General features: G+C 55.2%; 44 protein-coding genes, 1 tRNA gene and 1 riboswitch (1 of these 46 only partly in view). Of the genes, 23 read left to right on the forward strand and 22 right to left on the reverse strand.

What is annotated here, in order from left to right; translation table 11 throughout:
- Window positions 1–224 precede the first annotated feature (224 nt).
- From LEPTO7104_RS0123990 to LEPTO7104_RS0124030, 8 genes are all read right to left on the reverse strand, one after another.
- Window positions 225–1,583, reverse strand: coding sequence for an NAD(P)H-dependent oxidoreductase (locus tag LEPTO7104_RS0123990; RefSeq protein WP_017301134.1), 1,359 nt, complete (start codon window positions 1,581–1,583; stop codon window positions 225–227).
- 98 nt (window positions 1,584–1,681) lie between these two features.
- Window positions 1,682–2,212 carry a dTDP-4-dehydrorhamnose 3,5-epimerase gene (gene rfbC, locus LEPTO7104_RS0123995; RefSeq protein WP_017301135.1) on the reverse strand — a complete coding sequence of 177 codons (531 nt, stop codon included), beginning with the start codon at window positions 2,210–2,212 and terminating at the stop codon, window positions 1,682–1,684.
- A gap of 2 nt (window positions 2,213–2,214) precedes the next feature.
- Window positions 2,215–3,240: an NAD-dependent epimerase/dehydratase family protein gene (locus tag LEPTO7104_RS0124000; protein ID WP_017301136.1), complete on the reverse strand. Its 1,026-nt coding sequence runs from the start codon at window positions 3,238–3,240 to the stop codon at window positions 2,215–2,217.
- Window positions 3,241–3,266: 26 nt separating this feature from the next.
- The gene (lhgO, locus tag LEPTO7104_RS0124005; protein ID WP_017301137.1) at window positions 3,267–4,487 is read right to left on the reverse strand and encodes an L-2-hydroxyglutarate oxidase; all 1,221 of its coding nucleotides are present in this window, start codon (window positions 4,485–4,487) and stop codon (window positions 3,267–3,269) included.
- Between the two features lie 54 nt (window positions 4,488–4,541).
- Window positions 4,542–5,315: a glucose-1-phosphate cytidylyltransferase gene (gene rfbF, locus LEPTO7104_RS0124010; protein WP_026073029.1), complete on the reverse strand. Its 774-nt coding sequence runs from the start codon at window positions 5,313–5,315 to the stop codon at window positions 4,542–4,544.
- Between the two features lie 732 nt (window positions 5,316–6,047).
- Entirely contained in the window at window positions 6,048–7,118 is a 1,071-nt protein-coding gene (gene lepB, locus LEPTO7104_RS0124020) for a signal peptidase I (protein WP_017301140.1), read from the reverse strand.
- Between the two features lie 12 nt (window positions 7,119–7,130).
- Entirely contained in the window at window positions 7,131–7,922 is a 792-nt protein-coding gene (locus LEPTO7104_RS0124025) for a type 1 glutamine amidotransferase (RefSeq protein ID WP_017301141.1), read from the reverse strand.
- 35 nt (window positions 7,923–7,957) lie between these two features.
- The gene (locus LEPTO7104_RS0124030; protein WP_017301142.1) at window positions 7,958–9,280 is read right to left on the reverse strand and encodes a Mur ligase family protein; all 1,323 of its coding nucleotides are present in this window, start codon (window positions 9,278–9,280) and stop codon (window positions 7,958–7,960) included.
- Between the two features lie 150 nt (window positions 9,281–9,430).
- Here LEPTO7104_RS0124030 and LEPTO7104_RS0124035 point away from each other — a divergent pair, with 150 nt between their 5' ends.
- The 6 genes from LEPTO7104_RS0124035 to LEPTO7104_RS43315 all read left to right on the forward strand — a co-directional run bounded on the left by LEPTO7104_RS0124035 (window position 9,431) and on the right by LEPTO7104_RS43315 (window position 20,459).
- Window positions 9,431–10,225: a cobalt-precorrin-6A reductase gene (locus tag LEPTO7104_RS0124035; protein WP_017301143.1), complete on the forward strand. Its 795-nt coding sequence runs from the start codon at window positions 9,431–9,433 to the stop codon at window positions 10,223–10,225.
- 312 nt (window positions 10,226–10,537) lie between these two features.
- Window positions 10,538–11,992, forward strand: a complete 1,455-nt coding sequence (locus LEPTO7104_RS0124040) for a PP2C family protein-serine/threonine phosphatase (protein WP_026073031.1) — start codon at window positions 10,538–10,540, stop codon at window positions 11,990–11,992.
- A 108-nt stretch (window positions 11,993–12,100) separates the two neighbouring features.
- Window positions 12,101–12,700, forward strand: coding sequence for a DUF2808 domain-containing protein (locus tag LEPTO7104_RS0124045; protein WP_071527409.1), 600 nt, complete (start codon window positions 12,101–12,103; stop codon window positions 12,698–12,700).
- Between the two features lie 45 nt (window positions 12,701–12,745).
- The gene (locus tag LEPTO7104_RS0124050; RefSeq protein WP_017301146.1) at window positions 12,746–13,333 is read left to right on the forward strand and encodes a 2'-5' RNA ligase family protein; all 588 of its coding nucleotides are present in this window, start codon (window positions 12,746–12,748) and stop codon (window positions 13,331–13,333) included.
- A gap of 84 nt (window positions 13,334–13,417) precedes the next feature.
- Window positions 13,418–13,495, forward strand: a riboswitch (Glutamine riboswitch).
- Between the two features lie 43 nt (window positions 13,496–13,538).
- A complete protein-coding gene (gene gifA / locus LEPTO7104_RS0124055) occupies window positions 13,539–13,988 on the forward strand; it encodes a glutamine synthetase inactivation factor IF7A (RefSeq protein WP_017301147.1) in 450 nt (149 codons plus the stop codon).
- A 789-nt stretch (window positions 13,989–14,777) separates the two neighbouring features.
- Entirely contained in the window at window positions 14,778–20,459 is a 5,682-nt protein-coding gene (locus tag LEPTO7104_RS43315) for an esterase-like activity of phytase family protein (protein ID WP_017301148.1), read from the forward strand.
- Window positions 20,460–21,070: 611 nt separating this feature from the next.
- On the opposite strand, the gene LEPTO7104_RS0124065 is transcribed toward LEPTO7104_RS43315, so the two are convergent.
- Window positions 21,071–21,847, reverse strand: a complete 777-nt coding sequence (locus LEPTO7104_RS0124065; protein WP_040697412.1) for a sterol desaturase family protein — start codon at window positions 21,845–21,847, stop codon at window positions 21,071–21,073.
- 253 nt (window positions 21,848–22,100) lie between these two features.
- On the opposite strand from LEPTO7104_RS0124065, the gene LEPTO7104_RS0124070 reads away from it, so the two are divergent.
- Complete coding sequence (locus tag LEPTO7104_RS0124070) at window positions 22,101–23,345, forward strand: alpha/beta hydrolase fold domain-containing protein (protein WP_017301150.1); 1,245 nt, start codon at window positions 22,101–22,103, stop codon at window positions 23,343–23,345.
- Here the strand turns inward: LEPTO7104_RS0124070 and LEPTO7104_RS0124075 are convergent.
- From LEPTO7104_RS0124075 to LEPTO7104_RS0124085, 3 genes are all read right to left on the reverse strand, one after another.
- Window positions 23,342–24,562 carry a permease gene (locus LEPTO7104_RS0124075; RefSeq protein WP_017301151.1) on the reverse strand — a complete coding sequence of 407 codons (1,221 nt, stop codon included), beginning with the start codon at window positions 24,560–24,562 and terminating at the stop codon, window positions 23,342–23,344. The genes LEPTO7104_RS0124070 and LEPTO7104_RS0124075 overlap by 4 nt on opposite strands.
- A 384-nt stretch (window positions 24,563–24,946) precedes the next feature.
- Window positions 24,947–25,531, reverse strand: a complete 585-nt coding sequence (locus tag LEPTO7104_RS37315) for a Cif family virulence factor (RefSeq protein WP_017301152.1) — start codon at window positions 25,529–25,531, stop codon at window positions 24,947–24,949.
- A 238-nt stretch (window positions 25,532–25,769) separates the two neighbouring features.
- Entirely contained in the window at window positions 25,770–26,726 is a 957-nt protein-coding gene (locus LEPTO7104_RS0124085) for a LysR family transcriptional regulator (protein WP_040697417.1), read from the reverse strand.
- A 397-nt stretch (window positions 26,727–27,123) separates the two neighbouring features.
- Here LEPTO7104_RS0124085 and LEPTO7104_RS0124090 point away from each other — a divergent pair, with 397 nt between their 5' ends.
- Window positions 27,124–27,891 (forward strand): iron-containing redox enzyme family protein, encoded by a 768-nt coding sequence (locus LEPTO7104_RS0124090; protein WP_017301154.1) that lies wholly within the window; start codon window positions 27,124–27,126, stop codon window positions 27,889–27,891.
- On the opposite strand, the gene LEPTO7104_RS0124095 is transcribed toward LEPTO7104_RS0124090, so the two are convergent.
- The gene (locus LEPTO7104_RS0124095; protein WP_083887129.1) at window positions 27,883–28,848 is read right to left on the reverse strand and encodes a LysR family transcriptional regulator; all 966 of its coding nucleotides are present in this window, start codon (window positions 28,846–28,848) and stop codon (window positions 27,883–27,885) included. The genes LEPTO7104_RS0124090 and LEPTO7104_RS0124095 overlap by 9 nt on opposite strands.
- Window positions 28,849–28,958: 110 nt before the next feature.
- Here LEPTO7104_RS0124095 and LEPTO7104_RS0124100 point away from each other — a divergent pair, with 110 nt between their 5' ends.
- From LEPTO7104_RS0124100 to LEPTO7104_RS40375, 5 genes are all read left to right on the forward strand, one after another.
- Window positions 28,959–29,837 (forward strand): aspartoacylase, encoded by an 879-nt coding sequence (locus tag LEPTO7104_RS0124100; protein ID WP_017301157.1) that lies wholly within the window; start codon window positions 28,959–28,961, stop codon window positions 29,835–29,837.
- A gap of 19 nt (window positions 29,838–29,856) precedes the next feature.
- Window positions 29,857–30,687: a DUF4344 domain-containing metallopeptidase gene (locus LEPTO7104_RS35105; RefSeq protein ID WP_196358147.1), complete on the forward strand. Its 831-nt coding sequence runs from the start codon at window positions 29,857–29,859 to the stop codon at window positions 30,685–30,687.
- A gap of 100 nt (window positions 30,688–30,787) precedes the next feature.
- On the forward strand, window positions 30,788–32,365 hold the full coding sequence (locus tag LEPTO7104_RS0124110) for a HEAT repeat domain-containing protein (protein WP_083887130.1): 1,578 nt from the start codon (window positions 30,788–30,790) through the stop codon (window positions 32,363–32,365).
- 496 nt (window positions 32,366–32,861) lie between these two features.
- Window positions 32,862–33,632 (forward strand): hypothetical protein, encoded by a 771-nt coding sequence (locus LEPTO7104_RS35110; protein ID WP_155523753.1) that lies wholly within the window; start codon window positions 32,862–32,864, stop codon window positions 33,630–33,632.
- Window positions 33,633–33,994: 362 nt separating this feature from the next.
- Window positions 33,995–34,201, forward strand: a complete 207-nt coding sequence (locus tag LEPTO7104_RS40375) for a hypothetical protein (protein WP_155523754.1) — start codon at window positions 33,995–33,997, stop codon at window positions 34,199–34,201.
- Between the two features lie 711 nt (window positions 34,202–34,912).
- Here LEPTO7104_RS40375 and LEPTO7104_RS0124135 read toward each other — a convergent pair.
- Both LEPTO7104_RS0124135 and LEPTO7104_RS0124145 read right to left on the reverse strand, forming a co-directional pair.
- Window positions 34,913–35,973 (reverse strand): ISKra4 family transposase gene (locus LEPTO7104_RS0124135; protein ID WP_155523727.1). Its coding sequence is split into 2 segments (ribosomal slippage): window positions 34,913–35,817 and window positions 35,817–35,973, totalling 1,062 coding nucleotides; the frame shifts between segments, so codons are not numbered across the junction.
- A gap of 164 nt (window positions 35,974–36,137) precedes the next feature.
- The gene (locus LEPTO7104_RS0124145; protein ID WP_017296610.1) at window positions 36,138–36,929 is read right to left on the reverse strand and encodes an IS5 family transposase; all 792 of its coding nucleotides are present in this window, start codon (window positions 36,927–36,929) and stop codon (window positions 36,138–36,140) included.
- A 45-nt stretch (window positions 36,930–36,974) separates the two neighbouring features.
- Between LEPTO7104_RS0124145 and LEPTO7104_RS0124150 the strand changes: the two genes are divergently transcribed.
- From LEPTO7104_RS0124150 to LEPTO7104_RS0124160, 3 genes are all read left to right on the forward strand, one after another.
- Window positions 36,975–37,640 (forward strand): hypothetical protein, encoded by a 666-nt coding sequence (locus tag LEPTO7104_RS0124150; RefSeq protein ID WP_155523755.1) that lies wholly within the window; start codon window positions 36,975–36,977, stop codon window positions 37,638–37,640.
- 371 nt (window positions 37,641–38,011) lie between these two features.
- Window positions 38,012–38,200, forward strand: coding sequence for a hypothetical protein (locus LEPTO7104_RS0124155; protein WP_017301164.1), 189 nt, complete (start codon window positions 38,012–38,014; stop codon window positions 38,198–38,200).
- Between the two features lie 187 nt (window positions 38,201–38,387).
- Window positions 38,388–38,942: a hypothetical protein gene (locus tag LEPTO7104_RS0124160; RefSeq protein ID WP_026073036.1), complete on the forward strand. Its 555-nt coding sequence runs from the start codon at window positions 38,388–38,390 to the stop codon at window positions 38,940–38,942.
- A gap of 218 nt (window positions 38,943–39,160) precedes the next feature.
- Here LEPTO7104_RS0124160 and LEPTO7104_RS0124165 read toward each other — a convergent pair whose 3' ends face one another.
- The 5 genes from LEPTO7104_RS0124165 to LEPTO7104_RS35125 form a co-directional block, all read right to left on the reverse strand.
- Window positions 39,161–40,537, reverse strand: coding sequence for an L-serine ammonia-lyase (locus tag LEPTO7104_RS0124165; protein WP_026073037.1), 1,377 nt, complete (start codon window positions 40,535–40,537; stop codon window positions 39,161–39,163).
- Between the two features lie 38 nt (window positions 40,538–40,575).
- On the reverse strand, window positions 40,576–41,358 hold the full coding sequence (locus LEPTO7104_RS35115; protein WP_017301167.1) for a methylenetetrahydrofolate reductase: 783 nt from the start codon (window positions 41,356–41,358) through the stop codon (window positions 40,576–40,578).
- A 75-nt stretch (window positions 41,359–41,433) separates the two neighbouring features.
- Window positions 41,434–42,372, reverse strand: coding sequence for a DMT family transporter (locus LEPTO7104_RS35120; RefSeq protein ID WP_017301168.1), 939 nt, complete (start codon window positions 42,370–42,372; stop codon window positions 41,434–41,436).
- Between the two features lie 265 nt (window positions 42,373–42,637).
- Window positions 42,638–45,061 carry a GcvT family protein gene (locus LEPTO7104_RS0124180; RefSeq protein ID WP_017301169.1) on the reverse strand — a complete coding sequence of 808 codons (2,424 nt, stop codon included), beginning with the start codon at window positions 45,059–45,061 and terminating at the stop codon, window positions 42,638–42,640.
- 373 nt (window positions 45,062–45,434) lie between these two features.
- Complete coding sequence (locus LEPTO7104_RS35125; protein ID WP_083887131.1) at window positions 45,435–46,646, reverse strand: aromatic ring-hydroxylating oxygenase subunit alpha; 1,212 nt, start codon at window positions 46,644–46,646, stop codon at window positions 45,435–45,437.
- Between the two features lie 824 nt (window positions 46,647–47,470).
- On the opposite strand from LEPTO7104_RS35125, the gene LEPTO7104_RS35130 reads away from it, so the two are divergent.
- From LEPTO7104_RS35130 to LEPTO7104_RS0124210, 5 genes are all read left to right on the forward strand, one after another.
- On the forward strand, window positions 47,471–49,093 hold the full coding sequence (locus tag LEPTO7104_RS35130) for a BCCT family transporter (RefSeq protein WP_017301171.1): 1,623 nt from the start codon (window positions 47,471–47,473) through the stop codon (window positions 49,091–49,093).
- A 466-nt stretch (window positions 49,094–49,559) separates the two neighbouring features.
- Window positions 49,560–50,717 carry an N-methyl-L-tryptophan oxidase gene (gene solA, locus LEPTO7104_RS0124195; protein ID WP_017301172.1) on the forward strand — a complete coding sequence of 386 codons (1,158 nt, stop codon included), beginning with the start codon at window positions 49,560–49,562 and terminating at the stop codon, window positions 50,715–50,717.
- Window positions 50,718–50,859: 142 nt separating this feature from the next.
- The gene (locus LEPTO7104_RS0124200; protein ID WP_026073038.1) at window positions 50,860–51,633 is read left to right on the forward strand and encodes a GntR family transcriptional regulator; all 774 of its coding nucleotides are present in this window, start codon (window positions 50,860–50,862) and stop codon (window positions 51,631–51,633) included.
- A 556-nt stretch (window positions 51,634–52,189) separates the two neighbouring features.
- The gene (locus LEPTO7104_RS0124205) at window positions 52,190–53,230 is read left to right on the forward strand and encodes a zinc-dependent alcohol dehydrogenase family protein (RefSeq protein WP_026073039.1); all 1,041 of its coding nucleotides are present in this window, start codon (window positions 52,190–52,192) and stop codon (window positions 53,228–53,230) included.
- Window positions 53,231–53,319: 89 nt separating this feature from the next.
- The gene (locus tag LEPTO7104_RS0124210; protein ID WP_017301176.1) at window positions 53,320–54,705 is read left to right on the forward strand and encodes a hypothetical protein; all 1,386 of its coding nucleotides are present in this window, start codon (window positions 53,320–53,322) and stop codon (window positions 54,703–54,705) included.
- A 143-nt stretch (window positions 54,706–54,848) separates the two neighbouring features.
- On the opposite strand, the gene LEPTO7104_RS0124215 is transcribed toward LEPTO7104_RS0124210, so the two are convergent.
- Window positions 54,849–54,919: transfer RNA gene (locus tag LEPTO7104_RS0124215), tRNA-Gly, on the reverse strand.
- A gap of 258 nt (window positions 54,920–55,177) precedes the next feature.
- Here LEPTO7104_RS0124215 and LEPTO7104_RS35135 point away from each other — a divergent pair.
- Entirely contained in the window at window positions 55,178–56,185 is a 1,008-nt protein-coding gene (locus LEPTO7104_RS35135; RefSeq protein WP_155523756.1) for a sirohydrochlorin chelatase, read from the forward strand.
- 132 nt (window positions 56,186–56,317) lie between these two features.
- On the forward strand, window positions 56,318–57,118 hold the full coding sequence (cobA, locus tag LEPTO7104_RS0124225; RefSeq protein ID WP_017301178.1) for a uroporphyrinogen-III C-methyltransferase: 801 nt from the start codon (window positions 56,318–56,320) through the stop codon (window positions 57,116–57,118).
- Window positions 57,119–57,132: 14 nt separating this feature from the next.
- Here the strand turns inward: cobA and LEPTO7104_RS0124230 are convergent, their stop codons facing one another.
- A protein-coding gene (locus LEPTO7104_RS0124230) for an MOSC domain-containing protein (RefSeq protein WP_017301179.1) crosses the window boundary here: on the reverse strand, window positions 57,133–57,671 show its 3' portion. 253 nt of this gene lie beyond the right edge of the window; 539 of the gene's 792 nt are visible here — the last part of the coding sequence; the start codon falls outside the window, past its right edge; the stop codon is at window positions 57,133–57,135.

The raw sequence follows: 57,671 nt of genomic DNA on the forward strand, positions 1-57,671 counted from the left end.
CAAGAAGCTCAAGAACCATATCGGGGCGATCTGGCTGTTCATCCATGACTACAATCGCCAAATCAGACAGAAGCTCGCAGAGCAAGGTGACCTCGTCTTTTCCTCTGGCCTGCACTAAAGTGCACTACCAATTCAACAAGCCTACCTGCAAAGCAAAAAAGGGACACGCTGGTTAGTGTGTCCCTTTGTGTTTTGTTAATTGGGCAATATCTGCCTTACTCTAACTAAGCTACCCCTGCTAGAGATTTCTGAGGCGCAAACATCGCGTTTTGCTCAGCCCTCAGTTTGTCGCAGAGACGCCCTGGGGGAAGCTCGACATCATCATAGGTTAAAGCTTGATCCTTAGGCACATCGCGCTTCAGTTTACAGCCTTCGGCTAGGCCCACTGGTAGTAGGTTCTCCGCTGCCGTAATTTCAGCAGTTTCGCATTCACCGTAGGTCATATAACCACCAATACAGTCAATGGTTTCACCCGCTTTGAGGTCAATTTTTGCCGTGGTTATCACATCTACCTTTGGCCCTGCAATAGGAGTCATCACAGGATCGCCAAACAGCACGACACGGGCAACAGAGAGCGGTACTTCAAAGTGGCACAGGTGATAGGGAGTATAGAAGCTGTATAGAGGTCCCTCACCTAGCTTGTATAGGTTTAGATAGTGGCGTTGTTTAGGATCGTCATGGGTGCCAAATACATAAACCCCTGGCCCTGGCTTGACCGCTACCACATAATCAACAATGCCGCCTAGATCTTTGAGTTGGTCAACATCGTACAGTTTGGTCAAGTCGTCAATGTGGCCAGTGTAGTTGAGGTCGTACTGCTTGACCAATTCCTCCTGGTGGAGCCTGAAGTCGTGGCCGAGCATGCCGCGTTTAGCAACAGTCATGCCGGTAGCGTTGGCCACAATAGCCTGCTCGAAGGAAATTTTGGTTCCATCGGCGAAGCTGGTCACCATGTGTACGTTTTGCCCCCATTGCTCGGCAAACCCTTGCTGGGTAGTAGGGTTACGGTACGGGTCTTGCAGTCCTTTGATGTTGCCGCACACCAGCGGCGTGACCCCGATACTTTTAACAAAGCGGTAGAGGTTCATTTCAACCCCAGGCTGGTCACCATCACAAGCGGACAGAATTACGCCTGCTTTGTCAGCGTAGGTCTTGAGAATAGGGCCAATAGTGCCATCCAGTTCAGCATTCATGAGCACGACATGCTTCTGGTGAGCGATCGCTTCCATGACAACATGGGCACCAAATTCTACCGCCCCAGTGACCTCAATCAGGGCATCAATGCCCTCAGCACGGCACAGCAGCATCGGGTCATCGGTAACAGCATAACCACCCGCAGCAATGCTCTCTTCCAAAGCACTTACCGTGGAGACAACATTGATATCTTCAATACCCGCTTCTTGGTAAGCCCGCTTCGCTGTGCCAATATTGCGGTTCGAGATTGCCACTAGTTCCATGCCGGGAACCGAGTTGAGCATTTGGTTGGCTACCCCCCGCCCCATGAAACCGGCGCCAATCATACCTACTCGGACTGGATTCCCCGCTTCTTGTCTGGCCTTTAATGCTGTGTCAACGATAAACATAACGTCTATTAAACCTAAACGATAGATCGAATGGAAATAACTAAAGAAAAGCCAGTTCTTTTTGAGTCAAAACCCCAAAAAAACTGGCAAAGCGCTATCTAGCTCTTAAAGGGAGGCCATTTAGAGTCTTTATCGGAAATAACTGTTACTGGAATTGGCCACTCAATCCCAAAGGTAGGATCATCATATCTAATCCCCTGCTCATAGCCAGGAGAGTAAAACTCACCCACCTGATAGATCACCTCCGCATCATCGGTTAAAGCCTGATAGCCGTGGGCAAAAAGCTCAGGGACGTATAGGGCTTTACGATTGTCTGCGGTTAACTCAACACCAAAATGCTGCATGTAGGTTGGCGAATCAGGCCGAATGTCAATGATGACATCATAAATAGCCCCACGCGTACAGCGGACCAGCTTAGTTTCAGCAGCGGGGGCAAGCTGATAGTGCATGCCCCGTAAAGTGCCCTTTTTGTAGTTAAAAGACATGTTGCACTGGGCAACCATGGGCTTTAAGCCATGCTCCTCAAATTCCTTGGCACAAAAAGTACGGGCAAAGCCACCTCGATCGTCACTGCGAATTTCGAGATCGATAACGAAAGCATCTTTAAGATTAGTCGCTTCAAAGATCATGGCTAGTTCCAAAAGAAATCTTTATCAATTTGCTGGGTGCGAATGAGGTACTCCAGTTGCTTGAGACGAGTAAACCCACGGGAGGTAAACATCTCTTCAGTCATGTCAATTTGTTGAAATACCTTAAGCAACTGTTCTGCGCCACGCTTTGCATCCCAGTCACACTTGAAACCTGGGAGAACGCTGTTGATTTTTTCAAAAGACACCCGGTAGCTGCGGTTGTCAGTATCAGGCTTACCAAAGCTTAATTGGCAGTCAGGGAAAGTGTCAGCAACAATTTTGGCGATTTCGCGCACTTGATAGTTGTGGCCGGTGTCACCAACGTTAAACACTTGGTTGTGAACAATATCCCGAGGGGCCTCTAAAGCGCAGATAATTGACTTAGCAATATCCAAGGCATGGACAAGGGGACGCCAGGGAGTACCGTCACTGGTCATGCGAATTTCTTTAGTTGTCCAAGCTAAGCCCGACAAATTATTCAGAACGATATCGAAGCGCATGCGGGGCGATGCACCATAGGCGGTGGCATTACGCATGTAGGTGGGCGAAAAGTCATCGTCTGCCATTGGTCGCAGATCCTGCTCTACTAGCGTTTTGCACTTGGCATAGGCGGTTTGGGGGTTAACTTCAGACTCTTCGGTGACATAGTCATCGCCTTCTGCTACCCCGTAAACGCTACAGGATGACATGTAGACAAATCGACGCACCCCAGCAGCTTTGGCCAATTCTGCCAAACGTACGGAGCCCTTATGGTTGATGTCGTAAGTGATATTAGGAGCTAGCTTACCCAAGGGATCGTTAGATAGCTCAGCCATATGAACAATAGCTTCTACACCCTCAAGGTCGGTGGCCTCAATATTTCGAATGTCCTTGTTTAATGTTTTAGCCGACGTGTTGATACCGTTGTAAAGCCACCCTGCTTTGTAAAATCCGGTGTCTACTCCAATAACGTCGTGACCTTTTTGGAGGAGCAGGGGCGCCAGTAAACAGCCAAGATAGCCTTCTGTACCAGTAACTAATACTTTCATGAATGAATTACCTGTTTGAGTAATGATTACAATGCAACGGAGGTTGGGGCAGTGGCATTTACTACTTGAGATGCAACCTCTTTTCCGATTTCCAGAGATGATGTAGCCGCTGGCGAAGGGGCATTTAAGACATGAATTGACCGTTCTCCGTTGACAATAAGGAAATCGTCAACCAAGCTGCCATTGTTCATGAGCGCCTGCGCTCTCACCCCTGCATGAGTAGGAACAACATCTTCGCTGCGAACTTCTGGAATAAGGCCCTGTAGACTCTTGACAAAGGCTGCTTTGCTAAAGGAGCGAACGATCTCGCGCAGACCTTCATCAGCATGCTTTGAAGCTAGCTTCCAGAAGCCTGGATAGGTCATGACTTCTGCGAAGTCTTTTAGATCGAAATCGGTCTTTTTATAGCCTTCCCGCTTTAGACTCAAAACAGCATTAGGGCCAGCATGAACACTTCCATCGATCATCTTGGTAAAGTGTACGCCAAGGAAGGGGAAGCTCGGGTTAGGTACCGGGTAAATAAGTGTATTAACTAGATACCGTTTTTCGGGTACTAGCTCATAGTATTCACCACGGAAAGGCACAATTTTAGCTGAGGGCTTGAGATTAGCCATTTGAGCTACTCGATCTGAGAAAAGCCCGGCGCAGTTAATCAAAAACTTGGCCTTTATTTCGCCTTTATCAGTCTCTAGAACAACGTGCTGTGGCCCTAGCACAATGTTTAAAACCTTAGTGTTTAAGCGAAGGTCGTTATCCTTCTCTTGAATAATCTCGATGTACTTCTGGCAAACGGCTTTGTAGTTAACGATGCCAGTCGAGTCTACTTTAATAGCGGCCAGACAATTGACGTAAGGTTCGATCTCCTTAACCTCTTCCAGGGTAATCTTAGAAACAGGTATTTGATTTTGGAGACCGCGCTGAAAGAGGTTGTCCAGTAGAGGTAGCTCTTTCTTTTGGGTCGCAACAATTACCTTTCCACATACATCGTGAGGAATGTCGTACTGGCGACAAAAGTCAACCATAGATTGACAGCCAGCTCGGCTAAATTTTGCTTTAAAGCTACCAGGTTTATAGTAGATTCCAGAGTGAATTACTCCACTGTTATTGCCGGTCTGGTGGTAGGCCCAAGAAGACTCTTTTTCAATGACGGTAATTTTGGCATTGGGCAGCATTTGGCTCAGCTTCATAGCTGTAGCCAAGCCCACAATTCCACCGCCAATAATGGCGTAATCGTAGGTGTTGGACATTATATTTGCTCTAGATACCAGTTAAGCGCATTAACTCAAGATGACATGTCTGGACTACCAGACTTTCCAGGGTGCTTCCCCAGATTTCCATAAGCCTTCGAGATTATTTTTATCTCTCAGGGTATCCATGGGTTGCCAAAAACCGTCGTGCCGATAGGCTGACAGCTGCCCCATTTCAGCGAGTTTGGTCAGGGGCTCATGCTCCCACATGACGCTGTCGTCGGCGATAAAATCGATGACTTGAGGGTCTAAAACGAAATAGCCACCGTTGACGTAGGCTTCATCACCATCTGCTTTTTCGGCAAAAGAAGCAATGCTTGTTTGACCTTCATGTAGGGAGATTGCACCAAATCGACCGGGGGGTTTTACTGCCGTAAGAGTAGCTAGAGTACCTTGTGCTTCGTGAAACTTGATGAGTTCGGTGACATTGACATCGCTTACCCCATCCCCGTAGGTAAAGCAAAACGTTTCAGAGCCAATATATTCCCTGACTCGCTTGAGGCGACCGCCGGTCATTGTCGACGCGCCAGTATCAATTAGCGTGACTTTCCACGGCTCTGCATTGCCGTTGTGGATATTCATTTGGTTGTAGCGGAGGTCAAACGTGACATCTGACATATGCAAAAAGTAGTTAGCAAAATACTCTTTGATGACATAGCCCTTATACCCACAGCAGACAATGAAATCATTGATACCGTGGGCGGCATAAATCTTCATGATATGCCAGAGAATCGGGTAGCCCCCAACTTCGACCATGGGCTTAGGTTTGATACTGGTTTCTTCACTTAAACGGGTACCTAGGCCACCAGCTAATATAACTGCTTTCATAGAACCTCTAAGAAATCAATAAATTAGGGACTTCTAATCCTTACCATCTTAAGAAGTTAGCAACAATCTTAGCTTAAGGAAGCGGAGTATAGCTACTTGTTTTTTAAGAAGTAAAGACGACATTATACGAATTTGAAAATTAACGCCTCCAAAATACTTTATTGACCTAGGCTAAAATCTTAGCAGTGCTAGCTCAGTCATCTGAATTTAAGTATTCTTGCTGTAGTGTATAGCAGGCTTTTATTTCCAGATCGATGGTGTCATTTGCGTTAACAGCTTTTTAACTGAATCATGAAGTTGCGCACTTTGATATGGCTAGGGCAGAGCATGCGGCGTAGTTGACGCACGATGGCTAGACTTAAACCAAATTTTGTATTGACAATAAATTGGTCAGCCTTTTTCAAGAAACATCTCTGGGCTAGCTTAGCCTTGAGTTGAAACGTCATTATGAGCATATGGTGAAGTCAAATAGTCAGGATGTGAAAACCCCATAAATATGATTTAACTCGTACGGATGAGTGATTTTAGAGGAATCTATAGTAGTTCTCGCTGGTGTGAGATAAGTTGAGATGCCTACATCGCTTATACAGCAAGGCTTATGCTGTACTGTACCGGCTCGGGCACCGCTACAGTCAAGAGTACCCCATCTAACGGGTGGTCTTAATACAGCAGGGCGGCGGAGTGCTAGTTTGTGCCTAGATGTGAGCCCAGCCTGCTATGTAAGTGCTTTTCTCAAGGCAGGGGTTGCACTCGGTGGGGTGGCCAATAAATTTTGTAGGCATTGCCCACCACGTGGGGTCGGGGTAAAAATCCCCATACATGGGAGTCGCGACTGTTATTGCGGTTGTCTCCCAGCACAAATAGGTGGCCCGGAGGGACTGTTTGTGGCCCCCATCGATAGCCTATCGGTTCTTGAATGAAGGTTTCGATCTGGGGGATGTTGTTGATCCATACGCGGCCTAGGCGAATTTCAACTCGCTGGCCGGGTAGGGCAATGACGCGCTTGACCATCAGGTTATAGAGTTGCCCGGTCTGGGCCGATGGAGTAATTTCGGGATTTGAGAAGACGATGATGTCGCCCACGGACAGATTGTAGTCCAGGGGACGAGGGCGTACGAAGATGCGATCGCGCACCTCTAGGGTTGGCAGCATAGACTCACTCGGCACAATGCACTGCACGACCTCCTGTGGGACTATAAAGGGGATTGAGCTGAGCGCAAAACGGGTGATAATGACTGCCACTAACAGCGTTGCTAACAACCTCCACTGGCGATGCTGAACCGGAGCAGCGCGATAGACCAGCCCACACCCTGCGGCCCAGATTAGCGGCGGCAGGGGCAGCAAAGCCGGGTGAAAATTGGCGATGTAAGCGGTGAGAATGCCTAGCAGCAGCAGCAGGCCCCCTACGGTGACTCTTTGCAGAAATAGGTGTCCTAGGCCAGGCAACACTTGGGAGAGAAATACCGGATACCAGGGATCCTGGGATTGGTATCGCAGGGGGCTAAACTGGTCGAGAGTGATGCCCCGCTTGGCAGCATGGTGGCTGTCCCAGAGGTTAACGAGGTAAAGGCTGAGTAAGGGAACTAGGGTCAGCAGCCCCCGCAGGGTATTGCCGGCTGGGGCAAAGATGGACCAGAGGATGAAGGCTATCAGGCTCCAGAAAGCAACGGCAATGAGGATCCCTCGCGAGATCGCGCCATCGTAGAGCTGTCCGGCGCCAGGCAGGGCAGCCGATAGGTTGACAGCTAGCCAGGGGCTTTTTGGCGATCGCTGGCCCACCAGCACCTTGGGGGTTGCTTTCATGGGGGAGCCTCCTCAGCGGTAGCGCTGCACGGCATAGCTGTGGGCCGCCAACTCTTCGGTGTCGGGCAGGACAGGCAGGGCGATCGCAGCCTCTGGGTATCGACGGCGCAGAGCTAGACCGATTAGATAATCGGCGAAGTGAGGGTTTTTGGGCAGTAGCGAGCCGTGCATATAGCTGCCGAAAATATTCTTGTAGCGGGCGCCTTCGTATTCAGCGGTGGCGTTGTTGCCAAACCCAGCGATGGTTCTGGCCAAAGGCTCGACCCCCTTGCCCAGGTAGGTTTGCCCGGAGTGGTTTTCAAACCCCACTAGGGTGCGGGGAATATCTTTGGGGGTAGCGTATAGAGTTTGCATGTCGGCATAGATGGCGTCGGTAAGTTCTGCAACCAGGTTGCCGATGCAGCGCTGCTTAACGTCAGCCCCTGGAGCCTGAGTGCTGACGTCAATAATGCCCAAGCCCTGGGTGACCTCACCATTGCCCATCAAAAAGGTATTGCCCATGAGCTGGTAGCCACCGCAAACGCCCAGAAATACGGCTCCCGCTTCGGTATCGGCTTGAATGGCGTCGCGTTTAAGCTGGTGAAAATCGTTGACTACCGCCATTTGATCGGTGTCTTGGCCGCCTCCCATAAAGTAGATGTCGGTGGTACCGCGCCTGGCCGGTTCCCCTAGGGTGAGAGAGTTAACTGTGCAGTCAAGGCCCATCCACTGGCAGCGGCAGCGCAGCACAATCAGGTTGCCAAGATCGCCGTAGAGGTTGAGATGGTCGGGGTAGAGGTGGGTGATGGTTAGGGCGTAGGGCATGGGCTACACGGTAGAGAGATTAAACAACAGCGGGGTTAGACAACAGCGAGGGTTTTGCCCATTAGCTTGCGAAATTCCAGCATGGCCGTGTAGGTGGGCAGCACAAAAACCGTGTCGCCAGACTGGGCCTGCTGAAAGGATAAATCAAGGGCCTGACGGATAGATTCTTCAGCAGGAATAGGGCCGGGTGGCTGATCCAGGGCGTACTTGAGCCGGACGGCCATATCCTTGGCCCGGATGCCAGTGCAGAGAATCCAGGCGATTTGGGCCTGGTTAAGCCGCTCTAGCTCGCTATCCCATAGCCAGGAGACATCTCTGCCGTCGGCGGTGTTGTCGTTGATGGCCAACAGGAGCTTGAGGTTGGGAATATTGCGCAGCAGCTCTAGGCTGAGGCTAAAGCTGGCCGGATTTTTAACCAGCAGCAGGCGATAGTTGACCTGTTTATCGCCCTGCTGTCGGATTAGAGTTTCTCCGCGGCCAAAGGCAGGTTTAAAGGTTTGCAGCCCGGCGATGGCGGTGGTCTCGTCTATGCCCAGGAGGTTTGCGATCGCGATCGCGGTCAGGGCGTTGTAGACATGAAAGAACCCAGGCGACACCGTTCGAGCCTGGGGAATCTGCACCGCAGTGCCATTCATTTGACCGTGGATAGCGAAGTCAGTGGTCAGGTCCTCGTTGATTTGAATTTGGGTTGCCTCTAGGCCCTGGCTGTTGGCCGCTCGCCGATTGAGCTTGCCCTCGTAGGGCAAAAACCGGGCGTACTCTGGGGCCAGCGACACGAAATAGGTAGCGTTGCCCAACCCCTGGGTGAGCCGTGCCGTGCGGGGATCGTCGCCGTTGACAACCACAGCGGCGGCGGGGCACTGGGCAATGCCATCGCGGATGAGCTTTTCGGTGCGATCGATTTCGCCGTAGGCGTCGAGCTGGTCGCGGTAGAGGTTGGTAACCGCGATAATGTTGGGTTTGATTAGGGTCGCAATCCGGGGCAGCGTGGCCTCTTCAATTTCCAGCACAGCGTGGGTAAAGTCGAGATGCCCCCAGGTGTTGCTCTGCTTGAGCAGCTCTGACAAAATACCCTGACTGAGGTTGGCTCCGGCCTTGTTGCGCAGTACATTAACTCCCGGCACCTGGCTGATTACGGCGCTGAGCATGGTCTGGCTGGTGGTTTTGCCGTTGGTGCCGGTAATGGCCACCACCGTAGGAATTTGGCTCACCAGCGCCTCTAAGGCAAAGGGAAAGTAGCGCCCTACCAGGTAGCCCGGCAGCGCGGTACCGGACCCCCGACCCGACAGCCGCAGGACCAGGGTGAGCAGCTTGGCAAAGGCAACAATTGGAATCAGCAGCAGTTGGTTCATGGCCATGGGCGGCAGGGGATGAGGGAAAGGGTAGCAGAGAGTGGGGGCGGGGGGAGAGCGGGATGTGGGGGAGATGAGGGAGGTGGGGGGGGGTGCGCTGGGATTGGGCGAGGTTGGCTAGATGGGTTCGGTGTCACCTTACAAAGAGGAGATTTTGTGGCGGATCGGGATGTAGTGCTGTGGGTGATTGGGGGAACGGGGGAGGCGGTGGAGTTGGCCGCAGTGCTGGCGGGGGAGCAGATTCCCTGTTTGGTAACGGTGACAACGCCGACGGCGCGGCAGTCTTACCGTGAGAGCCCCTGGCTAAAAGTGCTAGTGGGCGGCCTAGACCCGGCGGCGCTAGAGGCCTTTTTGACCGCGCAAGGGGTGGGGGCTGTACTGGATGCGTCCCATCCATTTGCGGCTGAAATTTCGCGGGGCGCGATCGCCGCCACCCAGGCCCTCCGGATTCCCTACTGGCGCTATGAACGCCCTAGCCTGGACGCCCCTGCCTCACAGGTGGTGTGCCGGGTCGCCGGGCTAGAGACTGTGCTCACTCCAGACATCCTCCAGGGGGAGCGCGTACTGCTGACCCTGGGCTATCGCTGGCTGCACTACTTTATTCCCTGGCAAACTCGGGCCACGCTGTTTGCCCGTATTCTGCCATCTACCGTTGCCCTAAGCGCAGCGCTGGAGGCAGGATTTACGCCCGATCGCCTGATTGCCCTGCGTCCCCCCATTTACGCCGATTTGGAAAAGGCGCTGTGGCAGCAGTGGCGCATTACCCGAGTGATTACCAAAGCTTCGGGAGCACCGGGCGGAGAAGCTGTCAAACGGGCGGTGGCAGAACAGCTCAGCACGCCTCTATATATTTTGGATCGGCCTAAGCTTGACTATCCAACCGTAGTCCACAGCCAGGCAGCGATTTTGGCTCTCTGCCGCAGGTGGTGGAAATCTGGCCAGCCCCGCTGACGGTGGGCCAATTCTACGGCTCCCTCGCCGCTCCTCCCGGCGGCCTAAAACTCTCTAGCATCTTCTCTGTCCCAGGAGGTGGTCAAAGACTGCACAGAATGCTATCCTTGGCCTTCAATTTGTGCGCTACTATGGGCTATCCCCGGCTGCTGCCCGCTGGAGGTGCCTTGGCAAAAGTTGCTGTATGCCGCCAGAAATAGGGATTTTTTACTTTCAGGTCTAAAGGCGTGCGCCAAATCTTTCTTTAGCCCCTATATTTAGTTGGTCGTTTCGTTTGCTGAGTTTCGCAAGAGCGTTTTGCACAGGTCGTCCATGACAGCTTTTCCCATGCCATCCGGGTCATCCTCCTCCTTTGAAAGCGCTAGCAGTGGTGCTCTACCCGATACGCCACCAGTATTCGCACTGAAGGAACTGGTGGCTCGGCTGCAGCGCGAGCAGTATAAAATTCAAGATTTGCTCAGCTCCCTGGGGTTTGCCCTGCGCAGCCTCAACAACCTCAATCAGTTCCTGGAGCTGATTCCGATGATTGCCAGCCGGGTGACTGATGCCAGCGGCGGCGCGCTGGTGCTGTTTCGGGCGGACGGGCAGGTGCGCCTGGAGCGGCTGCACTGCCAAAGCGAAGATCAGTGCCAGGACGTGCGATCGGCTCTGGAGGCGGCCACCCGTCAGGTGACGGCCAGTTTTCAGTCGGCCCCCCAGAGCAGCATGATGTCGATGGCGCGCAACGCTATGCTGGCCCTAGATCGCCAGGTAAACCGCTATTTGGGCGACGATTTTCAGCTATTTGGCACCGCTATTATTGTTCAGAATGTGGAGCGGGGCCGACTGTATGTGTTTAGCCGTGACCCCGACTACACCTGGACCGAGACCCGCCAAAAGCTGGTGCGCCTGGTGGCTGATCAGACGTCGGTGGCGATCGAAAACAACGAGCTAACGGCGGCCCTGCGCAAAAAAGAGCGCCTAGACCGCGAGCTGGAAATCGGTGCTGAGATTCAGATTCAGCTGCTGCCTCGGGAATGCCCAGCCATTCAGGGTATGGATTTGGCCGCCAAGTGCCAGACTGCCCATCGGGTGGGGGGCGACTACTACGACTTTATCCCTACTACCTTTGAGCAACTGCGTCAGTCGGGTTCACAGCAGTCTGCTTCGGCCCCCTGGAGCTTTGCGATCGGCGATGTGATGGGTAAAGGGGTGCCCGCCGGGTTAATTATGACCATGATGCGGGGCATGCTGCGGACAGAAGTGCTCAACGGCCATTCCCCGGCCCGCATTTTGCAGGACCTCAACTTTGTCATGCACAGCGATTTAGAAAGCTCGAATCGCTTTGTGACGCTGTTTTACGCCGAGTACAACCCCAAAACCCGCCGCCTGGCCTACGGCAACGCGGCCCACAACCCGCCGCTGCTGTGGCAGGCGGCCACTAACACCATCACCCGGCTAGATACCCCCGGTATGCTGCTGGGGCTGGATATGAACACCCAGTACTGCGAGGCAGAGGTGCAGCTTCAGCCCGGCGACACGGTGGTGTTTTATACCGACGGCTTTACTGAGGCAGCCAACGCTCGGGGCGATCGCTTTGAGGAAGAAAACCTGGAGCGAGCCTTGCAGTGGGCCTGCCGCAACTGCACCTCGGCGGAGGCAATTTTAGACTACACCTTTGATCTGCTCGATCGCTTTATTGGCGGCGATCGCAGCAACGACGACGACATGACACTGGTGGTCATGCGGGTAAAACCCGAGCTTCAGCTCAACTTGTTTGAAAATTAAGGATCAGCGGCTATGCCCAAATGCCAGCGCTAGACTTAAGGAGTCACAGCCTGACAGGAATTACACCGTTCCCCCAGGGTTTTGCGCAGTCCAATGCGGCGATTTGCTATGTCCTATCTTCAGTTTTGGCCGTTTACTCGGCAAAGTATTGCTCTGGCTGGCGCTGGCCTGCTGGCCTTCGGTTCGGTCTGGGGCGTTGCGGTTCTGGCCCCCGCTGCAGCCATTCAATACTCTGACGGCACCGTAGGGTTTTCCTCTCCACCGCGCCTGACTGACAGCTACGCCACCCGCAACCTGGTCAACGAAGGCAGCGTCACCTACTACCTCACCGTGGACTTTCCAGCGGCAGCGGTAGAACCCCTAGATCGCATTGTGGTCAGCCTCGACGAGGGGTACGATCCAATTTTTCGCTATCGCCTAGAGGCTACTGAAGCCTTTGCCGAAACGCCGAATGGCCGCGTGCCTCTGCCCCTGGGCAAGGTCACCCAAGACCCGGACACCCAGGCATTGACCGTTGCCTTTGACCCGCCCCTTGCCCCTGGGACAGCGATGACGCTGGCGCTGCGGCCCGTGCGCAACCCCCGTTTTGGCGGGGTTTACCTGTTTGGGGCTACCGCCTACCCGGTGGGCGACACAGTAGAATCGACCTTTATGGGCTATGCCCGGCTGAGCTTCTATGAGCGCGACGGTGGCGATCGCTGGCCCTAGGGCAACGGCAGTAGGGTGGGTGCGCTAGGAGGGAAAGGCTGTCCTATGACTGACGCCAGGACTGCTGCCCCTGGGCGCTTCTTTGTCGCTCTGCTGCCGCCCCCGCCGTTGCAGGATGAAATTACCGCTATTAAGCAAGACATTTGGCAGCGGTTTGACAGCGGGGCTGCCCTCAAGTCGCCTCCCCACATTACTCTCCAGCCGCCGTTTCAATGGCCGCCAGCCCAGGTCGACTCACTGGAACAATGTCTGGCGGCCTTTGCCCGGTCGCAGCCACCTGTGCCCATCCAGCTAAGGGGCTTCAGCGCCTTTGCGCCCCGGGTTATCTACGTTGACGTAGCCCGGACGGCGGAGGTGATGGCGATTCAGGCAGCGCTGGCGGCTACCCTAGGGAACGACTGCGGCATTGCCGATCGGGTGGCTGATGGTCGCCCGTTTATTCCCCACATTACCGTGGGCTTTCGCGATCTTACCGTCGCTGCCTTTCAGCAAGCCTGGGATGAGTTTTGCGATCGCCCCTTTGCCGCCAACTTTGTGGCCCAAAACCTCACCCTGCTCCGCCATGACAGTCAGCGATGGCAGGTCTGCTGCCAGTTTTCGTTGCGATCGCAGCCTCCGCAGGAAACAAATTAATATCTTCTGTAGCAAAGACTACACAATCACAGATAGCTTGACAAAATCGCAAACCGTAGTCTAAGATACAGAAGTAATCAGAAATTCGTTCATCTCACTCTCTGCCTCTGGGTTCAGCGTGAGACGGAAGTAGGGGTTAACCACCCCCCGAAGGAACGCGCCCCAATGTTCTGATCAAACCCCTTGATCTTTTGGAGGCGACACTATGAAACTTACCTATCGCGGCGTTAGCTACGACTACAATCCCCCCGCAGTGCAGGCCAGCGCAACCGATGACGTTGGCAAATTCCGGGGCGTAGATATTCGGTTCCGCACCGTCAAAAAAGCTCCGGTTCAGCAGCCCACCCTAGACTTGGTCTATCGCGGTGTGGCCTACCAGACTGGTGCCCCTGAGGTCCAGGAAGCGCCAGCAGCGGCACCCGCTGTGCCAGCCTTCCAGGCCGTGGCAGCTGACCTCAGCACCGAAGATAAGGCCCGCATGAGCATGATGAATCGCCATCGCTCGGTGAAGCAGCGCCAGCAGTCGATGCTGGCCCGCCTAGCCACCGAAGCGGGTCTACCCGCCGAAGCGGCCCACTACTGGAACCATATTCAGGGCAAGGTTCATCCCAGCTTTTGGGCAACTTACAGCCGCAGCGGTGCGACCGCTAGCTAAACGCCTGAATCGTTAAGTTTGAACGCCCCTGCTAGAAGATCTAGTAGGGGCATTTTGTTGCAGCAAGATTCACTGCATTGGGGTGTAGTTAGAGTGATAGGAGTATTTGCCTGGGGAATCTATCGGCAGATTTCTAATTGCCCTATCAAAGAATCAGAGATTCAGGAAAGTATCGACCTTTAACAGCTTCTGGCGCTATTAAAGGCCGCATGGGAAAAAGCCAGCGCTGTCGATTTTGAACTGTCTATAGCAACAGTCGCGTTGATTAGGACATCCAGAAACCCCATGAACGCTCAAACGTTTGAACGTTCATAAGAGACATGCCTTAACCAGACTGGCTAAAGCTCTATGCAACGGCTCAAATCGTTCTTGTAGATTTTTTTAGATTGAAATTTGAGCTGTTTGAAACAATTAAATCTTGCTTATCTCAAGGTTAATCTTTGGCGATTAAAATAGGCTGCTTTAATTTCTGATTAAGTTCTCGATAAATTTCAACGATTTCAAGCGGATCAGGTATATAGATCAGTCTCGATTCCTAGCGGCCTATGGCCTGAAACTTACTATCTTTAAGCCTGTGATATTCAGATATGGTTTAGGGTTCGGGCTTAATCTTGCCCTAAATTTATTAATCAAGACAGCGCTCAGGCTTAATCTCATTTTTTTGCTTTTGTGAGATTATTCCTGTGGCAATCAGGGTGAAATTTATCTGCCAGGTCAAGGGCTTAGCGGGGAATTTTTGCGCCTGTTTATAAAGCCTTGAAACGAATAAATTAGGAGAACCTTCAACCCATGGCTTTTGATACGACCCAGCCTGCCCAGGTGAGCGGGCTGAATGGCTACACGGTTGATCCTCTGATCACCATTGGCGACGAAATTAATGGATACACTGCCCCTGGAGTTCCAGATGGTCTGGGCGCGATCGCGATCGACGAAAATACTATCCGACTGTTCGTTAACCATGAGATCGCCAGCGATGAGGAGGTCTACAGCTACTCCCTGGCGAATGGCACCGAACTGACCGGGGCACGGGTCAGCTATTTCGATATCGACAAAACAACCCGCACCGTGGTGAATGCAGGCTTGGCCTACGACACCATCTACAACCGGGCTGGCGATAGCGTAGATGATGCGTCCGACCTGGAATTTGGCGGTCTGAATCGTCTGTGCTCTGCCCAATTAATTCCCGCCAACCAGTTTGGCGAAGGCATGGGCATCGTGGACAATATCTTCTTCACTGGGGAAGAAACCGGCGGCGGTACCGAGTACGCCCTCGATGTGGCTACGGGTGAACTCTGGGCTGTGCCCGCCATGGGCGTCGCCGCCTGGGAAAGTGTCACCGAAATCGACACTGGCTCCACCGACAAAGTCGCCTTCCTAGTGGGGGATGACCGGGCTCCCGCGCCCATGACCCTCTACGTGGGTGAGAAGAACGCCCTCGGCGACGGTAGCTTCCTCGATCGCAACGGTCTGGCTCAGGGCCAGCTCTACGTCTGGGTTTCCGATGAAGGCGATGCCGACCCCTCCACTTTCCGGGGCACCGGCAGCAGTCGCAGCGGCAAGTTTGTCGCCGTTGACTACTACCGCCCTGACCTGGCCAGCGACGATGGCTCTAGCGGCTACGATGCCCTGGGCTACGCCACCCAGACCCAGCAGGATCTGCTGGCCACCGATGCTGGCGCCTTCCTGTTCTCTCGCCCCGAAGACCTGGCCACCAACCCCAACGACGGCACCATGGCCGTGCTCAACTCCACCGGTCGCGACAGCCTGTTCGGCGGCGTCGACAGCTGGGGTACCACCTACACCTTCGACCTCGACTTTGGTGGCAGCGACATCACAGCTACGGTCAAGGCCATTTACGACAGTGACGATGCGGGCGGCGGCCAGTTCGCCGGGCCCGACTTCGGTATCCGCAGCCAGGACAACCTGGACTGGGCCGACGACGGCTACATCTACGTGCAGGAAGACCGGGCCTTAAGTGATTTCGGCCAAACGTCTGGTGAAGAAGCTTCTCTCTGGCGGCTCGATCCCAACACCAGCGAAGCGGTTCGGGTTGGCCAGGTCAACCGGACCACCGGGATTCCTGACGGACAGACCGATGGCGCGATCGGCGACATTGGCAACTGGGAAACCTCGGGCATCATCGACGTTTCCACCCTGTTTGGGGAAGATCCGGGCGAGCTATTCCTGTTCGACGTCCAGGCCCACAGCGTAGAAGACGGCATTATTGCAGACGCGGGCTTAGTTCAGGGTGGCCAGATTGCCTTCCTGTCTGGCCCCGCAGAGCTGACTGGCTTTGCCTCGCTGCCCGCCGACACCTTTGCTGAAGGCCCCCCCACCGGGGCAGGCATTGAGGGCAATGGCCGCACCGGCCCCTTCGAAGGTCCTCCGGTACAGGGCTTTAGCGGCGTGCAGTTTGCCCCCGGCGGCGACGGCTCTACCTACTGGTTTCTGTCGGACAACGGCTTTGGTGCCCAGGGCAACAGTGCCGACTACCTGCTGCGGATTTACCAGGTTGACCCGAGCCTGGCGGGTTCGGAGGGCGGTGACGGCAGCGTTGAGGTGCAGGGCTTTGTGCAGCTCAGCGACCCCGACAATCTGGTGCCCTTCGACATTGTGAATGAGGGCACCGCCGATCGCCTGCTGACCGGGGCAGATTTTGATGTGGAATCGTTTGTAATCGGCGACAACGGCGACATCTGGATTGGGGAAGAGTTTGGCCCCTACATTCTGCATTTCGACGCCAGCGGCAAGCTGCTGGAAGCGCCGGTTGCGACCCCCAACATCAATACGCTCAACACCCTGAACGGTCAAGATCCCCTGGTGATTGGTCACCGAGGCGCAGCCGGACGCCGTCCTGAGCACACCCTCGCCGCTTACGAGTTCGGCATTGAGAATGGTGCCGACTTTATCGAGCCTGACCTGGTCGTTACTAAAGATGGCGTTTTGATTGCCCGCCATGAGCCGGATATCAGCGGCACCACTGATGTCGCCGATCATCCTGAATTCGCCGATCGCAAAACCACCAAAATGGTCGATGGGGCGCCTGTAACGGGTTGGTTTGCCGAAGATTTCACTTTGGCTGAAATCAAAACCCTGCGCGCCAAAGAGCGGTTAGATTTCCGCGATCACAGCTACGACGGTTTGTACGAAATTCCGACCCTGGATGAAATCATTGACCTGGTGAAGCAGACCGAAGCAGACACGGGCAAGAAAATCGGCATCTACCCCGAAACCAAGCACCCGACCTACTTTGAAGACAAGGGCTTCAACACCAGCCAGTTACTCATTGACGATCTGGTGAAAAACGACTTCACCGATCCCAGCCGCGTTTTCATCCAGTCCTTTGAGGTCAGCAACCTGAAGGACTTGCATGACTCCATCATGCCCGCTGCTGGCGTTGACATTCCTCTGGTGCAACTCCTGGATGCCTACGATGTGGCCGACGATGGCACCCTGCTCTACCAGGATGTGAATGCCCGTCCCTACGACTTCGTGGTCAGCGGCGACACTCGCACCTACGGCGATCTGCAAACCTCTGAAGGGTTGGCAGAAATTGCGACCTATGCCGATGGCATTGGCCCCTGGAAGCGGATGATCGTGTCTGTCAAGACAGTTGACGAGGACGGCGATGGCAACCCCGATGATTTAAACGGAGATGGCACCATCAACGATGCGGATAAGGTCACGCTGCCCGCGTCCTCTTTGATCGAGGACGCCCACGCGGCTGGGCTGCAAGTGCATCCATACACCTTCCGCAATGAGGAGCGCTATCTGGCCTCTGACTACCAGGGCGATCCCAATAAGGAGTATGAGCAGTTCATCAGTTTGGGAGTTGACGCTTACTTTACTGACTTCCCCGATACCGGTGACTTTGTACGGGATCAAATTACGGATGATACTGTACGCTCTCCCCAAAACCCCGATGTTCTGGCCGGGGAGGCAGTCTCTAACCTGCCCAACTCCAAGGGCTTTGAGGGCATGGCCTTTAGCCCCGATCGCACCACGCTCTATCCGCTGCTGGAAGGGACCGTGGTCGGCGACCCCGCTGGTTCCCTGCGGATCTATGAATTTGACACCAAAACCAGCTCTTTCGAAGGGTTGGTGGGCCTCTATCAGATGGAAGCCGCTGACCACGCGATCGGCGACTTCACCCCGATCAATAACCACGAGTTTCTGGTGATTGAGCGGGACAACGGCCAAGGCGAAACCGCCGAGTTCAAGAAGATCTTCAAGGTTGATTTCTCTGACGTTGACAGCAATGGCTTTATCGGCAAAGAGGAAGCGGTTGACCTGCTCACCCTCGATGACCCCAATGATCTGAATGGCGACGGCAAAACCACCTTTGACTTTCCCTTTGTCACCATCGAAGACGTGCTGGTGCTGGACAAGGACACCATTCTGGTGGCCAACGACAACAACTATCCGTTCTCTGTGGGTCGGGGGCCGGATATCGACAACAATGAGATCATCGAGGTCAAGCTGAATAAATCCCTGGACCTGGATCCTCGTCTGGGGGTTGAGGGCAGCGATCGCTACGGCTTTGCCGGCAGCGAATTCGACACGGCTGAAGCTCCCATGATGACGGGGCTGAACGGCTACACGGTCGACCCGCTGTTCACCACGGGCGAAACCTACGGCGGCTATACCCCTCCGGGGGTTTTCGACGGCCTGGGGGCCTTCGCGCTGGACGACAACACCATTCGGGTGCTGGCGAACCACGAGCTGGCTTCAACCGCTGGCTATGCGTACCAATTAGCCAACGGCACCGAATTGACCGGAGGCCGAGTCAGCTATTTCGATATCGACAAAGATAGCCTTGCGGTGGTTGATGCGGGCTTGGCCTACGACACCATCTACAACCGGGCCGGTGAAATCGTCGACGAAGCCGCTGACCTGGAGTTTGGCGGTCTGAATCGTCTTTGCTCCGCCCAATTAATTCCCGCCAACCAGTTTGGCGCAGGCATGGGCATCGTGGACAATATCTTCTTTACCGGGGAAGAGACTAGCGGCGGCACCGAGTACGCCCTTGACGTGGCTACGGGTGAACTTTGGGCCGTGCCCGCCCTGGGCTTTGCCGCCTGGGAAAGCGTCACCGAGATTGACACCGGATCTGCCGACAAAGTTGCCTTCCTGATTGGGGATGACCGCGCTCCCGCGCCCATGACCCTCTACGTGGGGGAGAAGAACGCCCTCGGCGACGGCAGCTTCCTCGATCGCAACGGTCTGGCCCAGGGCCAGCTCTACGTCTGGGTTTCTGATTCTGGCGATGGGGACCCCACCGACTTTCGCGGCACCGGCAGCAGCCGGGATGGACAGTTTGTGGCGATCGACTACTATCGCCCCGACCTGGCCAGCGACGATGGCTCTAGCGGCTACGATGCTCTAGGCTACGCCACCCAGGCCCAGCAGGATGTGCTGGCCACCGATGCTGGCGCTTTCCTCTTCTCTCGCCCCGAAGACCTGGCCACCAACCCCAACGACGGCACCATGGCCGTACTCAACTCCACCGGTCGCGACAGCCTGTTCGGCGGCGTCGACAGCTGGGGTACCACCTACACCTTCGACCTCGACTTTGGTGGCAGCGACATCACCGCTACGGTCAAGGCCATTTACGATAGTGACGATGCGGGCGGCGGCCAGTTCGAGGGTCCCGACTTCGGCATTCGCAGCCAGGACAACCTGGACTGGGCCGACGACGACTACATCTACGTGCAGGAAGACCGGGCGATCGAGCCTGATTTTGGCGCTACCTCCGGTGAAGAAGCCTCCATCTGGCGGCTCGACCCCAACACCAGCGAAGCAGTGCGGGTGGGGCAGATCGATCGCTCGGCGGTGCCCAGCAACCTCAGCGACCCAGAACCTGCCGACATCGGCAACTGGGAATCCTCCGGCATCATCGATGTCTCTGACCTGTTTGGCCGCGACGGCGGCAGCCTGTTCCTCTTTGATGTGCAGGCCCACAGTTTACGAGATGGCGTTGTTGCCGATGAAGGGCTGGTTGAAGGCAGTCAGCTCGCCTTCCTGTCGAAGGACGAACCGGTGCAGGGCTTGGTTAACCTAACCGGGTTTGATGGCGATGTGGCCGTCAACGTCACTGCGTCCCGCGACGCGACCTACGACAACATTTTGAAGTTTTACCAGACCGATGCCAAGGGTGCTGTCGACGGGCTTCTCCCCGGTGAAGCAGGCTATGAAGCGGCGGTTGCCGGCAACCTGATCGATGGTGCTGGGCTAAGTCTCGATAACTTCAGCGTGGTTAACGGGTCTATGATTATGGCCGGTGGTAGCTACTACGCACCAGCCTTACTGGTGCAGGGCAGTACCGAAAACCTGGTTACGATTCACGATGCGGCCCTGGGTCAGTCTCACATTCAGACCAACGGTAACGTCTGGCGTTTTGAGGACCTGACCGATAACGACTTTAACGACCTAATTGTCACCATCGACTCGGTTGAGCCTGTGGTTGCCTAATTAGGGTTTGGAGCATAAAGTCTAAGCCTTTCAGCCTCCGCTCTCTAATGAGAGCGGGGGTTTTTTGCATAACTATTTATATATTTACCCAAGGCTTAGCGATCATCGAAAGCATAGCCATAGTTACGTTGGTTAGGGCATCCAGAAATCTTCAAAACATTCAAACGGTTGAACGTTTTGAGGGAAATATCTTAAACAGACTGGCTACAGCTTAGTTGATTGACAAAATCCTTGAAACCCTTATGCTGTCGTAGATTGGGTTGAGCTGGCAAAGCCCCACAAAACCCTTACTGGAGTTGGGTTTTCTCGTCTAGAGACGCTACGCGAACGCTTCGCTCAACACCAACCTACATCAGAACTTTTGTCAGTCAATTGGGGCTACGGCTATAGGTTGTGAAACGGGTTAATCGTATATCTATAGCCGTCCCAAAACGGAGACTAACACTCGAAGGCTGAAATATATTCACCGTTTTGGCGCGCTCGGCTCCCTGGCTTGCAGGAATCGTCCCTAAACTTTCGCCTCAGAGTACTAGGCTCTGTTTTAAAACCCTCTGAAAACCTTGATCCCCCGTACGAGAGAATCAAGCTTTGACCAAGTTTTAAAACACGCCCTAGCCGTAGTCGGATTGATCTAGGGAAAAATTGCTCAAACTTTTGGTATATCTGGGGTCCTGGGTGTTGAGGAGTCTATCCCAAAAGGTGAAGTAAAGCCCGTAGTGCACTGTGTATTTGAGGTGGTGAACGGAGTGATGCGCCGGGCCAATAATCCACCGCCCCAGCCAGTGGTGGGGAAAGGGGGCGGGCAGGCGATCGGGGCCTAAATGGTTGAGGACGGCCCACATGGTCATGGTCATGAGCACGGCAATGACGGTAATAAAATGCAGCGGCAGCACAAAGACAATACCGACCAAAAACAGCGCCTGCACCACGGCTTCTAGCGGGTCAAAGGCAAAGGAGGTCCAGGGGGTGGGGTAGCGCGATCGGTGGTGGCCCTGGTGCAGCCAGGCAAAGAGTTTGGGGTGATGAAACAGGCGATGGGTGAAGTAAAAGTAGGTGTCTTGCAAAATCAGCACGGCGCCGTAGCTGGCCCCCAGATACCACAGTCGGTAGTGCTGAGGGTCGGCGTACAGGCGGGTTGTTCCCTCCCGGTAGGCAGAGAGAATGAAGGCGGCGGCCAGGGCAAAGACGATCGCGGCGATCGCCGATAGCCTGATGTCGTGGCGAATCGCGCGCCAGGAGGGGGGCCGGTGGCGCGGTCGAGGCTGGGTGAACAACCGACTCACTGGCGAATAAAAAACCCAGTAGGTGATTCCAGCCACTAAAAAATAGCGGCATAGAATGATGCCCCACAGGGCTAGGCTGTAAAATCCAAAGGACTGTTCTCTCAAGCGGTTTAATTCCCTGGCTGTGCTCTCATGGTGCAGCAATATTCGCTCTGGGTGGGAACAAATTTTTGAGCGGGCGCTGTTTTTGGCCCCAGCAGGGGCTATCCGCAGATGCCCCAGCGGGCTCTGGGGGGCCATAGAGATGAGTCGGCCCCCTGGTTGAGAATACCGTCACCGTTCTGCACAATGGAGAGGCCGCGTCTGAAAAACCAGCCTTTGCCGCCATCTTTGCCGCCAACATTCCCAGGAAGGCTCCATGCGTTTTGCCCGACGGGCGTCTAATCAGCCGCGATCGCTGTTTGCCTCTGGTGCCGGGGTGCTGGCCATGGTGCTGGCGGGGGTCAGTCTTTTTTTGAGCCTCTGGATCGTGCTGCCAGCGCCAAATCGGTTTTGGCTACCCCTGGGGGTGGGGGCACCGGAGGTAAGCCCCTGGCTGGCCGCGCTGAGCGCGATCGCAGGGGCGGTCGTCTTGCTCGCCTACGGCTGGGGCAAACCCGCCGCGATCGCCCTGGGGATTTGCGCCATCGCCCTGCTGCTGAGCCTGCTGCCGCTGTTGCAGGTGCCCGGCACCCGCGCCCGCATGGCCGCCGAAATGCAAACCGAACTGGGGGCAGACTATCTCGCCCAAGTTCCAGAGCCGGTCCGGGATCGACTGCGGCCACAGCCTTTTCGGCTTTGGGATGGGTTTGGGGGCATTGCCCTGCCCCCCGGGGAGATAGATGTCGATCGCGGGCTGGAGTTTGCCAAACCCGACGGCGTGCCCCTGCGGCTAAATGTCTACCGACCGGCGGCGGGCCTCCACCCTACCCTGGTCGTCATCTACGGGGGGGCGTGGCAGGGGGGCAGCCCAGACAGCCACGAGACCTTTAGCCGCTACCTGGCCGCCCAGGGCTATACCGTTGTCGCCATCGACTACCGCCACGCGCCCCAGTACCCCTTCCCCGCCCAGATAGAGGATGTGCGCACGGCCCTGACCTACCTGAAAACCCACGCGGCAGATCTGGGCGCTGACCTCAGCCGCCTGGCCCTGATGGGTCGCTCGGCCGGGGCGCATCTGGCTGCGATCGCGGCCTACCAATCGCCCCAAATTGTGCCGATTCGGGCGGTGGTCGACTACTATGGCCCGGTCGATTTGGCGGCGGGCTACAAAAACCCACCCGTCCCAGACCCCATTGATAGCCGCGCCGTGCTGAGGGCTTTTTTGGGCGGCACTCCCGATCAGGTGCCCAACCTCTACCATCAGGCCTCGCCAATTCACTACGTGCGGCCCGGTCTACCTCCAACCCTGCTGGTGTACGGGGGGCGCGACCACATCGTGCAGGCCAAGTATGGGCGGCAGCTATACAACCAGCTCCAGGCCACCGGCAATCGGGCCGTTTGGCTCGAAGTGCCCTGGTCTGAGCACGCCTTCGACATTCTGTTTAGCGGCGTCGGCAATCAGCTGGCGCTTTACTACACCGAGCGGTTTCTGGCCTGGGCGCTGTACGGCAGCGCAGGCTAAGCCCAGCCCAGCCCGGTGACCATTACCCCCCCCGCCAGCCACAGGTAAGCGGCGATCGCCAGCCAAAACAGCACCCGCTCGATCAGGCTGCGATCGCTGTGGTGATGGTGGCCAGAAGACTCGCCTTTTTCGCCCCGCAGCAGCCAGAGCAACCCGCCAGAAATGGCGAGAAACACCAGGTTTAAAAACAGAGTGTAGTCAACGGCAAACCGCTGGCCGGGGGGAGTGCTTGCCCCGGCTTCGGGCAGCAGATTCAGCAGCGCAAACCCGTAGTGCAAGATCAGCGAGGCGGCAATGAGAGCGCCAAACAGCAGCCCCAAAATGTAGAGGGCCATCTTCCAGCCGTAGTATTTGGCATTGATGCGAATTACCGGAAACACCACCAGATCGCTGAAGATAAAGGCCATGACGCCGCCAAAGCTGACGCCATTGTTGTGGAGAATGGCCGCCAGGGGAATGTTGCCCATGGAGCCAATGAAGGTAAAAAAGGCGGCAACGGGGCCAATTAAAATGTTCTGCAAAACCGAGAAGAAGCCCAGGGTAGCGCTGTCTTGCCCGGCCCCCATAAACAAAGTTTTAAAGAAGGCGGGGGGCACAAAAGCCGCAATAATGCCCGCAATGGTAAACCCGACGGTCACATCCTTCCAGACCATGCCCCACTCCATGCGGTAGCGGCGGGCCACCTGCCGCCAGCCCTCAAGGCTCTGGAGTTTGTCCCGCCAGTCGGAGGGGGCCTCGTCGCCGCCGTCGCCGTCTTGCCCGCGCAGGCGCTGACGGGCCTGCTTAATCATCTGCTTGGGGCCAGTCATACGGTAGCCCAGCCAGGCAAAGAGAATTAGTAAAATGCCGCCAATGTACTCGCCCACCACAAACTGCCAGCCCAAAAACACGGCAATAATGATGCCCAGCTCGATAACCAGGTTGGTGGAGGCCAGCAAAAACGCGATCGCCGGCACGAAACCCGCCCCTTTCTTAAACAGCGACTTGGTGGTGGCCAGGGCCGCAAAGCTACAGGAACTCGAAATAAATCCAAAAAAGGTGGCCAGGGCCACGCTGCCCCGCCCCGCTTCGCCCATGGCCTTTTGCATGCGATCGCGGGTGACAAACACCTGAATCATGCTGCTGACAAGGTAGCCCAGCACAAAAGCCCACAGCGCTTGCCAAAAATAGCCTAGGGAGGTGAGAGCAGCTTCACTGTAGAGAGAAAAAAAGGTCATGCCGACGCGCGCTGAATAGAGACTCTAGGGGCAAAAGAAAACCCATAGCTGCCCATATCAGAGCGTCAGGAGCAGAGCAGCTATGGGCCTCCATAAAACGGGTTTTTATTTAATCGCGCATCTAGCCTGTGGCATAACCCCCCAGAAAGTCCAGGACAAAACGGCCAAAGTTGGTACTGCTAAACGGAAATCAAGCCACCGCTCCAACTCCCCTGGCTCCCTAATACTCGAAGGCTGAAATATCTCCACCGTTTTGGCGCGCTTGGCTCCCTAGCTCCCCTGCTCCCTAGCTTGCAGAAACAGTCCCTAAACTTCCGCCTCAGAGTACCAGCCCCACCGCCCCCCTGCGATCGACCATAGTTCAGACACCTATGCCGCAGTCCACTAGCGGACCTGGGCAACATCTCCCGAGTAGAGGTGCCACTGCAACTGCTCTGGCGTGGCCCCCGGCACATCGTTGACCCGGCGCAGCACGTAGCTGCCGCGAAACCGCTGGGGCGTTCCACCGCCGGTCACTGCTGTCACCGTCACCGGAATTTCGATGTAAAGTGACCCCGCCGCTCCGTCCACCGGGCCGGGATCTCCCACGTCGACGGCCACCGATACGGTGTCGGTAAACCCGCGCTCAAACTGCTCAAGGGTCTGCTGGCTGGCGATGCCATCGCCCTGCCAGAGGGCGTAGGCGGCGCTGTAGTCGCGGCGGTTGATGGCGCTGTAGTAGTTGCGAATGACCTGAACCGCCTCCTGCTGGAGCAGGCTACTCTCATCCCCCGAAGGTTTTGGAGCGGTCGATGCCGGAGTTGACTCAGGGGTGCCTGGGGCGGGCGAGGCGGGCGCTGCAACCGGGCCGGAGGCCGATGGGGGAGGCGCCGCCTGGGGCGCATTACAGGCGCTGAGCAGGGCTATAAGCAGGACCGCTCCACCGATCCCATAGCGCTGTTTGGGCCAGAGACAGGGGACAATGTTCATCGCAGGATCTTCTCCAGGGGCTGACGCTCAATGCTCCCATGCTAATTCATTGGTGGGAACGGCAGGCCATCGATCGCATCTGAGGTGTGCACAGGGCCGCCCCAAAGCGCCGCTCTATTTCTATCTGGCGTTGCTGAGCTGAAGCATGATTTTGACTCTACGAGAAGCGCTAATTTTTTGATTCAAACCTGCCTTGAAAATCCCCTTCTGGTGGTGTGATCGCCACTTTCTAAACAGTTTAAATCGGCCTGGGGGAAGGGGAGTCCATCACCTCTTGCAGAATACTGAGAAACTTTTCTAGGACGATGGAGGAATCCTTCTGGCGCCATACCGCTGTGATGTGGCGAACCAGGGAAGCCCCCTCGATCGCCCTGTAGACAACGCCCTGGCGGCCCAGCACCTGCACGTGGCTGGGCAGAACAGCGATGCCCACCCCCGCTGCGGCCAGGCTCAGTAGAGTAACAATGCCGGTGGCGCGAATGGTGTTGACAACTTTGGGCTCAAACCCCGCCGCCTGACATAGGGTAATCACCTGTTTGTAGAAGGGCAAAATATCCAGGGACGGGAGAATAAGCGCTTCATCTTTTAAGGCCCTCAGCGGAATCTGAGGCATTGGAGCCAGCGGATGATGGCCGGGCAACACCAGCAGGAACGACTCCTGGGCAACCGGCCTCCAGCTTAAGTCTGCATCGCCCTCGTAGGGTGTTTCGGTGCGGTGAAATACGACATCGAGCTGGTGGGTTTTGAGCAGCGAAATCTCTTCGGGAACGGTGACTTCCCGCAGCTCCAGCTCTACGTCTGGAAAGCGCTGCTGAAAGCGTTTTAGCACCTCGGGAAAAACCGTGTTGGCAACGGAGTTGTGGATGCCGATGGTCAGGCGGCCAAGCTGCCCCTGGCTGGCGCGCTGGGCTTGGCAAACCGCGCGATCGAGGTGGACCAGCGCCAGCTGCACCTCTTCTAAAAACGCCTGCCCGGCGGCGGTTAGCTCGATTGGCTGGCGGCTGCGATTAAGTAGCCTGACCTCAGCGGTATGGGTACTTAGCGACCGCTCCAGGGCCTGAATTCTCTGGCTAAAGGGAGGTTGCTGAATGCCCAGACGTTTTGCGGCCTCGCTGAAGTTGTTGTCGGCCTCTGCCAGCAGCACAAAGTAGCAGATCTGCCGCAGCTCAAGCCGAAGCAGGGATGGAAGATGCATAAAATACGCCATATATCTCGAAAGATATTTTACTATATTCTGCTATATCTTCTAGGGTATATGCGATCGCCGCCCCGACCCCTTCTCCCGAGAAATCAGGGACTCGGGACAGCGCTTCGACTGCGCGCTGCGCTTGCCCACCCTGATACAAAATCTGCTTTGGGACACCCCAGTTCAAAACAGGCATCTCACAAAAGCATGGCGGTGCAACGCCCCTGCAAACCGGGTGTACCCAGCAGAACTCAGTGTTATAGCCGTAGTCGCGTTGGGTAGGACATCCAAAAACCCCATGAACGCTCAAACGCTTGAACGCTCAAACGTTCATAGGAGACTTGTCTTAATCAGACTGGCCACAGCTATACCCCCAAAAGTCCCCCTAGCTATCCAGGTAAACTGTATGAAAACTGCCGATCTGACCGCTTCTACCTCCAGCCGCCTGCACCGGGCCGAACTCCCCACGGCGGCTAAGGTCCAGGAACTTGCCATCACAGATAGAACGATTGCCTACTGCAACGCGGCCCTCGACGGCAGCCGCTTTTTTAGCCTGCTCCAGGCCGGGCAGGTTTCAGCGCCCCTGATGCAGTACGTGTTTTTGCAGTATCACCACTGGCGCGATCGCCTGCACCAGTGGTTTGGCCTGTGCATCGTCAAAGCCGGAAGCTGCACCGACCCCGATCAAAAAGCGGCGCTTTTATCCCTCTCTGACCACATCTTTACCGATTTAGAAGACGGGCACAGCGAGATGTACGTCGAATTTTTGCACGACCTTGGCCTCAGCGATGACGACATTGCCGCCGCCCAGCGCAGCGCGGCTACCACCGCCTACGAGCGCTCTTTTTTCGACCAGTTTAGCTACGGCACCGACAACTTCTATGAGGCGCTGGCGGCCTTGAGCGGTCGGGAACTGTGCGTTTCGGTGCGCAACGGCAAAATTCTGCGGCATTACTTCGATGCCCGCGCCATGAAGCAGCCAACCTGGCTGAGCCTCCACGCCGAATTGGAAGTTAACCATTTTCAAGATTCAATTCGCCCGGTGCTAATTCACGCCGAAGATTCAGCCATGCCCGCCCGCGTGGTCGCAGCCATTGACCAAGGCATCGATCGCCATGTTCAGTATTTCGAAGATCTGCTGCAAGAGTATGAGTCTACCTGCAAATCAACCTAGGTTTTGAATCACGCTCAGCAGATTGTTCAAGGGCGCAGACCGATGGTGTCGGTGCCAGGCCGCCACGATTTCCAGCTCTGGAGAACTGCCCAGAATCGACCGATAAACGACGCCGTGACGCTGCAGATTCTTCACGTTGGCGGGCAGAATGGAAATTCCGACACCCCCGGCAACCAGACTCAGCACCGTTGAAATCCAGGCCGCTTCCTGCTTAACTTTGGGCTTAAACCCTGCCTCTAGGCAGAGCTGATCGATCTGATCGCGCAGCCCGTACAGCAGGTTGGCGGGCGGCAGGATAAACGATTCTTTTGCCAAAGACGCGATCGCAACGCCAGTAGCTTGGCTGGCAAAACGGTGCTTTTCAGGAAGTATTAAAATCAGCGGTTCTCTGAGAACGATCTGAGTTTCTAAATCTAAATTTCCATGGTTTCCCTCAACAGTTCGTAAGTTATGCGCATGGAAAAAACCTACATCGAGCTGCTGCTGCTTCAGCTTTTCAATCTGGTCGTAGGATGCGAGTTCTTGAAGAACAAGCGTCACCTCTGGATAGCGGGCGTAAAACGATCGCAAAATATCCGGCAGTTTGCTGTTGGCGATCGAGGTATTGATGCCGACGATCAGCCGCCCCTTTTCCCCCCGGCTGATCTGCTGGGCGGCTTCAATCGCCTGGGCAGTCTGGGCCAGGATCAAACGGGCTTCCTTCAAAAATGCCTGTCCGGCATCGGTTGGGGCAAGGGGGCTGCGCCGAGTTCGATCGAATAGCTCAAATTTCAGCCTGGTTTCCAGGCGCTTGATCTGCCGACTTAAAAAGCCCTGGTCAAGCCCGAGATGCTTGGCCGCCTGCACAAACCCTTGCTGGTCAGCGACGGCAACGGCAAGTTTGAGGTCCCCGAAGTCCAGATCGTCCCAACTGGGGCCAGACGGGCCACTAGCAGATTCTGAAGGAGGTACAGCCATGACAAATTAATCATATTTAGTTGATAATTATGCCGACTATAACATTGGTTGGCTGTGGTTTAATCTCTGCCAAGGCGATGAAGTCACTGCAAAAGGCAGGTAGGGCATATATGGACAGCGTGAACCGGGTCGCAATTGTGGGTGGAACCCACGGCAACGAGCTGATCGGCGTGCAGTTGGTTAAAAAGTTTGGCCAACGCCCTGACCTAGTTCAGCGATCTACGTTTTCAACCCAGGTGCTGCTGGGCAACCCCCAGGCCGTTGCTGCCAGAGCCCGCTACATCGATCGAGATTTGAACCGCAGCTTTGAGCGCGATCGCCTGAACGACAAAACGCTGGCAGGTTGCGAAGACCGACGGGCCAGGCACCTCGACCAGGCGATCGGCCCTACTGGTGACGCCCCCGTCGATGTAATTGTGGATTTGCACAGTACGACCAGCAACATGGGGCTGACCCTAATTGTAGATAGCGAAGATAGCTTCACGCTCCGGCTGGCATCCCATCTTCAATCCCTAAACCCATCCGTCAAGGTTTACAGCACGGCTGAATCGGGGCGTGGCCGGGTTGCCCTGCGATCGCTGGCAAAATTTGGCTTTTGCCTTGAGGTTGGCCCCGTAGCTCAGAATGTTGTAGACGCCAGACTTTTTCAAAGTACAGAAGCTTTGGTCAGCTCAATTTTGGACTATCTAGATCAGTACAACCAGGGCAAATTCCTTCAGCCCAATTTCTCGCTCACTTTGTATCGCTATCTCAAAGCAGTTGCCTACCCCAAAGATGAACATGGAGAGACACAAGCGATGATTCATCCCGAACTCCAGTTCAAGGATTATGAGCCGCTTCATCCAGGTGATCCGATTTTTTTAACCCTTGAAGATAAAACAATTGCTTACGAAGGCACGGCGGTTGTATACCCAGTATTCATTAATGAAGCCGCCTATTACGAAAAGAGTATTGCTATGTACTTGACCGAGAAAAAGCAGATTTCTTGATGCTATTGCTATGTGTCCCGTGAAAAAAGCTCAGATCGATCTTCTAGGAACTGTAAAAACTATAGTCCTTTCTACTGCTGCAATTTCTGCCTCCTTTGCAGTCCCGCCAAGCGCTCAAGCTCAATCTTCGGATGGACAAATCTACGTTGAATATCAATTTGCCCAAACGGCCCGATACCAAGACATGTCGGCAGATCTACAGTACAGGGAAATATTTGAAGCCTATGCCGATTCAATGACTCAGTTGTTCAACCTACCTCGTGACATCATAGTCTCCTTTCAAGAGTGCGGATTTAGCAACGCCTATTACAAGCCAGAAACCAGCGAAATTACCATATGCTATGAGCTTCTCGATCAAGTCAGGATGGATTTTTTGTATTCAAATGTCGTCACCGCAGAAGACTCTCCTGAATATGCAATATCTGCTGGAATATTCATTTTTCTCCATGAACTAGGCCACGCTTTGATCCATGACTTTAATCTTCCTGTGCTAGGGCAAGAAGAGGATGCTGCGGACCAGATTGCAACCACTTTTCTAAGTTTTGGCGGCAAAGATAGTTTAGGAATTGCTTGGGCAGCAGCCTTCGATCTTTTGATTACTTCTGAGTATGAAAGTGTTTTGCCTAGCTCTACAGATGAACATTCTTCTGCACAAGAGCGGTTTTATAACATCGCTTGCCTAAGCTATGGCAGCAACCCCTCAGAATACACAGACATTCCAGAGGAAATTTTGCCTGAGAGTCAAAAACCTCGATGTATAGAGCGATCGCAGCAAGTTTCTCAGGCTGTTCTCCAGTTAATTCAACCCCACGTTCGGCTACAACAAGATGGAATTATGGGTTTCCAATAATCTTACTTTTTGAGTTTACGGGAGTCTTTAATGGCTAATCTACTGTTATTTTGATTGCCCTAACAACAAAAGCCTTTAGTTTAGGAGCTTACTTATAGCCATGGCTTACCTCACCTTTCTCATCCTCCTGATTGGGCTAATTACGGTTTTTAATTTAGTAATTAAGCCAACCAAACGCCGTAAGCGTAAATCTCGCTTTCCCAAACATTCTCGGAAAACTTATCGGACTTCAGATGCTTCCCCGATACTGATTCAAGATCGAGATAAAGTTCGGGTCAACAGTGAAGATGATCGGCCAGACCTTCAACAGAATACAGGGCCATCCAGTACATCTAGTGTTGAAGAAATCACTTATCCAACTACACAGACTTTCAAACCACCAGTTCGTGAGCGAGACAGAGTATGGTTTAACACCGAAGACGATCGGCCAAGCTTTCAACAGGATGTAGGACCATCTAGCACTTCTAGCATTGAAGAGCTTACAAAGTACCTTAATTGTGGCAACAATCCGGAATTCCGCCGTCTCGCTGCCAAACTCCTAGGTCAAATGGGTGCAGATGCAGTTTCGGCAATTTCACCATTACTAATCGCCTGTGTCGACATTAGCAAAACTGTGCGAAAAGAAGCCCTAAATGCCCTTCAGCTAATCGATCCCTGCTGGCCCAAAAATTCGGAAGTTTACAAGGTCTTTCCAAGGTTAGCAGAGGAGTTCAAATACTCATACTGCTTCCAAAAGGCATATTCCGAAGATGTGAGCCAAGCTGCTTACAAACTGCTGCAACAGATCGGTAAACCAGCGGTTTTTTATCTGGCTAACCTGATTGTAGAGGAGGGGGACAAAATAGAATACAAGGTGCGCGCAATTCAAGTTCTAGCTGATATTGGTGCAGATGCTGAGAGCGCTGTGCCCCAGCTAATTCAGGCGCTAAACAGCAAATCGTCACAGGTGCGGATGGCGGCGGCTAAGGCGCTGGTAAATTTCGGATCTTTTGCAAAAGCCGCTATCCCATCCCTTATAGTCGGTCTCGGTGACCGAGATGCCGATGTTCGCAAGGCTATGACAGCCTGCCTAGCAGCAACTGAACCTGCTGTGCCAGAGCTTCTACCGCTCCTGGGAGATCGCAATCCCAATGTTCGCAGAGCTGTAGCTAACGTCCTAGCGCAAACTGGCCCGCAGACCGTGCCGATGCTAACTGAAATAGTTTCTCATTGGTGTGCTAAATCGAAAGACTATAACGATGAATTCGAGAAACATCAAAGAATGGCTGAAGCTGCCTTACATCTATTAGGAAAATTTGGCTCCCATGCTTCGGTGGCTGCGCCGACTATTGCGCTAGCGCTGGCAGATCCAAATTCAAACATTAAGCTTGCCGCAATTCAAACATTGGAGAAACTCGGTCCACAGGCTTCGGCAGCGATGCCATCCATTGCTCTAATGTTGCTAGATCCAGACCCAAATACAAAGTTTACGGCATTCCGATTGCTGGAAAATATCGATCGCAACTGGATGTCTAATTCTGCTGTAATTGACGCGATCGCAGGCTTCGCTGGGCAGTCAAGCAAATCGAAAAAGCCTGAAGAGATAGCCAGAGATGTTTTTGCTCAGGCATTTGCTGCAATTGACGTGAATAAATTCCCTACATTTTTGGAGAATAAAAATGGACTTGGTTTTCATTAGGAAGGCTAAGTACATTGAGAAAAATGCTGTCTACCTCTTGAATGCGCTCAGATGCTCAATTTTACCGATTGTTTTTTGAGGCATTTAGTTTTGATAGCGAGCTAATTCTTAAGCAAGACCTTGGAAAACATAAACCGCCGGAAAATTCTCTGCCTGGAAATAGATTTTTTGACGAGAAATTGATAGCGAAAGGATATCTTTGATGAAAAACCTAGAAGGCATCATAATCTTGATCTTGGTATTTCTAAGCATATGGCTAGCCTATGAATTTCTGATTAGGCGACGATCTTTAGCAGGGAAGCAAACCTCAAGTCAAAGTACGGCAAACCCTATATCTTCAAAACTTTCCCCTCGATCGCCGTCAGTATACTCACTGTCTGGCCGCTCGCTCTCATCCCCTCGGGAAGAAATTAAACGAGCTGCGCCAAGCCCTTTACCTGCCCCAAAAATATCCTATAGAGCTGCACCATCGCCGCCAACAAATTCTCAGCCTACTGTGCCATTTACTCCACCTGAGCGATCGGCAAGCGCAGATTTTGCTGAGCTGAAAATGCAGCTAAAAGAGCTTGCCGACTTGGCATGGGTAGCCCCGCAACCCTGGACAACCTCAAAGTTTCTACTTAGCCCCGCCGACATTGACCAGGCTGCTAAACCCGAGCAGGTGGTTAAGATTTTTCTGGATCATGCTGCGCGATCGGTACCGGGTTTTCAGGTACCCTGTATGACCCCACATACTGTTGTTACTTCGGTGCCCTTTGCCGCCGGTATGTTTGAAGTTGATGAAGCGGGGTGGGTCACTATTAAGCTCAGCTCAGACTTCTTTAAAGATAGACTAGCAGCGCATTCCATCCTGGCCCATGAAGTATGCCACTACATTTTGAATAATCACGGCTTTCGCAAAAGTGATATTCTGCTCAACGAAAGATACACAGATTTGTGTATGTTTATTTGCGGATTTGGACAAATTTTTCTGGCTGGCTATAAGCGCGAAGAAACAGGCGACCTTGGCTGTGGGCACCGTCTAGGGTATTTGAAAGATTCAGAGTATGAGTTTGCCCAACAGCATGTGCTAAATCTTTACCAGCTGTATGAGCAAAATGCTCCCGATGAGCTAGATCTGCTCAAGACGCGATTAAGAAAGCTGCTTCAGGGTGATGAAGGAGCCTGCTATCGGTATATCAAAGCTGAGAGAGAACGAAATCTCCACAGGTCAGAGGCACAGCTTTACCGCGACGTTATTGATCAGCTTGAGCGCGATCGCCGTTAGCTGAATATTACCCGATTAACTAATCCAGGGGCCTGAAACTATTATCAGCAGGCCTGGGCTGATTAGCGAAAATAATTGAATTGCTTACTAAATGCTGTTCAAACAGGAGTACATCTTAACATGGCTAGGATTTTCCCAAAGAAACTGAATAGAGTTCGATATTTTTGTTATAACCTGGCCCTATTAATTGCATTGGGCGGATGCTCAGGAGTTTTGCTGCCTTTAATAAATAGCTACAGATATCAGCAGGACATGTTCTCAACTGAGTCACTGGTCATGCAGACCGCCGCAGTCGGCCTTAACGTTAGCATTCTTGGCTTTAAGCTTCTCATGCTAGACATGCCACGCATTCGGAGTATTGGATGGTCGACTTGGACAGTGCTTTTAATGGTGATTCCGTTTGTCAACGCACTTATGCAAATTCTGTTGCTTATCTTGCCTATGAATTTTTTCGACGCAGACGACTCTTTGATGAAAAATGTATTGCAAAAGGCAAAAGCCAGGAAGAGGAAGTGATCGTTAAGCCTTTCAGCTATAATTTTCAAAGTTGCTGTTCTGTTTTTATCTGATTAACTAACAAAAGTTCTGATGTAGGTTGGTGTTGAGCGAAGCGTTCGCGTAGCGTTTCCAAAGGAAAAAACCCAACGCCAGTAACGGTTTTGTTGGGTTACGCTAACGCTAAGCCAACCTACGGCAGTATAAGGGTTTCAAGGGTTTTTTCAGTCAACCAGGTTTTTTATTGTGTCTACCGGATTTAAATGGACGAAAACTCGCTAGTTTTTTGAATCTAGTCCTATTTGCTATGGTCACCATGATGGCTCCCAACTATAGTTTTATCGATTCTCGAAACCTCCTCATTCGCCCTGACGAGCGCGTCCGCTTTGTATTTTTTTTCTTGACGGCTACAATAGCAGGCTCCCTGATTGCCAGACATCTAAATCATCAGCTGGATTACATGATGTTTGGGGAGCAGTGTAAACTACCCTGCGCGATCGCAGAAGGCAGCACTGTAGGATTACTTGTAGGCACCTTCCAATGGCTCGCTTTGCGACTCTATATCCCAAGCCGAGCGTGGATTTTGGTTTTTACAATTAACTCGGTTCTAATTAGCTGCTTCGGTGCGCTCACCAGGATGGCGTTCCGATCTATACAGGATGGAAAAGCCTTTTTCATTCCCTTACCCATGGCACCTATCTTGTTTTTTGCTATTAGTTTGCTAATATTAACTACTTTTGGCTATTTGCAGTGGCGGGTTTGGGTGCATCCCAGTCTTGCAAGACTCATTTTGAGAAGTAGCCATTAAGATAAGCACATCGCTGTCTGAGCACTTGTTGCACATTCTCTTCGTCCCAGTGAGCCCCTGAAATTTTGATGCGACGCCCAATTTGCTTGACCGTTGACTCAATTGCGCCCGAGCCAATAGACATACCCTCGGCTTGGTAGTAGGCGTAGTTCACAATACGGTGTCGATGTTTGGCTAGGTAAGCGATAAACCGGTCAACTCGTTCATGGGGCCAGTCATTGAACAGCTTGATAGCTCCTTCAATATCGCCCTGCCACAGATAGGTCTCCACGGCATCCAGTCGGTGTTGTGACCCGCCGACCTGACCCAAATTTTCCATCAAGTGGTACCAGTCTAGAATTTCAAGCCGTTGCACTGGCGGCGCGATCTGGGCAAAGAGATTCCAAATCCCGTCGTGCCCATCGCCTAAGCACACCACCGGAGACGCCAAGGGCTGCTGATTGACCCACTCAACCAGGGCATCATTCGCTCTAAAAAAGGCCGCAACACAGCCTTGATGAAGGTTAACGGCCTTATAGTCGCGCCACTCACTCCGTTGGCCTTTGGGCGTCCGTAAGCGCACTTTGCCCCCGTCAAGGCTCATCTCTTTAACGCCGAAATCGACCAACTCAGACGGAAAATCGTGACGATGCACGAGTCGCTGCTGAGTGCTCTTGGAGACCGATATCCCGGTTAGCACCGCAATATCATGAGCCGTATCGTCGTAAGACTCATTGGCACTTACCAGCAAACAACACTGCTCTAACTGCGGACTCCACTGAGTTCGGGCTTTCAGGCCTAGCCGCTGTCCTTGCTGTTCGCTGATGCTCAATTGGCCAATGATGCTGGTCACGCCTCGCTGCCGGCCTCGCGTTGTGCCGCTGCTTGTGCGGATAAAAAATGACCGAGTTCTGGGCCGACATGCTCGAGCAGATGCCCCCGCACGGCGGTCTCGATGCCTTCGAGGGTCTTGACGTCCTCTGGGTCAGTCTCCTCGTAGAGCAGTTCGGCTAGCTCTTGCGTCAGGGCTTTGAGACGGGCTTCTTTGGAGGCATCCATGGGAGCGAAGTTCCTCTGTTGAACTGCTCAAAGCTTAACGTTCATGAGCCTGGTTAGAGATAAGTATTATTGCTCATTGCATAACTGGGATGCACCCGGCGGGTTTTGCGTCCATATACTTATAAGGCTAAGAGGACGTTTTAAAAGATCTGAGGGGTCAAAAATTATGCCAACCGCCTGACCATAATACGGATCATGGCCAGGTAGATGAGGGTCTCTGAGGTTTCGGGTAGCAGTTCATAATCTCGCACCAAACGTCGGCACCCCATCAGCCAACCGAGGGTACGCTCCACCACCCAGCGTTTCTTGAGCAGCACGAACCCTTTAGTTTGTTGAGGTCGCAGCACGACTTGGAGAATCCAACGACAGGTATCCATCACCCACATCATGAAAGCAGGGCCATCAAAGCCCCCATCCGCCCAAATAATGGTCAGTCTCGAGATGGCAGGCCCCATCGCTTTGACGCGCTTGAGGAGTTGCTTACCCCCCTCACGCTCCGGCACACTGGCGGCGGTGACCAGCACCCGCAGCACCAAGCCGAAGGTATCGACGCCCAGAAACCGTTTACGTCCTTTAATCTTTTTGCCCGCATCATAGCCAACGGCCTCATGCACCATGGCCGCGCTTTTCACGCTCTGACTATCGATGACGGCTTCTGACGGTTGAGGGTGTCGGTCTTGCTCAATCCGAGTCCACTCGCGCAAGTGGTCATGAATGATGATCCAGGTGCCGTCCTTGCGCCAGTTCCGGAAGTAGGTGTACACCGTCTGCCATGGCGGAAAGTCTCCCGGCAAGGCCCGCCAACGGCACCCTTCTACCAGGAGATACATCATGGCATTGAGCAGCTCCCACAGATCCACGCTGCGGGGTCGTCCGCCTGGTTTGGCCTCAGGCAGCAAGTCACTCAGCAGCTCGTATTGGGCACGGGTTAAATTGCTGGGGTAGTCTTTACTCATCGTCTCACTCCGGCATTGCTGACTTCTATCTGCAACTTACACGGAGTGAGCTTTTTTACCCACGGACCGACTTTTCAAACACCCTCTAAGTGGTGGATTTTACTGCCACCGATCTTAGGAATTTTGGCCGCATTACTTCTTTATGTTTTTCAGTCAGTGAATGGTCTTTTACCGAGAAGTCTCCTAGCGTTCAATGCCGAAGTCTTTCAGTTAACTGTGCCAGCCTCTGTTCAAGCGATTGGATTTTGTTTTCTAATGCGAAAGTCTCGTGAGAATTCCTGGCTGAGTTCAGCTTTGGCAACTGCGCTCGATATTTCTGGCTACTGGGATAATCAAAGACTGGCTCGACAGCTGCACGATCAAATTGATAAGGCCTGGAAGCATAGCTTAGATAATGGTGAAAAACTGGCCTATTTTGTAGGAGTTGAGAAAACGGGCACGGTCTTTGGCTATGAGCCGATGAGCCCAGCGGCAACTGAAAAGTCTCAGCTAACTCCGCTACCGAGCCTAGCTGCCAATTCGGAAGCAGAAGCTCCACCCGCTTTGGCAAAATTTAGGGTTACCTTTACCCCAACCGGCTCAGTAATAATAAGCTCATATCGAGGCATTCCTCTATCCCTGATAACTGGTGTGATGTACGTCGGAATTTTAGGGATTAGCAAGCTTTTGGGCTTGGTAGAAGTTGCTACGAACAGAGTCATCTCATTTTAGATTTCTAAAGTGGCAGCCCAAGTCTTAGACAAAAGCTGGCACATTGCTAAGGTTGGCTGTGGTGATTGAAGGCTGACTGGAAAATCCTTGAAACCCTTATTCTGACGTAGGTTTTGTTGGCTTTAGCGCAGCCCACCAATACCGTTAACGGTGTTGGTTTTTGCTTCGTTCAATACCAACATGCATCAGAATTTTTATCGGTCAATCAGGGTGTATCGTGTCAAGCGATCGCAGGTTCTGCATCTTTAGCCCAACTCATCCACCAGAGCCATTCTACTGGTGCAAAAGGTTATGGAAAAACTGGGCGTCTGTGATTGTAGGTGAGGATAGAGGGCGCGATCGCTTCTCTACCGATCTCAGGATGACAGAGGATGGGGAGAACCGTCGCCGAGGATGCTGGCATTGGCGCGGCTGGGGGGTTAGTTCTGGGTGAAATATTAGGCGACGCTGGCGTTGGTGCAGTTGTGGGGGGCGCGGCCGCAGGGGCAGCAACCGGCAACATCACCGCCGATCGCGTAGTCGTTGTCGATCCCAATCAGACCATCAGCCTGTATCCCTAAGGCTCGATGGCTGATGGCCCACGAATCTCGGCAGAATTTGCGGCGATGGCCACAAAATTGATGCAAACGGTAGAGACAGCTTTCGGCTCAACCTTTCCAACGAGAGAGGGTACCCCTGAGTTCTCGCGGGATCATGAAAACTGTGAGTTATGACACCGTATTAAACCCCAGTTAGGATACAAACCCAATGACTGATATGACGACCTTAGCAACCAAGCTTGCTGACCTGAGACTTTTTCAAACCGTTTTGATCGACAACGAGCAAAAGCTGATGGCGGCCACCAGCGACAATACCATCCGCGAGCGCCTCGACGGAATGCTGAAGAGCGATCGCGAAAACCTCACCGCCATTGACAAAGCCGTGACTAAGCTAGCCGCCGCCGCCGAGCCGCGCGACATCACTCAAAAGCATGCTGAGTCTGTCGACAAAATGATGAATGGCTCAGAGCTATCTCTCTACGACAAATTTTTTCAGCTTGAATTGCTGAAGCACCAGCAGGTAATGACGGGTTTGGTGCTGCACAAAGTGGGGCAAACCCTGGGCGATGAGCTTCAAGATGCCATGGAGCCGCTGAACAAAGTTAACTTTGAAAACCGGGCTCACCAGGAAGTTCTCAAGGGCGTTCTCTACTTCGTTGGCACCCGTGAGATCGCGGGGCAAGAGCCTGATATGGGCCTGTGGGCCAGCGTCGAGCAGGGGATTGCAGCTCTCAAAGGGGCGATCGGCAGCGCGGCTAGCTAGCCGTAGCCTTTGGCTAAGGTAAAGTCGTAGCCTTTGGCTAAGGTAAAGGCGATCGGGGTCTGGTGCTATCCAGGCCCCGATTTGTCTAGTTCTGCATCTTCCCTGACTATCCCCCGTTGGGCCAAGCAAACACCATTTGCCCCGGCGCAATCCGCCTGGTTAGAATTGGTATGAGGCAGCTTCCCATCGTCTCCTCTGCCTGACCTGGGGCAGGGCGCTCAGCACTCGATGACATTGACGGCCAGGCCGCCGCGCGAGGTCTCTTTATACTTTTCGTGCATGTCGCGCCCGGTTTCGACCATGGTTTTGATCACCTCGTCGAGCTGGACGAAGTGCTTGCCGTCGCCCTGGAGGGCAATGCGGGTGGCGTTGATGGCCTTAATCGACCCCATGGCGTTGCGCTCGATGCAAGGCACCTGCACCAGGCCGCCCACCGGGTCGCAGGTGAGGCCGAGGTTGTGCTCCATACCGATTTCGGCGGCGTTTTCGACCTGGGCGGGGGTGCCGCCGAGCACTTCGGTCAAGGCCCCTGCCGCCATCGAGCAGGCGACGCCGACTTCGCCCTGGCAGCCGACGTCGGCCCCGGAGATCGAGGCGTTTTCTTTGTAGAGCATGGCGATCGCCCCCGCCACCAGCAAAAAGTTCACCACGCCGTCTTCGCAGGCCCCGTGGCAAAAGCGGGTGTAGTAGTGCAAGACGGCGGGAATAATGCCCGCTGCGCCGTTGGTGGGAGCCGTCACCACCCGCCCCCCGGCGGCGTTTTCTTCGTTCACTGCCATGGCGTACAGGTTGACCCAGTCCATAATGCTGAGCGGGTCGGCCAGGGTGTATTCCGATCGCTGCTTGAGGTGGCGGTAGAGCGAGGCCGCCCGCCGCTTCACCTTGAGCCCGCCGGGGAGAATGCCGTCGGTGCTGCATCCCCGCACCACGCAGGCCTGCATGACCTGCCAGATCCGCAGCAGCTCCGCCCGAATTTCGGCTTCGCAGCGCCAGGTCAGCTCATTGGCCAGCATGATCTGGCTGGTCGACAGCCCCGATTCGTGGCACCGGGCCAGCAGCTGGGCCGCTGTCGTAAATGGGTAGGGCAGGGGCGACTGGTGCAGCTCCAGGCGATCGCTCGCAGCGACCTGTTCATCGACCACAAAGCCGCCGCCGACAGAATAGTAGGTGCGATCGCGCAAAACCGCACCCGCGCCATCAAAGGCGGTAAACACCATGCCGTTGGGGTGAAAGGGCAGCGGCTTCCAGTGAAACTTGAGGTCGGTCTTTTCGTTGAAGGCCAGCACCCGCTGCTTCAAAAGGCAGATCGACTGGGTTTCGCGAATGCGCTCCAGGTGCCCATCGATCAAATCCGGATCAATGGTGTCGGGCGACTCGCCCTCTAGCCCCAGCAAAACGGCGCGATCGCTGCCGTGGCCCCGGCCAGTCGCGCCCAGGGACCCATGCAGGTCGATCTGGATGCGCTGCACCTGCTCCAGCAGCCCATCGTCCGTAAGGCCCTGGGCAAACCGCCGCGCCGCCTTCATCGGGCCGACGGTGTGGGAACTGGAGGGGCCAATGCCGACTTTGAAGATGTCGAAGACGCTGGTAGACATGCTGGCAGAAACGGTGGGAGAGGAAAGGTGAACCTGGGTCATGCCGGAATCGCCTCCTGGGAGAGTCGGGTGGTTAACCAATCGCGCGATCGCGCCACGCCGCCAAAGGTATAGATGTGGAAGTGAGTGATGCGAGGGCTGAGACCATCCACCAGATAATCGGGCGTTTGCACGGTGAGCAGTTTACCGAGGCGCGATGACTGCTGCTTTAGTCCTAACAGACTGGTTTTGACACCGCAGAGTTTGGCGAACTTTAGTAACGTTGCCGGGCTGGTGGGGCCGGGAATGCCGAGGTAAATCGGCAGGTGGTTGAAGGGTTCAATGCGATCGAGCCAGGCGCGCACGGTGGCGACATCCAGCGACCACTGGGTCATCACAAACATGTCGGTGCCAGTCTCTCGGGCGTACTGGTTCTTGAGGGCGAGAATGCGATCCGATGCCGGTTCGTCCAACATCGGCATGCCCTCGGGGTGACCGGCGACGCCTATCCGCAAGCCGTCGAACAAACCTGTTTCTAGCAGATCCAGCGTAGAGCTGAAGGGGCCGACAGGGCGATCGGGGCTGCCGCCGATGATCAGCACCTGGCGAATTTGGGCCTGGTCGCGCAGGGCGGCGAGGTAGTCGGAGAGATGGGTGCGATCGCGCATGCTCCGCGCAGGTACATGGGGAATTGGGTCGTAGCCGAGAGCCTTCAATCGGGCGGCCTGGACTACCACCTCGCGATCGTCTGCTCCCGGCAGGTAGGTGATCGATACCTCTCGCACCGATTGGGGCAGCTCTGAGACATCAACCTTTGGCGTCACTTCGATTGAAAATTGCATGGCATCAACCTGTCGGGAGTGATAGGGCTAGAGCAGGGGAGCGAGGGATCGGGGGAGCGAGGGGGGCGATGATTACTATGGCTTCATGCTGAGGAAGCGTCTGGGGTCAGTGTGTTTTACCTTCCTGGGCGTATCGGCTCCGCCCCGATAAACCAGGGCCACCCCGATCGCCGCAATCACCAGCCCCGCCGCATCGACCCAGGCGATTTGGTCATTGAATAGAAGGAATCCCAGCACTAGAGTTGTGGGCGGCGTCAGGTACATCAAACTGGCCACTCGGGCCGCTGTGCGATACTCCAGCAGCTTCAGCATCAGCCCGTAGGAGCCGATCGACAGCACGACGATGAGCCACCCCAGGGCAAACACAAACTGCTGGCTCCACTCAATGGTCAAGCCTTCGATAAACACCGCCAGGGGCCAAAGGACGATCGCGCTGGCCACCGCCTGCACAAACAAACTCTGAATGACCGGCAAATTTTGCTCTGGCTGGGTGCGATTCAAGTGTCGTTGATAGAGCGTGGCCACGGTCATGCTGGCCGCCGCGATGAAGGGCAGAACATATCCAATTGGCGGCGCAGCCTCGGCGGCTCCCTCTAATTTGGTGGCAACCACCAACACGACACCGACCAGACCAACGCCGGTGCCGCACCACTGCACCGGCGATATGGATTCTCCCAAAATCGGGCCAGACAAAACGTTGGTGAACATAGGCTGCAAGGCCGTGATCAGCGCCACAATCCATGGCGAAACCCCCAGCGCGATCGCCCCCAGTGCCGCACTGAGCCAGACAGCGTGGGCGAGCACCCCCACAAAGGCCGAACGAGCGATCGCCGTCTTGCTGTGAAATTGCAGCCTCTGCCGATAGCTCAGCCAGATCAGCAGCAGGATCGCCACCAGGACATAGCGCACAAACAACAACGTGAACGGCCCCGCGTAGGGCAGCCCATATTTCGCGCCAATGAAACCAGAACTCCACAGCACGACGAAGAGAAGCTCTAAACCCAAAATGCCCATACCAGGGATCTCCCAAATTTCAGCTATCAACTTGTAGGGTGCATTAGGCTTTGCAATAACCTAAACAAAAGACCGAGGTTTCCTTTTAGCCGTAATGCACCGCTCACCCAACGGGAGCCCCCTGGCAAACTTGACTCCCGGCTATCCCAGCAGCAGTTCCTTGACGCCGTAAGCGGTGCATTGCGGCCTCTCAGCAAAGTTTAGGGAGTTTTATCGATGGTTAAGGGCCGATAATGCACCCTACGCATCTGAGGTGACGGTTGGTTTACAACAGCTTTTCAACCACCGTGGCCGCCAAGGGTTGACCGAAGTATTCCACCGAGACCTGAGTACCGGGTTGAGCATAGGTCAGCGGCAGATAGGCGAACACCACGCAGCGCCCCAGACTGTAGCCGTAGCCCGCGCTGGTGGCGTAGCCCAACACCTTGCCATCGGCGATCACGGGCTCTTTACCCATTGCGATCGCCGTCGAATCATCCAGCGTTATAAAACAGAGTTTACGGCTGGCGTAGTCCCGGCGCTGTAACAATGCTTCCTTCCCGATAAAGCCGCCCTTGTTTGGCTTCACCGCAAAGCCTAAGCCTGCCTCGAAGGGATCGTATTCCGTGTGAATGTCGTGTCCCCAAAACAGGAACCCTTTCTCTAGCCGCAGGGTTTCAAACGCTCCCAGGCCAGCGGCGATCAGGCCGTGCTCCTGACCCGCCGCCCACAGCGTATCCCACAGCTTTAGGCCCGATTCCGTGGGGGCATAGATTTCCCAGCCCTCTTCGCCCACGTAGGACACCCGCACCGCCAGCACCGGAATATTGCCAATGGTGAGCCGCTGATTGGTGAAGAACTTGAACCTGGGCTTAGACACATCGGTTTGGGTGACCGCCTGCAAAATCTCCGGTGCTTTTGGCCCCCATAGGCCCACACAGCAGTAGCTAGACGAAACATCGGTAATGCGAACAGAGCCATCCTCGGGCAAGTGCGCCGTCATCCAGGCCAGGTCGTGACCGTGGACAGAGCCACCCGTCACCACCCAGTATTTCTCAGCACCCAGGCGACTTACCGTCAGGTCGCACATGATGCCGCCGTTGGCATCGAGCATGGCGGTATAAATCACTTTGCCGACGGGCTTGTCGATGTCGTTGGCGCAGAGGCTTTGCAAATAAGCCACCACGCCGGGGCCAGTCACCTCAAATTTGGCAAAGGGGGTGAGGTCGTAGAGAGCCGCTTTTTCCCGCGTAGCCAAATGCTCCGCCCCCTGAATCGGCGACCAGTTCTTTGCCTCCCAGCCCTGGCGCTGAGGAATGGTGTACTGATCCAAGAGATCCGTATTGGCCTTAAACCACTGGGGCCGCTCCCATCCGGCACTAAAAACAAACTGTGCTCCTAATTCTTGCAAACGCGGGTAAAACGGGCTGACCCGCAGCTCCCGCGAGTGAGTTTGTTGATCCAATGGGTGAATGATGTCATACACCTCGTCGTACTGCTGCGCTCCAGCACGGGTGATGTAGGGAGCGCTCTTGCACACCTCCGAGAAGCGGTGAATATCCATCTCGTGAATGTCGAGGCTCGGCACCCCGGTAGTCATGAGTTCTGACACAATTTTGCCGACGCCGCCCCCGTGGGTGACCCATACCGCTTCTGCTACCCAAAAGCCCTTGGCTTTACTGGACTCGCCCACCACCGAGCCGCTGTCCGGCGTGAAGGAGAACATACCGTTGATTTTGTAGGTCAATTCTGCCCCTTCGAGCGCGGGAAAAAGTTCTTTCGTGGATTCCCAGGCGGGGCCAAAGTGCTCTTCAGTGAAGGGGCGAACCGAGGGCATGATCGGCGCTTCGGCATAGGGCAGAATGTTGTCGGGGTCTACTAATAGCGGCTCGTGCTGATAAGAGCCAATCCCCCAGCAGTCGTCGTGCTGCCGGAAGTACATGGCATGGTCCTGGTGGCGCACCATCGGATAGGTGACCTCCTCCGTCATCCCCGCCAGCTCAGGAATTGGCGCAGTTTTGACATACTGGTGCTGCACGGGGGTGAGGGGAATAACTTCGCCCACCATGCGCCCGATGCGCGGTCCCCAGATGCCTGCGCAGACCAGCACTTTGTCAGTTTCAATGCGGCCTTTGTCGGTAACGATCGCCTGCACCTGACCATCGACCACTTCGATATCCATCACCGTCGTGTGGCCAAAGAATTCGGCGGCACCGGCTTCCTTGGCATAATTAGCCATCGCTTCCGCCGCCCGCAGCGCCTTGGCAATGCCGTCGGTGGGCACAAAATAACCGCCCAGCACCTTAGCCGTATCAACCAGGGGCACTTTTGCCTTGATCTCGTCGGGCGTCAGCAGACAGGCCCCTTCGACTCCCCAAGACTTGGCCCAGCCCAGCTTGCGCTGAAGCTCGGCCATGCGCTCTTCGGTGTAAGCCACTTCCACACCGCCAACGGGGTAAAAAGCGGGGCCTTCCTCGGTGCTGAGCTGGCTGTATAGCTCGACGGTGTATTGAGCCAGCTTGGTCATGGTCTTAGACGAGTTGGTCTGAAACACCAGCCCCGGCGCGTGGGAGGTGGAACCGCCCGTGGCGAACAGCGGGCCTTGCTCGACCACGACAATATTCTTCCAGCCCAGTTTGGCCAGGTGGTAGGTGGTGCTACAGCCGACGATGCCTGCACCGATGACGACGAGAGTGGCGTTGGTTTGCATGGGGGTCTCCGGTTGGGGGGGAGTGGGGGAGTGATGGGGTAGGGGAGATGGGGAAGGTGGGGTAGCGCGGTAGGGTGGGTTAGGCCAAAGGTTCCTTTGGGACGAACCGATCGCAATGGCTATGGCCGTAACCCACCGCTAGGGAATGTAAGCATCGAGGGTCGTCTGCCGTAGGGTGGGTTAGGCCGCAGGTCAACTCGGGGATGAACCAATCACACTTGTTGTTGCCTTAACCCACCGTTCGAGGTTCTGAGCTATGGCCGTAACCCGCCAAGGGAGTGGATAGGTGGATGAGTTAAAGAGGCAGGGACATGAATGGGGGCAGGATTCGAGCTGCCAGGACATCCGCCTACCCGCCCACCCATCCACCCCTCTACCCCTCCACCGCCTTCGCCACCATCTGCTGAAAGCGATAGACCGTCTGCTCCAGCTCTGGCGAAAAGCAGCCGCCGTCGAAGCGGGGGGATTTGCGACCCACCTGCATGCGCTCGATCATGTCGATGTCTTCGTCGTTGGTATCTTTCCAAAGATCAATCGGCAGGTGGCGCAGGGCCTCGTTTTCGGGAGTCATGGCCTCATCGCCGACGAAGTAGAAGGTCATGCGCTCCTGGGTTTTGCCGGGGCTGAGGGGGTTGGCGACAAACACCAAAAAGTAGTCGGGATGCACGCCCAGCATCAGGTTGGGGAATACGGTGATGTATTCGGCGACGGTTTCTTTGTGGTGGGTTTCAATATTGGGGAAGGTGGGCAGCGATCGCCCCTCGACCACCCCACTCTTGTAGAGCAAGCTGCCCTGCCCGACATGGGTATCGCCGACATCAAAACCAAAGTGGTCTTCCATACGGGAGCAGCTGTTGAGGGCAGGGTGTACCCAGCTGAGGTGGTAGCTTTCGGAGAAGTTTTCGACCGCTAGCTTCCAGTTGGCCTTACACTGCAAATTGACTTCGCGGGGTTCGCGGCGCAGCTGGCTGAGGTCGTAGGTCGACCAGCGATCGATCACAGGGGCCAGGTATTCCTCCAGCGGCGGCGCGTCCCCAGATAGGTTGACGAAAACCAGGTCGAGCCACCGATCGCAGCGAATGGCAGACAGCCCTTTACTCTCGCGATCGAACCCCTCGTAGGCGTCTTTGTAGTAGCCGCCAAAGTGGGGCGTGCTCTTGAGGCTGCCGTCGAGCTTGTAGGCCCAGGAGTGGTAGGGGCAGCGCAGATTGCCCTGCACGTTGCAGGATTTGTTGACCAATTGCAGACCCCGATGGCTGCAAATGTTGTGAAAGGCGCGCAGGGTGCCAGCGCGATCGCGCACCAGGGCGATCGGCATGCCCGCCACCTCGGTGGGGTACACATCGCCCGGATTGGGAACGTCTGACCCTAAGCCAACGCACACCCAATACTGACTAAACAGGGTTTCTCGCTCCCGCTGGAGATACCGGGCGCTGGTATAGGCTGCCGCTGGCAGGCCCAGCTGCCGATAGCCATCTAAATGAATGAGCGAAGCGGCTGGAGAGGAGGGTTCGGCCTGAGATCCTTCACATGGTTCCATTAGGGCCAGGTCACGGGAAGGGCTAACGGCGGAATTTTGAGTCATAGTCTGTCTCAACAGTGGTGCGTTGGAGTGTTACGTTCACAGCCTTTGATCTGAACTGGGCGGGTTTAAGAAGCCTGAGAAAGAAGAGTCGAGCCAAAACCAAAAACGAGGCTTTCTAAACTTGTAATTACAAGCTTAGAACTAAGGTTAATGCCTGTCAAAGCCTAAGAATGTTTCCTGCTTGACAATCCGCAGCTCTTTTGTAAGGGGACTTTGATGTTTCTTAGGCAAAGGGTAACCTCAAGCCTCAGTCATTTCCAAGAGAAGCTTTAGAGAAAGCAGGCCTCTTAAGCCTCTTTATCTAATTTTTTACAGAAGAATATGTTGCGATTTCAAAACTTGTAGTAACAACTGTATAGTCAGCAACATTTCTATTTCAAATAGAGCCCTATGGTTTAGTCGATAGAGCTAGTTGAGTTCTGGCTGCTGCTGGCCTGTGGTAGGCGAGACTTTGGGTTACGAAGGTTTGCCTGCCAGCTCGGCGATCGGCAGTTTGGTTTTTCCCTTTGTATGCCCAAAAGCATTGCCAGACGGGCCTAATCGTCTTGTCACAGCAATGTGGCAGGATGTCAGAAACCTTGACGGGGCTTCTGCTTCTGTTGAAAGGTGGTCGCAGACAGCAATAATTATCAGCCGATAAATAATGATGCCCGATCGCTGAATTCAGCCATAGTGCTGCCGTCGGGGTTGAGAGGCTGCTTCTCGCTAAGGGCAAGACATTAGACAAAGGCGTTACAGCTGATTGTTGATGTGTTGAGAGCTAAATAACTCCTATGACTACACCAGATTCAGGCCGGAACGGGCATGAGGAGCATCCATTTGTGATGCCAGCCCATGCGCCGACCCGCCACAGCCTTCGCCGTCCGGGCGATCGCAACATCGCCCTCAGGGGTTTTGACTTTCACCCCGAGGTGTTCTTAGTCTCGGGTGGCCTAATTTTCTTGTTCGTTCTGTTTACGCTTGTTTTTCGAGAGCCTGCCGAGGCCGCTTTCGGCGAGATTCAGGCCTTTATTGCGGGAGCGCTGGGCTGGTTTTTTGTGCTCTCGGTCAGCTTTTTCCTAATTTTTACGATTTACATCGCCATCAGCAAGCTGGGCAATGTCCGTCTGGGCGGGCCGGATGCCCGCCCAGAGTTTCCCACCTTCGCCTGGGTGGCCATGCTAATCAGCGCCGGGATGGGGATTGGTCTGATGTTTTGGAGCGTCGCCGAGCCCATCTATCACTTTCAAGATCCGCCCGCCATGCTGGGGGAGGCCATTCAACCCAACAGTGCCGAAGCCGCTCAGCAGGCCATGGCCATCACCTTCTTTCACTGGGGCCTGCACGCCTGGGGCATCTATGCGCTGGTCGGTCTTTCCCTGGCCTTTTTTGCCTTTAACTGGGGGCTGCCGCTGACCATCCGCTCAGTGTTTTACCCGCTGTTGGGCGAACGCATCTACGGCTGGCCAGGAAACGTGATCGACATTCTGGCCGTGGCGTCGACGCTGTTTGGCCTGGCCACGTCTCTGGGGTTTGGGGTGCAGCAGGTCAATGCTGGGCTTAACTTTCTCTTTGGAATGAGCATTAGCATCCCAATTCAGGTGGGGCTGATTGCCATTATCACGGGCTTTGCCACCGCTTCGGTGGTCTCTGGTTTGGGCAATGGCGTGCGCCGCCTCAGCGAACTAAACATGATTTTGGCCGCTATATTTATGGGGTTTGTGCTGCTGGTGGGGCCAACGCTGTTTATTGTCAATTCCTTTGTCGAAGATCTGGGCTTCTATTTTGCCTCTCTGCCGGTGATGAGCTTCTGGACCGAAACCTTCTCGGGCACAGACTGGCAAAACAGCTGGACGGTGTTCTACTGGGGCTGGTGGATCTCCTGGTCGCCCTTTGTTGGCATTTTCATTGCTCGCGTTTCCCGGGGGCGCACCGTGCGGGAGTTTATTTTGGGCGTGCTGGTGCTGCCGTCGATGCTGACGTTTTTGTGGATGTCGGTGTTTGGCGGTACGGCCCTCAACATGGAAATGGGCGAGCTTAGCGGAGTAATCAGCGGTGCCGTGGCGGATAACGTCGCGACCGCGCTGTTCGTCATGCTTCAGCAGCTGCCGCTGACGGGCATTACCTCGTTGGTGGGCATTGTGCTGGTGGTGGTGTTCTTTGTCACCTCCTCTGACTCGGGTTCGCTGGTGGTTGATAGCCTGACCTCCGGCGGCAAGCTTGAGTCCCCCGTCCCCCAGCGCATCTTTTGGGCGGTAACGGAGGGCGTGGTGGCGGCGGCACTGCTGCTGGGCGGCGGGCTGTCGGCGCTGCAAACCGCTTCAATTACCACGGGACTGCCCTTCGCGGTGGTGCTGCTGATCATGTGCTATAGCGTCTACAAAGGGTTGAGCTACGAACACGACGTGGTCAACGAGAAGCGCAAGCTGATCGAGGCCGAGGCCGCTGAACGAGCGATCGCCCGCTAGCGGAGTCTCCCCTGCCCCTCTTAAGAGGACTACTGCTTATATACATCTCTGCGCTTGGCTAAATCCCCGTCATGATCCCCCCAGATGTGCCATTTCCAGGGTTCTCAATAAAGCCCCCCTTAAAAAAGGGGGCAGTTTTCCTCAAAAAGGGAGCCATTGCCCCCCTTTTTAAGGGGGGGTGGGGGGATCGATCTCAGGCAACACAGCCAAGATGTATTCGTTTATAAGCAGTAGCTTAGAAAGGGGATGTAGCCTTTTTCAAAGTCCCCCTTTTTAAGGGGGGCAGGGGGGATCCCACCTTCGTAACGAGAGACAGAAGGTTTCAATCCGCCTCTCATGCAAATCTAAGTTCAATTACCCCGGCTTACGCAGATAGTCAGTAGGGGCAAACGTCGTTTGCCGCTGCCGGGGCAATCCAATTCGTTTTTCACCATTCTCACCAGGTTTTTGCCAGGAGCTTGCAACTATGGCGCAGCAGTTCGATGTGATTGTGATTGGAGCCGGAGGCGTGGGCAGCGCCGCCGCCTACTATTTGTCAAAAGCAGGGAAAAAGGTGCTGCTGCTGGAGCAGTTTGAGCTAAATCACCAGAACGGCAGCTCCTACGGCTATTCCCGCGTCATTCGCTACACCTACGACAACCCCATTTACGTGGACCTGATGCGGGATGCCTACCCCCTGTGGTTTGCCCTCCAGGAAGAGGCCGGAGAATCGCTGTACGTCAAAACCGGCGGCCTCGACTTTGGCTTTCCGACCACCGACACGTTCCAGCAGATGAAGGCCAGCCTGGATGAGGCTGGTCTCGACTACGAGCACTGGGATAAAGCCGACATTGCCCGGCGCTACCCTCAGTTTGCCCTCGACGACGGCATGGAAGGACTGTTTCACGCCGATACCGGGCTGCTGCGGGCCTCCCGCTGCGTGCTGGCCCACACCCGTCTGGCCCAGGAGCGCGGCGCGACGGTAATTGACCAAACCCCGGTGCTCAAGGTGACTCCCACGGACTACGGCGTTGAGGTGGTGACCGAGGGCGAGACCTATAGCTGCGATCGCATCGTTCTCACCGTTGGCAGCTGGGCCAAGGGGCTGCTGGCTCAGCAGGGCCTCGACCTGCCGCTAAAAATCATGCCCTGTCAGCTGGGCTTCTACCAGCCCGGCACCCCCGCCGACTTTGAGCCAGGCAAATTCCCGGTGTTCTTTGCCCACATGAATGGCCCCTACGGCGAAATGCCCTACGGCATTCCCCACGAAGACCCCAGCATCGGCCTCAAAATCACCACCTTCTACGGCTGGGACACCGTGGAGGACCCCAGCGAAGTTGACTACACGCCTAGCCAGGATTGGACCGAGCGGATTCGCGACTTTGCCCGCCAGTACATTCCCGATGCCGCTGGGCCGCTGCTGTCGACCCGCCGCTGCCTCTACACCCTCACCCCCGACAAGCAGTTCGTGGTTGACCAGCATCCCAATCACCCCCAGGTGGTAATCGGCGCGGGCTTCTCGGGGCACGGCTTCAAATTCACGACGCTGATGGGCAAAATGCTGGCCGATTTAGCCCTGGGCGATCGCACGCCCCACGACACCAGCCTGTTTAAGCTAGCTCGGTTTCAGCTGGTGGCCGCGTAGTTGCCAAACCTGCCCCCTGGGTTACCTGGCGGGGATGACGACCCAAGAGTTTGTGCTGTCAAGACCAAGATCCTGGGTTGTCTCGCCACCCGCATCCCCAATTAGATAAGATGCCGGAGATCTGCAACCAATGACAGTCTTTATGGTTTCTAGTGGGCAAGACACCAGTAGTCAGCCGCTGCACATGGTGATCTCAGAAAAGCTAAAGGAAAAAATTGAGGCGGGCTTGTACGAACCAGGGGAGCGCTTGCCCAGCGAATTTGACCTGGGCGAACTCTTTGGCGTCAGCCGCACCACCGTTCGCAAGGCGATCGCCAGTTTGTCCCAGCAGGGGCTGGTAACCACCCAGCGCGGCAAGGGGATTTTTGTTACCGATCCCCACAAAATCAGTTTCTCAATGTCTAACCCCCTGCTGTACTTCGACGCGGCGCTGAAGCAGCAGGGCTACACCAGCCGGGTCCAGTCGCTGCGGTTTCAGCGCATTCAGGCCCCAGCGGAGGTAAAGCGCAAGCTGGCCCTGACCGCCAAAGACGCTCAGGTCTACTGGCAAGAGAAAATCTACTACGCCGACGATACCCCGATTGCGCTGGACATCACCTACTATCCCGAAGCCACGGGGCAAGCCCTGGCCGAGCCGCTGAGCCAGGGGTTTACCTACAGCACCCTGGTGCGCAACGGCATTCACCTCCGGGCGGCCAAGGTGAGCCTGGAAAGTATTCCGGCCACCTACGAGCTGAGCGAATACTTAGCAGTGCCCCTGGGGATGCCGCTGCTGGTATTTAACTATGTGGCTTGTGGGGGCAATCGCCAGCCTGCGGTCTGCGGCAAAACCCTGTCGCGATCGGACTGGACCTGCTATACCGCCGAGATCGAAGTTGACTCCCCCGATCTCAGCATTTTAGAAAACTCACCCTAGGAGACTACGGCACAAGTTGGCTGATTGTTGCAATAGCCAGGGAGCTGGGGGGCTAAGGGAACTGGGGAGCAAAATGATCCGAAATAGGGAACATAGCCCAGCCTTCGGGGACTAAGCAATGTTTTGAAAACTAGAGGCAACGTTTAATACCATTTATTGAAATTGTGCCTACAGCTTTTGCTTCCCCGCTCCCCTGCTTCCCTAAATATCACTGACCAGGAAAAACAATATAAGAAGCAATGACCAGTGAGGCCTTTCATTAAATAACCCCCAGTACACGAGGCACCGGGGGCGGTTTAGATATAGGGAGTTCGCTATAAAGAGGCTGGTCTAGAGCGGCTATTGCCATCCTTAGAATGCCTCAGACCCACCGATACCGATAGAGGTCTATGGGTATGTTCATCGGAAGTTGGCCCAATTCCGGAAATCGTCAAAAGTTGGGCAGATTGTGATTGCTGTCACATGCGATCGCCCCCTCAGTCCTGAAGAATTTTCAGTAACCTTCAAGAATGCCTGTGTTAAATGTAACTAACATTCTCGTTTTCCGGAGGCGCCCATGAAAGCCGCAATGTATCGCGCATTTGGTAAACCTCTCGCCATTGAGAATTTGCCAGATCCGACACCTCCACCCAGTGGCGTGGTCATCCGAGTAGAAGCTACTGGGCTATGCCGAAGCGATTGGCACGGCTGGATGGGGCATGATCCAGACATTCGCCTTCCCCATATTCCCGGACACGAACTGGCTGGAGTAGTTGAATCGGTTGGCCCAGAGGTCATGAAGTGGAAACCCGGAGAACAGGTCACTCTGCCTTTTGTTTGCGGGTGCGGAGTTTGCCCCCAATGCGCTTCTGGCAATCATCAGGTTTGTGACCACCAGTTTCAGCCAGGGTTTACCCATTGGGGATCGTTTGCGGAATACGTGGCCATTGACTACGCGGACGTCAATCTCGTTCGCTTGCCAGAGGAGCTTGATTATGTCACGGCCGCAAGCCTTGGGTGCCGATTCGTGACGTCTTTCCGAGCGGTGGTCGACCAGGGAAACGTTTCGGCTGGGCAATGGGTTGCAGTACATGGATGTGGTGGGGTTGGGCTTTCCGCCATCATGATCGCTGACGCCTTGGGCGCACAGGTGGTGGCGATTGACATTGATGACGCAAAACTGAACTTTGCCAGGAGCATCGGCGCTGATGCGGTGGTAAACGCGACTCAAGTGGATTCTGTGGCCGAATGCGTTTGCAGCATTACGGGCGGCGGCGCCCATGTGTCGATTGATGCGCTGGGCAGTGCTGTGACATGTACGAACTCAATTCTCGGATTGCGAAAACGCGGCAAGCATATCCAGGTTGGGTTAATGGTAGGCAACGACCGTAGCCCCTTGTTGCCAATGGATAAGGTGATCGCGAATGAATTGGAGATACTGGGCTCTCACGGGATACAAGCTCACAGGTATCCCCAACTTCTTGAAATGATCAAGGCCGGTCAGTTGCAGCCAAAGAGACTCATCGGCAGAACCATCAGTCTTGAAGATTCCTTGATTGAGCTTCCGAATATGAGCAACTTTGGGGGGGTAGGCGTCACGGTAATCGACCAGTTTTAGCAGACTGGGAGTTTCAGTTTTAGTAACCGACCGGGTAAACCCGCTCAGGCTGCGTAAGTTAGGGCCATAGAACTGAGAGGAGCCTGAACATGATCCGCAACCTGAGCCGTTGGTTACCCCTGGGCGCAGTCGCCGCTAGCAGTGCTTTGCCCATCGCCCTGGGCGGCGGCATCGCCCTGGGGCAAATTGGCCCTGGGCTGGGGGTCGGTGCCCCTGATGCTGCCGCCCAATCTTCAGAGCCGGAGCGATCGCCAATGCCACCCATCGTGCAGCGCCAGAACTACAACCGCTACCTTCAGGTAATTGAGCGCACCCAGGCGATGGTGTCTGACCCCGTCGCCCGCCAGCTGGCCGAATCGCTCGATCTCAACGTGCTCAACCTCACCTGGGAAGACACCGGGCGCTTTTACGGCTCGTCGGTAGGCCCCAACATCAGCGACATGACCATTCAGGTGCAGCAGCAGAACCCCGACAGCGGCGACTACCAGCTTCACCTGATGCCGGTGATTCGCCATCCCAACTTTGCGGACCTCAGCGCCGACATTCCCCTGGAAGATTTCTTCGTGCTGGTGGGCAACGAGGCGGGCGAAGACCTGCGGCGGGTGCCCCTCGACGAGGTTCTGGGCAATCTGCGCGGCTACCTGCACAACCCTGACTCCTGGGCCGGTCAGCGGCAATCCCTGCTGGCCCCCCGCCGCGACAGCCATGTTTTGGTCAGCGCCCAGGCCTGCTTTTTGCCTATTCCCCAGCAGGGGTTGGCCACCTTTAACCCGGTGCTGTTCAACTATCAGTCGCGCCCCGGCGACCCGGCGGTGCTGACGCTGCTAGCCACCCGCGAGGGCACCAGCGTCACCATCATCGACAACCAGCGCGACGGTTTTGAAGCGGGGCAAACCTGGGGCCAGCGGTTGTTCTTCAACAAAAATGGCGAGCGGGCCAGCCTCACCGGCCAGCGCCTGAGCGACTTTCAAACCGCCCAGACCGAGAACCCCGATCGCCCCAGCGTTGAGGAAAACAGCGACGGGCTAAACCTGGTGCTGCTGATTCAGGTGCCGCTGAAGCAGCGCAATGTGCGACAAAACGGGTCAATGATGGATGAGGCAGCGGGTATAGCCCCGGCGGCCCCGCAGGCCAGCCGCGCCCCCAGCGATGTGGAGGCAGCAGTGATTGGCCACGGCGCGGTGGAAGGCCCCTTTACCGAAATCGACGGCATGGCGATCGAGCGCGACCCCGACTACCCAATTCGGGTGACGGTGCAGTTTTATAAGGCCACCAGCAACGGCGTGGTGTCGGAAGCCGACATGGCCGAAATTCGCCAGCAGATCGATCGCGTCTACGCCGATGCCGACTACGTGGGCAGCCTGGTGGTCGACGGCCCCAGCGACAGACCCACCGAGCACGACGGCCCCAAGGACGAGCCCGCCGACTGGTGGCAGCGGTTCTGGTGGTTCCAGCGCGGCGGCGAGCAGGGGTAGTTTCGTCTCTCTGAGGTGGTGTTGTGTAGGGGAGTGGGGGAGGATGGCAGCGGGAGGGCAGGGGAGCAGGGGGGCAATGGCGGTGCTATAGCCGTAGCCAATGCGCCGACTCCGTTTTTGCAGAGATGACTACGACTGTCCTAAGCGGGTGGGGGGAATCGAACCCCCATCATTAGCTTGGAAGGCTAAGGTTTTACCACTAAACTACACCCGCAGATAGGGCAATATCTTATCACATTGCCCCTCAGAATCGGGTACCCAAAAAGCTTAAAGAGCAGGCAGACCGCTTAACTGAGCCGTCTTTTGATGGATACGATACCGGACGCACCGAGCTAGATCTTTATAATGAAACACTCACCCGTTGGTGGAACGGTGGTGGGGTTCATCCCTTAGCAAGTAAGAGCCTGGGGATGGGTAAGGTTGCTGGTGTGGGGTGGTTAGCTGCTGTTGTCTAACGAGTTTGGGTTTGCCTGTGTCTGCATCTGCATCGACAGCGTATCTATTGATATCCCACGGTAGCCGCGACCCCCGCCCTGGGCAAGCCATGGAGCGATTGGCTAACTTTGTGCGATCGCAGGAGGCCGGACTGCGGGGAACCAGGGCTCGACTCAAGGAGCATAGCGATGGCAAACGCCCTGGCTCAACCCGTCTAGCTCCAGTGCAGTCGTTCGCATCACCTCTGCGCCATGGCCTGCCCCCCGACTGGCTGGGCATTAGCCAGGACGACTCTTGCTTAGAGCAGTCTGGTATTTACCGGGCCAGGGTATTGCCGCCTGAGCCAATCAATGGCCCCTTAGTTGGTACCGCCTGTCTGGAGGCAGAGGGTTTACCCCTGCACAGGCAGATCGTTGATTTTAGCCGCCGCGCCCAGGCGGCAGGGGTCGATCGGATTCGCCTGGTGCCGCTGTTTTTGCTGGCCGGGGTCCATGTCATGAGCGACATTCCGGCCGAGGTAGAGCAGGCGCAACAGGCACTGCCGGGCCTGCCCTTAGATATCTGCCCGCACCTGGGCAGCCACCCCGACATCGGGGATTTACTGCACCGCAGGCTTTGCGCTACCACCGCTGAAACCCTGATTTTGCTTGCCCACGGAAGCCGGCGATCGGGGAGCAACGACTCGATTGCTAAGCTGGCTCAGGCGCTGGGAGGCACTGCTGCTTTTTGGACAGTACCTCCCAGCCTAGAGTCTCAGGTGATTCATCATATGCAAATGGGGGTGCAGCGAGTCGCTGTGCTACCTTACTTTTTGTTTACGGGTAGCACTACCGATGCCATTACTCGGCTTACCGAGGAGCTAGCCGAACGCTTTCCACAAATGGGATTTCACCTGCTGCCGCCCCTTGGCCCGTCGCCGGAGCTTGCTCGCCTGATCGTTGACCTCGCCCTTGGAGGAGGACCGCTCAAGACTCAACCAGCTCCGGCCGCGATGCCGCGAGTAGCGTTTCGCCACGGGGTGCGCTCTTCGTCGATGGTGTCTTAGGCCGAGAACTGGCCAGGTCTAGCCCCTTGAGTGCGCCCCTCAGGCTGACCAGCGCCGGGTATTTTACGCTCGGAAACAGCTGAATTGCCGCCCGTTTCGTTTGCTTTCACAGTCTGAATTTTGATAACGCTTATGGTGTCAACAGCTTCTCGGCCTGATGAAGGTCAACCCTACGGCAAGGTGTACCTGGTTGGTGCTGGTCCGGGGGATCCGGGCCTATTTACTCTGCGGGGCAAAGGGTTGCTGGAATGTGCCGACGTCGTGATTCACGATGCCCTGGTCAGCGCTCCCATTCTGGCTATGGTCAACCCCCATGCTACGGTCATCAACGCGGGCAAACGCCGGGGCCGCCACTCCCTGGCCCAGGACGATATCAATCAGCTGATTGTCGATCAGGCTCGGGGCAATGCGGTGGTGGTGCGCCTCAAGGGGGGGGACCCGTTTGTGTTTGGCCGGGGCGGCGAAGAGATGGCGGCCCTGGTCGAGGCCGGTATTGAGGTCGAGGTGGTGCCGGGCATTACTGCTGGGGTGGCGGTGCCCGCCTATGCCGGTATTCCGATCACCCACCGCAGTCAGAGTTCATCGGTGACGTTTGTCACGGGCCATGAGTCAGCCGGGAAGTATCGTCCGAAGGTTAACTGGCGCGCCCTGGCTCAGGGGTCTGAAACGATTGTGGTGTACATGGGGATCCACAACTTGGGCACGATTACATCTGAACTGCTAGCCGCCGATCTCAGCGCCGACACCCCCGTGGCGCTGATTCGCTGGGGCACTTACCCCCAGCAGAAAACGCTGATTGGCACCCTGGCGACGATTGTGGCCCAAGTGGCCGAAACCGGGTTTGAAGCACCGGCGATCGCGGTGATTGGTGCAGTGGTCAACTGGCACGAGGTATTTAGCCACTGCCGCCCCACAGGCACGATTTGGCCCTAGCGAACCCGGTTAGGCTAGTCCATCAGTTCAACTGTATCGCCGTTGCGAATTGTACCTTCGACAAGCACGGCGCCGTAGACTCCCGCCTTGCCGCTGTGGGCCTGGGAGACCTTGCGCAGAATTTCCATGCTCGATTTCCCCGTATCGGGATCGAGGGTGATCATTTTGCATCGCGGATCTCGCTCCAGAACTGAGACGACCGCTTTCTGGCCAATCCGCAGCGATCGCCCCACAAAGGCATCCTCCCCGAACCCGTCTGCACCGCTGAGGTCTAAATAGATATTGGCTCGAAAACGTCGTTTGTCCAGCGTGATGCCCAGTTCTCGTCCGAGCTGCTGAGCGGTTTGAACCGAAAATAGCGACACCGGGCGGCAGTCTGTCATGGCCCGCTCTGACTGCAACAGCGTCAGGGTCGGCTCCCCGCCCACGCCTTCTGTGAGCATGCGAATCAGCGCCTCGTCGTCTATGGCCAAAACCTCCCCGGAGGGTGTCTCAACATCGGCCATTAACTCCGAAGGAGCGGCATAGAGCGACGTAATGCCAGGCCCGATCG

Source organism: Nodosilinea nodulosa PCC 7104 (assembly GCF_000309385.1).
Taxonomy (GTDB): Bacteria; Cyanobacteriota; Cyanobacteriia; order Phormidesmidales; family Phormidesmidaceae; genus Nodosilinea; species Nodosilinea nodulosa.

Excerpts from the sequence above, each read along its gene's own strand:
- LEPTO7104_RS0123990 (WP_017301134.1), bottom strand. The coding sequence starts at position 1,583 with ATGTTTATCGTTGACACAGCATTAAAGGCCAGACAAGAAGCGGGGAAT.
- LEPTO7104_RS35120 (WP_017301168.1), bottom strand. The coding sequence starts at position 42,372 with ATGGGCATTTTGGGTTTAGAGCTTCTCTTCGTCGTGCTGTGGAGTTCT.
- LEPTO7104_RS0124030 (WP_017301142.1), bottom strand. The coding sequence starts at position 9,280 with ATGGCCATGAACCAACTGCTGCTGATTCCAATTGTTGCCTTTGCCAAG.
- LEPTO7104_RS35125 (WP_083887131.1), bottom strand. The coding sequence starts at position 46,646 with ATGACTCAAAATTCCGCCGTTAGCCCTTCCCGTGACCTGGCCCTAATG.
- LEPTO7104_RS37315 (WP_017301152.1), bottom strand. The coding sequence starts at position 25,531 with ATGAACATTGTCCCCTGTCTCTGGCCCAAACAGCGCTATGGGATCGGT.
- rfbF (WP_026073029.1), bottom strand. The coding sequence starts at position 5,315 with ATGAAAGCAGTTATATTAGCTGGTGGCCTAGGTACCCGTTTAAGTGAA.
- LEPTO7104_RS0124145 (WP_017296610.1), bottom strand. The coding sequence starts at position 36,929 with ATGAGTAAAGACTACCCCAGCAATTTAACCCGTGCCCAATACGAGCTG.
- LEPTO7104_RS35115 (WP_017301167.1), bottom strand. The coding sequence starts at position 41,358 with ATGCAATTTTCAATCGAAGTGACGCCAAAGGTTGATGTCTCAGAGCTG.
- LEPTO7104_RS0124155 (WP_017301164.1), top strand. The coding sequence starts at position 38,012 with ATGGGGAGAACCGTCGCCGAGGATGCTGGCATTGGCGCGGCTGGGGGG.
- LEPTO7104_RS0124045 (WP_071527409.1), top strand. The coding sequence starts at position 12,101 with ATGTCCTATCTTCAGTTTTGGCCGTTTACTCGGCAAAGTATTGCTCTG.
- LEPTO7104_RS0124085 (WP_040697417.1), bottom strand. The coding sequence starts at position 26,726 with ATGCATCTTCCATCCCTGCTTCGGCTTGAGCTGCGGCAGATCTGCTAC.
- LEPTO7104_RS43315 (WP_017301148.1), top strand. The coding sequence starts at position 14,778 with ATGGCTTTTGATACGACCCAGCCTGCCCAGGTGAGCGGGCTGAATGGC.
- LEPTO7104_RS0124210 (WP_017301176.1), top strand. The coding sequence starts at position 53,320 with ATGATCCGCAACCTGAGCCGTTGGTTACCCCTGGGCGCAGTCGCCGCT.
- rfbC (WP_017301135.1), bottom strand. The coding sequence starts at position 2,212 with ATGATCTTTGAAGCGACTAATCTTAAAGATGCTTTCGTTATCGATCTC.
- lepB (WP_017301140.1), bottom strand. The coding sequence starts at position 7,118 with ATGAAAGCAACCCCCAAGGTGCTGGTGGGCCAGCGATCGCCAAAAAGC.
- LEPTO7104_RS0124095 (WP_083887129.1), bottom strand. The coding sequence starts at position 28,848 with ATGGCTGTACCTCCTTCAGAATCTGCTAGTGGCCCGTCTGGCCCCAGT.
- LEPTO7104_RS0124160 (WP_026073036.1), top strand. The coding sequence starts at position 38,388 with ATGACTGATATGACGACCTTAGCAACCAAGCTTGCTGACCTGAGACTT.
- LEPTO7104_RS35130 (WP_017301171.1), top strand. The coding sequence starts at position 47,471 with ATGCCAGCCCATGCGCCGACCCGCCACAGCCTTCGCCGTCCGGGCGAT.
- LEPTO7104_RS0124090 (WP_017301154.1), top strand. The coding sequence starts at position 27,124 with ATGAAAACTGCCGATCTGACCGCTTCTACCTCCAGCCGCCTGCACCGG.
- gifA (WP_017301147.1), top strand. The coding sequence starts at position 13,539 with ATGAAACTTACCTATCGCGGCGTTAGCTACGACTACAATCCCCCCGCA.
- LEPTO7104_RS0124200 (WP_026073038.1), top strand. The coding sequence starts at position 50,860 with ATGGTTTCTAGTGGGCAAGACACCAGTAGTCAGCCGCTGCACATGGTG.
- LEPTO7104_RS0124025 (WP_017301141.1), bottom strand. The coding sequence starts at position 7,922 with ATGCCCTACGCCCTAACCATCACCCACCTCTACCCCGACCATCTCAAC.
- lhgO (WP_017301137.1), bottom strand. The coding sequence starts at position 4,487 with ATGTCCAACACCTACGATTACGCCATTATTGGCGGTGGAATTGTGGGC.
- cobA (WP_017301178.1), top strand. The coding sequence starts at position 56,318 with ATGGTGTCAACAGCTTCTCGGCCTGATGAAGGTCAACCCTACGGCAAG.
- LEPTO7104_RS0124100 (WP_017301157.1), top strand. The coding sequence starts at position 28,959 with ATGGACAGCGTGAACCGGGTCGCAATTGTGGGTGGAACCCACGGCAAC.
- LEPTO7104_RS0124070 (WP_017301150.1), top strand. The coding sequence starts at position 22,101 with ATGCGTTTTGCCCGACGGGCGTCTAATCAGCCGCGATCGCTGTTTGCC.
- LEPTO7104_RS40375 (WP_155523754.1), top strand. The coding sequence starts at position 33,995 with ATGGTCGACTTGGACAGTGCTTTTAATGGTGATTCCGTTTGTCAACGC.
- solA (WP_017301172.1), top strand. The coding sequence starts at position 49,560 with ATGGCGCAGCAGTTCGATGTGATTGTGATTGGAGCCGGAGGCGTGGGC.
- LEPTO7104_RS0124050 (WP_017301146.1), top strand. The coding sequence starts at position 12,746 with ATGACTGACGCCAGGACTGCTGCCCCTGGGCGCTTCTTTGTCGCTCTG.
- LEPTO7104_RS0124165 (WP_026073037.1), bottom strand. The coding sequence starts at position 40,537 with ATGTCTACCAGCGTCTTCGACATCTTCAAAGTCGGCATTGGCCCCTCC.
- LEPTO7104_RS0124040 (WP_026073031.1), top strand. The coding sequence starts at position 10,538 with ATGACAGCTTTTCCCATGCCATCCGGGTCATCCTCCTCCTTTGAAAGC.
- LEPTO7104_RS0124000 (WP_017301136.1), bottom strand. The coding sequence starts at position 3,240 with ATGAAAGTATTAGTTACTGGTACAGAAGGCTATCTTGGCTGTTTACTG.
- LEPTO7104_RS0124110 (WP_083887130.1), top strand. The coding sequence starts at position 30,788 with ATGGCTTACCTCACCTTTCTCATCCTCCTGATTGGGCTAATTACGGTT.
- LEPTO7104_RS0124180 (WP_017301169.1), bottom strand. The coding sequence starts at position 45,061 with ATGCAAACCAACGCCACTCTCGTCGTCATCGGTGCAGGCATCGTCGGC.
- LEPTO7104_RS0124075 (WP_017301151.1), bottom strand. The coding sequence starts at position 24,562 with ATGACCTTTTTTTCTCTCTACAGTGAAGCTGCTCTCACCTCCCTAGGC.
- LEPTO7104_RS0124205 (WP_026073039.1), top strand. The coding sequence starts at position 52,190 with ATGAAAGCCGCAATGTATCGCGCATTTGGTAAACCTCTCGCCATTGAG.